The following is a 55,859-nucleotide window of genomic DNA, read 5'->3' as shown; positions in this document are numbered from 1 at the left end:
TACGCGGTGGAGCGCAAGCGGGCCGACATCGCGCAGTACAAGCTTGCAGAATCGAAACTGCGGGCCCAGGAGAACGCCCGCCTCGAGCGCGGCCTCCTGCCGATCCCCCTGCTCCAGGGCTCCGACCTGCGCTTCGCCGCCCGCTACCGGCCCGGCCGCAGCCGGGCCCTGCTCGGCGGTGACTTCTACGACGTCGTCCGCACCCCCGACGGCACCGTCCACGCCATGATCGGCGACGTCTGCGGCCACGGCCCGGACGAGGCCGCCCTCGGCGTCGAGCTGCGCATCGCGTGGCGCGCGCTGACCCTGGCCGGGCTGTGCGGGGACGAGCTGCTCGCCACGCTCCAGGAGGTCCTGGAGGTCGAGCGGGACAACGAGGAGATCTTCGCGACCCTCTGCACCGTGGACATCGCCCCCGACGGCCGCCGCGCGGGCCTGTGCCTGGCCGGGCACCCGGCCCCGCTGGCCGCCCGGCCGGGCGGTCCGGCACGGCTGCTGCCGTACGACGACAGCGGCCCGGCGCTCGGGCTGCTGCCGCGCGCCCGCTGGCCGCGCCGGCAGGTGGAGCTGGGCGGGACGTGGAGCCTGATGCTCTACACGGACGGTCTGATCGAGGGCCGGATCGGCGAGGGCCGCGAGCGCCTCGGGCAGGACGGCATGGTCGAGATGATCAACCGTCGGCTGGCCGAGGGGCTGTCCGGCGAGGCGCTCCTGGAGGCGGCCGTGACCGAGGCGCGCCGGCTCAACGGCGGCGAACTGACGGACGACGTGGCCGTGGTGCTGCTGGACCGCGCGGCGGAGCGCCGCCGCGCCGGAACGGCCTGAGGGCTGTCCCCTCAGGCCTCACGCCCGGCAGCTCCCACGTCTTGCGGCCCTTGCGGTCGACGCGCAGTGGCCGACCGGCGACCGCACGCGTCCGACAACGGTGCACCGGCCCATCACCGAGGTCACCTGCCGTGCACGGCGTCCCCGAGCACCTCCCCGCCGACCTGCCGTGCCAACCACTCCGCCCGGGGGAGATCCCCGAACTTGGACAGGTGGACGAACACCGTGTGCCGGTCGTCGGGAAGCTCTCGGTCTATGTCCAGGCTGTTGAACACGACTTGGACCGCCTCGTACTTCGCGTACGCCTCGAGATCGAGCTCCGGCACGTCCGGCCAGCTGCCGTCCCAGTAGATCGAGGCGGGGCCGGCGCCCAGGGCATGGACGAAGCGATCCTCCAGCTCATCGTCCACCGGCACGTCGGCGTCCACCCGGAACGGCAGCAACGTTGCGAACTCGTACGAATGAACGGGCAACGTGTCGGCCCGGTACTCATGGGTCCACCGGTACGAGTCGAACGGCAGGCCCTGTGCGGCGTAGACGGCCTTCGGCAGGACCCCCGCCATCCTCCACACGTCTTCGGCCGTCTGCAGCTCAGCGATCAACTCGACGACCGGGCCCCGCCTCTCCATCAGCGAGCACAGACGCCTCGCCAGGGCGAGGGTCTCCACTGCGCCGGCGCTCCTGAAAAGGGGATACGCCCTCGAATCACCCATGACCGCAACGATACTGTCCGGCGGACCTGGGTCGAGCAGCCCCTAGCGGCCGCCGTTGTACGGGCCGTACGGGCCGTCGCTGCTGCTGCCGCGGCGGCGACCGGTGCCGCTCACCCGGCGCAGCGCGGGGCGCACGTCGACGAAGAACACGATGGTGGCGATCAGGCCCGCGATCTGCAGGAACATCATGCCCAGGAACAGGTCGACCAGGACCGTGACGCCGAGGACCACCAGCCAGAAGGGCTTGGTCTGCTTGTCGGCGGCCCGGTACGCGTCCTCGCGCGCCGTCGCCGCGAGGACCAGCGCGGCCACCGCCGGAATCAGCGTGCCGTAGAACAGCGCGATCTGAAGGGCCGTGTCGAACCCCTGCATCAACATGCCGCCCACCGCCTCCTAGCGAATCTCCGACGGATCCAACCTACCCGCACAACGGGCCGGACACCCGGTTCGGTGCCCGGCCCGTCGCACTCGTGTGCTCCCGGCCCCCGTTCGCGCCGGACTACTCCGCGGACTCGGATGACTCGGCCGACCCGGCGGCCGACTTCTTGGCCGCCGGCTTGCGCGTGGCGGCGGGCCGGCGCGCCGCCTTCGGCTTCTCCTCGGAACCGGCCGCGGCCTCCTGCTCGGCCGGAGCCTCGACGACGGCGGCGATGTCGACGATCTCCTCGGCCACCTCGCCGCGCCAGGTCTTGACCGCCTGCTCGCCGCGCTCGGCGACCTTCTCGTACGTCTCCTTCGCCCGGACGGCGTACTCGGCGGCGAGGCCGAGGCTGCGCAGGGCGATGTCCTGGGCCTGCTCGCCCAGCTTCTTCAGGTCGGCGTCGAAGGTGCCGACGACCTCGGCGACCTTGGCGGTCACCGCGGCCTGGGCCTCCTTGGCCCGGTCCTGGACGACCTTGGGGTCGGTGTTGCGTACCGCCTCGATACGGGCCGGGGCCTCGGCCCGCAGCTGCTCGATCAGGCCGGGAACCTTCCGGGCCTGCTCCACGGCGATGTCGGCCGTGCCGGCGGCGAAGTAGAGGGGAGTGGGGTCGGCGAGGGTCTTACGCAGGTCATCGGCGATGGCCATCGGTGGTCCTCCCGGATCACGGTGCGGTGCACCGCGCGTGGCGCCCGGGGCATCGGGCCCCGGTGGCGTGCGGTGCGGTCGGTGCTACGGCGTCTTCGCGGGCGCGTCCTCGAGAGCGTTCTCCTTGCGGAACGACTCGTAGATCTGCAGGAGCACCTGTTTCTGGCGCTCGTTGATCGACGGGTCGGCGAGGATGACGGCGCGCGTCTCCACCTCGTCCGGTTCCCGCTCGTCGAGGATCCCGGCCCGTACGTAGAGCGTCTCGGCGGAGATCCGCAGCGCCTTGGCCAGCTGCTGGAGGATCTCGGCGCTGGGCTTGCGCAGCCCGCGCTCGATCTGGCTCAGGTACGGATTGGACACCCCCGCCGCATCGGCCAGCTGCCGCAGCGACAGCTGTGCCATCCGGCGCTGCTCACGCAGGTATTCGCCGAGATTTCCGACGTTGAGTGTCCCCATGTCCCGATCCTCCCCCACCCCGCTAACTTTTGCAAGCACACCGCTTGCACGAGTGTCGCGCCCTCGGGATCCGGCAGCTGTGCCTCGCAGCGATGGATGTCACCTCGCAACCCAAACCGTCACCGCACAGTCGTTCGCTCTGATGATGGTCCGGCGTCCACGCGACGCTGTCCCGTCGCGGTGTAGGTGGCAGACGTGGAGACAGAGGTGTCCGGCGCGCGTCAGCCTCGCGACGACATTTGTACAAGACGGGCAGCGGGCAGCGCAGGCATCGTCCCGTACATGGGACATGACGACGTCACGCACTTGCACGGGATGCATGTGGTCCACTACGGCCCGCGGCAGGCGCCGCCGCTGGTGCTCATCCACGGATCGGGATTCTCGGGCGGCTCCTGGAGCCCGGTGGTGCCGGCACTCACCGGCCAGTATCACGTCATCCGAGTCGACCTCCCGGGTCACGGCCAGTCCTCGCCCGCGCCGTCGTACGACGTGCCTGAGCAGGCGGGCCGCCTGGCCGCGGTGCTCGACGAGCTCGGTCTTCGTCCGGTCGCCGTGGTCGGGCACTCCAGCGGTGGATACATCGCCACCGCGCTCGCCGAACAGCGCCCTGACCTGGTTGGTTCGCTCGCGCTGATCAGCAGCGGCCCGAGTCCCGACGCGATCCTTCCGCAGCCCGTCCTCCTTCGGATGCTGATCGCCCCGCCGCTGGGGCCGCTCCTCTGGCCGATCCGCTCCGACGCGATGCTCCGCAGGGGGCTGACCGCGGTCTGCAACCGCCCGGTGGACATCCCGGACGACCTGGTCGCCGAGGTCCGGGGCATCGCTTATCGCACGTTGAGGACGGTGCTGCGCCGGAACGCCGCGTACATCGCCGAGCGGAGCGTGCCCGAGCGCCTCACCGCCCTCGACGCCCCGGTCCTGGTGATCTTCGGCGCTGCCGACCGCCGTTGGGATCCGTCCTCGGCACACCAATACGACGCGGTGCCGAACGCTCGCGTCGAGCAACTGCCCGGCGTCGGACACCTCCCCATGTTCGAAGCGCCGGAGGCGACCGGCGAGTTGCTGCTCTCCTTCGCGGCGGCAGGCCGCTGACACCGATCGGTAGCCTGGTGCCGTGTCGGCCACAGAGTCACCACCTGACTGGACGTCGGTGGAGGTCGCGGTCCCGCGGCAGTCGGAGCGGCTGCCCGGGATCAGCATGGCCGGGTTCGGTCAACGAGTCCCGGCGCTCGTGGACATCGCCATGGTCGCGCACCCGTCGGTCACCCTGTTCGTGGACCTGAGCGAAGGAGACGGCCTCGTCTACGACGCCCACGGCCGGTACGAACGCGGCAGCGCGGTCGTCGGGCTGATCCCGGGCGGCCTTCGGATCAGCGGCCGGACGGCCGAGGCGGTCCGGTGCCTCCAGATCCGGTTGTCGCCGGTCGTGGCGGCTGCGGTGCTCGGCGCATCGACCGAGCTCGTCGGGACGGTGGCCTCCCTGGAAGACGTCTGGGGTCGCGATGCCGGGCGAGCCGAGGACAGGCTGCGCGCCGCCACGTCGTGGGACGAACGGTTCACGATCGTGGCGGATGTCCTTGGCCGACGGCTGGACGCCCGCCCACCGCTCGATCCGGAGATCGCTGCTGCCTGGTGGCGGATGCGCGCCAGCCGGGGACAGGTGCGGGTCGACAGCCTGGCGAACGAGGTGGGATGGAGCCGTAAGCGCCTGTGGTCCCGCTTCCGGTCCCAGATCGGCCTCACTCCCAAGCGCGCCGCCCAGTTGGTGCGCTTCGACCACGCCGCCCACCTTCTCGCAGCGGGTGACGCCACTGCTCGGGTGGCGGCCGCAAGCGGCTACGTCGACCAGTCCCACCTCCACCGCGAGGTCAAGGCGTTTACCGGGGTGACGCCCACCGCCGTAGCCGCTGCGCCGTGGCTCGCGATCGACGACGTCGCGTGGCCGACTTCGTTCGCCGACCTGCCGCCTTCGCCCTCTGCGTTTCGGCAGGTCCCGGCGAGGTGAGCGCAGGTTCCACGAAGGGAGCAGGCGGCGGCCCTCAGGACTTGCCCGGATGAGAATCGGACAGCACGAACGAGAACGGGTGGGAAGCCGACAGATCCAATGCGACAGGACAGACGCTCCAGGTCACCGGCTCGTACCTCCACCGGGCCGGTGACAACTGAGCTGCGAAATCGCCGTTGGTGACAGCAAGCTCGCGATTGGTGACACCTACCACTGAGATTCCGGCGCGGCGCCGCAGGCCGGCCGCCGTCGCCGGTGACATCTATCGCTGCGAGTCACAGCAGCCCGGCACCCGGCGGACACCGGCCCGGACTGCGGGCAGGCCTTCCCTGCGATCACGCGGCGCCTCCTGGCCGGCCGGCCGGGACCTCCTACCGGGACGGCCCGCATGAGCCAAGTCACGAAATCCCGGAACGTGACGGGATTCGACTGCAGGGAAAGGATCGGAACGTGAATTCACCTGAAGGACGGCAGGCAACCGCATATCGAAGTGAAAGGACCCGGAACCATGACCAGCGACATCACGTGTTCGCACTGCCACCGGCCGACGGAAGAAGGCTGGCTGGTGATGTGGAATCCGCTCATGCTCCTGAATTTCGTCAACTGGCAGCCCGCCAGGCCCGGATACGTCCGGTTTAGGCGACCGAAGGGCTCCGAGAAGGTCATCGTCCCGCGCGCGGGTGGCAAGGGATGCCCCAGAGCTCGGATCTGCCGACCGTGCAAGAGCGTCACCTTCTCGTACGCGGAGCACCGGCTCGACTAGTCACCGAAAGGGCGACGCGAGGCCGGGCGTCAGGCCGCGGGGGTGCGCCAGACGGAGGCCAGGAGGAGGGCGCCGGGGACGATGCCGCCGGCGGTGGCCACGGCCCATGCGGGGGCGTCCAGGGCGGCCAGGGCGAGGGCGCCGAGGCCGCAGGCCGCGAGGGCGGCGCCCAGGACGTGGAGCGCCGGGCGGCGCCAGGAGGCGGCGAGGCCGAAGAAGTGCACGCCGACCACGAACGCGATCCAGCCCACGAAGGCGTGCGGGGCGTGCAGGACGCGGCTGATGACCAGGAGCCCGACGACCAGGGCCAGGACCTCGGCGGCCACGACGTACCAGTACCGACGGCCGAAGCCGGTGCGGGGAGCGGGGAGTTCGGCCCGGGAGCCACGACCGCGGCGCGTCACGAAGAGGGCCAGGAACGCGGCCACCGCGAGGAGGCGGACCGGGCGGGCGACGCCCTGCGGGAGGGCACCCGCGTTCGCCTGGACGAACACCACGCCGAAGGCGCCGCCGATGATTCTGCCGGTGAACTGACTGGTCATGATCATCAGCTTGTCATGGCGGCGCCAGGGCCGGGTGGACGCCCCCTAGGCGAGGGGGAGGCGACCCACGATCTGGTCGCCGCTGAGTTCGCCGGTCTTCTCGAAGCCCAGGCGGAGGTAGAACTCCTCGGGGCCCGTGGGGCCCGGGTGCCAGGTGACGGTGAGGGCGCTGCCGCCGCGGCGGCGGATCTCGGCGGCGACCGACTCGACGGCGAAGCGGCCGTACCCGCGCCCCTGCCGGTCGGCCGCGATGTTCAGGCGCCAGAGGCCGTCACGGGGCGGCTCCCCCGGGTTGAACTCGGCGCCGAAGAAGGCCATCAGGAAGCCGACGAGCTCCTCACCGTCGAAGATCACACGCGGCCAGGCCAGGTCGGGGTGGACGTAGGCCTCGGCCAGGGAACGCACGACGGGCGCCACCGCGTGCTGCTGGTCCGGGCGGACCGAGAGGGCGATCGCGGCGTCGATGTTGTCCGGGGTCACCGGCTCCAGTCGCGGGCCGGGCCCCGCGTCGGGTCGTGCTGTCATGATCGCGACTGTAGGGGACGGGACGGGCGGGCCGCATGCGGATTGCCCGCAACGGGCCGCCCCCGGCGGACCCCGGGGGCACCGCCGCTCTCGGGGCGCTGACCTGCGGAGGGCCCCAACCGCCTAGCCCGCGATGGGCGGTTCGGGCGCCCGTCGGCCCACGACCACGGTCGCCCCGAGTTCGTCGTCGGCCACGACCCGCGTCCGCAGCCCCGCCCGTTCGAAGGCGGCCGCGGTCAGGTCGGCCTGGTGCTCGCCGGTCTCGATCAGCAGGTGCCCGCCCGGCGCGAGCCAGCCGGGCGCCTGCGCGACGACCCTGCGCTGTACGTCCACCCCGTCCGCGCCGCCGTCCAGGGCGACCAACGGCTCGTGCTCGCGCGCCTCGGGCGGCAGCAGCCCGATCTCCCCGGTCGGCACGTACGGGGCGTTCGCCACCAGGACGTCCACCCGTCCGCGCAGCTCCGTCGGCAGCGGCCCGTACAGGTCGCCCTCGAAGACCCGGCCGCCGAAGGGGGCGAGGTTGCGGCGCGCGTACCGCACCGCCGCCGGCTCGACGTCCGCCGCGTACAGCCGCACCGCCGCCGCGCCGGCTCCCGGGTCCCCGGTCCGGCCCGGGTCCGCGGTGCCGTCCCCGACCCGCTCCCCCGCCCGGTCCGCGATGCGGGCCGCGACCGCGCCGCCCAGCGCGCCGACCCCGCAGCAGAGGTCGAGCAGGACCGAGCCCGCGCCGGGCGCCAGCCCGGCGGCCACCGCCACCAGGAACTCGCTCCGCCTCCGCGGTACGAAGGCCCCCGGCCCGACCGCCCAGCGCCGCCCGCAGAACTCCGCCCAGCCCAGCACGTGTTCCAGCGGATGGCCGGCGGCCCGGCGCGCCACCATCGCGGCCAACCCGCCGTCGGCCGGCCCCCCGTCGACCGAATCGCCGTCGACCGGACCGCCGGGGACCCACGCGCTGCCGGCCGACCGCTCCACGGCGGCCTCGATCAGCAGCCGGGCCTCCTCCTCCGCGAAGACGCAGCCCGCGGAGCGCAGCCGCCGCACCACGTCGTCGTACACCACGTCGTCGTACGGCGGTTCGGCCGCGAAGACGCCCGCCACGTCAGCCGCCCAGCCCGGCGAGGTCCAGCGCGGCGATGCGCTCCGGGTCCGCCAGGATGTTGATCTCGACGATGCGGCCGTCGACGATCGTCAGGTCCATGAGCGACTGCGGCCGCCCGTTCGGTGCGGCCATCGCGCCCGGCATGCCGTTGACCAGCACCGGCACCGACACCGCGCCCAGCTTCGAGAACATGAGCGCCTGCTGCGCCACCGCCGTCGCACCGCGCACCAGCTGCGCCATGCCGCCGGCCACCGCGCCCAGGTCCACGCGCAGCACCACGTCCGGGTCGAGGACGGTCAGCAGGCCGTCGAAGTCCCCGTCGCGCGCGGCCGCGAGGAAGGCCCCGACGACCTCCTTGCGCCTGCTCGTGTCCGTGTCCGGCCTCGGGGTGCCGCCCTGCACCCGCCGGCGGGCCCGGCTGGCCAGCTGCCGGGTCGCGGCCGGGGTCCTCTCCACGATCGGGGCGATGTCCTCGAACGGCACGGCGAACATGTCGTGCAGCACGAACGCCAGCCGCTCCGCCGGCCCGAGCTGGTCCAGGACCACGAGCAGGGCGTACCCGACGGAGTCCGACAGCAGTGCCTGCTGCTCGGGGTCGGCCCCGTCCTCGCGGCTGACCACCGGGTCGGGCAGCCGCTCGGGGAAGGCGTCCACGGACTCCTCCCGACGGGCCTTGCGGGAGCGCAGCTGGTCGAGGCAGACCCGGCCGACGACGGTGGTGAGCCAGCCGCCGAGGTTCTGCACGCCGCTCACGTCGGTCCGGTCCAGCCGGAACCACGCCTCCTGTACGGCGTCCTCCGCCTCGCTCAGGCTGCCCAGCATCCGGTAGGCCACCGCGCGCAGGTGCGGCCGGCTCTCCTCGAACCGGGCCGCCAGCAGATCACTGTCGTTCTGGGGCACCGCAGGCTCCATCCGTCGTCCTCGTCGGCCGTGTCGCACGTATGACGTACCGGGCGTGCCGATTGTGACACCTCAAGATCAACAACAGGGTGGGGAGGTCAGAAGATGTCCGGGCACCAGGGCCGCAGGGCCGTGCGGAACACGTCGTCCGCCAGCGCCGCCGCACCCGGCCGCTCCTCCGTGATCCGCCCCAGCACCGCCAACCGCGCGGCCGACACGTCGCCGAGGTAGAGCGCGCTCAACTCGGCGATGCCCAGGCGCAGGTCGGGCGCCTCGTCGGTCGGGGCGCACACGGGCCGCTCGCCGGTCGCGTCGAGCCGGTAGCGACCGCCGGCCGGGCCCTCCGGGTCCGCGACCTCGAGGACGAGGACGCCCGGGTGCTCGTACGTCCGCGCCTCCAGGGCCCGTACCACGTCCAGCAGGCGCACCCACAGCCAGTCGGCGCTCGTCACGATCGACGCGGCCCGCCGGTTGGGCAGCAGGTCGGGGACGAGGTCGTCGGGGGCCCGGTAGCCGGTGCGGACCTTGCGCACCCAGTCGATCGAGCACAGGAAGTGCCACAGCGCGCGCTCGGCCGCCGGGGTGACGGCGATCAGGTCGCGCACGGCCAGGGTCTGGTCGGGGGTCTTGGCGTCGGTCCACTTCTCGTCGGCCGGCGTGTAGACCGCCAGCCCTTCGGGCTCGCCGTCGGCCGACCGGTAGACGGCGTGGAACTTCTCCTTGTACGGGCGCCAGCTCACCGACTCCAGACCGGTGGCCAACTTCCACCAGCGCTCGTCGCGGTCGATCACGCCCGGCCGCAGGGCCCGCAGCCGTTCGTGGAGCTGCGGGCCGATCTCCCGCACCTCGGCGGCGTCGGCCAGGTCGACGCGGCCGCCGTCCTGCGGGCCCGCCCAGCGGCGGTCGAGGCCGGCGCGCAGGGTGTCGATCTCCCACTCGCACAGGGAGGTGGCGGGCGCGAACCCGTACCGACCGTAGATCGGGTACTCGGCGGCGATCAGGGTGGCGGCCACCTCGCCGCGCTCACGCGCGGCCGCGAGGTCGGCCGCCATCATGCGGCTGAGGATGCCGCGGCGCCGGTGGGTGGGGGCGACCACGACCCCGGAGACCGCGGTGGTGGGGATGCTCGCGCCGCCGGGCACGGTCAGCCGCTGGGCGAAGGACCGGAAGGTGGCCACGCACCGGCCGCTGTGGGTGTCGTACGCGCCCTGGCAGCGGTCCAGGCCCCCGTACTTGACCCGCTGCGCGATGTCGTCGTCGGTCGGGAACGCCGGCGTCAGGAAGCCGGTCAGCGTCGTCCGGACCCACTCCTTGACGTCGGATTCGGTGATCGTGCGGATCTCAACGGTCATCCCGTCACGCTAGGCCGCCCCGGATCGGGCCGTCACCCGAATTTCCCCCGTCCGGTCCCCCGTCCGGTCCCCCCGTCGGGCGGCGGCCGCCGGACGGGGGAAACGGAGGCGGGGAACCGGGCGCGGGGAAGCGGTCCGGCCGCCGCCGGACGGATCCGGCGGACCTCAGGCCAGCAGGTCGTCGACCTGCGCCTCGCCGTCGCGGTACCGGCGGGTGATCTCGGCACCGCAGTCGTCCGCCGTCCGCTGGAGCGCCTGGCGCCGCCGCGAGACCTGCTGCTCGTACCGGACCAGCCGGCCCATCCCCTCGTGCAGCTCCTCGTCCGTGCGGGCGCCGAGGTCCGACAGCTCGACGTCCGCGAGCATCTCGGCGGCCAGCCGCCGGTACTCCTCGCTGTGCGGGGTGCCCAGGGTGACGTGCCGGGCCGAGGCGCTGCGCCGGGAGGGCGCGTCGGCGAGGATCTCCGAGAGCCGGTCGACCACCGCGGCCTCCACGGCCACCGGCGCCGCGGGGTCGGCCCGCCGGCCCAGCTCGGCCCGCAGGATGTCGATCCGCCCCTGCAGCAGACGCCGGACGTAGCTCAGGTCCGCCTCGTCGCGCAGCGCCTCCCGACGCACGGTGCGCAGCTCCGGCAACCGCAGCAGGGCCAGGTCGTGCCGGGGGACCTCGGGCAGCCTGCCGCCGCCCGCCGGTCGGTCGCCCGGTCGGTCACCGGGTCGCTCGCCGATGCGCTGCGCCGGCGGACGCGCGGCCGTCGGGACGGGTCCGGAGGGCTGCCCGGTACCAGAAGTGCTCATCACGATTCATGTCCCCTCGCTCGGGCGCACGGCCTGCGTGCATCGTGCCACTCTCCGTGGGGGCGGTGCAGGCGCACGCCACCCGATCGGCCCCAGACGGGTGCACGCCTGCTACACAAGTGGTATGCGAGCAGTGGTTCAGCGCGTCGACGGCGCGAGCGTGGTGGTGGCGGGCGAGACGGTCGGGGAGATCGTCGGCGAGGGGCTGTGCGTCCTGGTGGGGGTGACCCACGACGACACCCCGGAGAAGGCGGCGCAGCTGGCGCGCAAGCTGTGGTCCGTACGGATCCTGGAGGGCGAGAAGTCCTGCTCGGACAGCGGGGCTCCGCTGCTGGTCATCTCCCAGTTCACGCTGTACGGCGACGCCCGCAAGGGGCGCCGGCCCACGTGGAACGCGGCGGCGCCCGGGCCGGTGGCCGAGCCGCTGGTCGACGAGGTGGTGGCGCAGCTGCGGGCGTTGGGCGCGACCGTGGAGACGGGCCGGTTCGGCGCGGACATGCGGGTCTCGCTGACGAACCACGGCCCGTTCACGGTACTGCTGGACGTCTGAGGCCGGCCTACGGCTCGACCACGACCTCCTGCGCCGCGGCCGTCGTGCCGGCCAGCAGCTCCGCGTCCACCGGAACGTTCCGCTTCAGCAGGCCGAGTGCGATGGGACCGAGCTCGTGGTGGCGCACCGAGGTGGTGACGAAGCCGAGCTGGCGGCCTTCCGGGCCGTCCGCCTTCAGTCGCAGCGGCGCGCCGTGCGGCGGCAGCACCACGTCGCTGCCGTCGAGGTGCAGGAAGACCAGCCGGCGCGGCGGCTTCCCCAGGTTGTGGACGCGCGCCACCGTCTCCTGGCCCCGGTAGCAGCCCTTCTGCAGGTGCACGGCGGTGCCGATCCAGCCCAGCTCGTGCGGGATGGTCCGGTGGTCGGTCTCCAGGCCGAGCCGCGGCCGGTGCGCCTCGACGCGCAGCGCCTCGTACGCCAGCAGTCCGGCGGCCGGCCCGTGCGCCGCGGCGAACGCCTCCAGGTCCGCGCGCGGCAGGAAGACGTCCCTGCCGTGCGCGGTCTCCCGTACGACGAGCTCCTTGCCGGGCTCGGCGATCGAGCCGGCCGGCAGGTGGACCACGGCGAAGTCGGCGGTCCGGTCGGCGACTTCCACCCGGTAGAAGAACTTCATCGACTCCAGGTAGGCGATCAGCGCCTCCTGCGTGCCGGGCTCGACGTGTGCCCATACGGTGTCGCCGTCGTCGACGAGGTAGAGCGCGTGCTCGATGTGGCCGTTCGCGGACAGGATCAGGGCCTCGGTGGCCAGGCCCGCGGGCAGCTCGCTGACGTGCTGGGTGAGCAGCAGGTGCAGCCAGCTCAGCCGCTCCGGTCCGGTGACGGCGACGACGCCGCGGTGCGAGAGGTCGACGAACCCGCGGCCCTCGGCGAGGGCGCGCTGCTCGCGGAAGAGGTCTCCGTAGTGCGCGGCGACGGCTTCGTCGGGGCCTTCCCCGGGGACGGCACCGGGCAGCGAGAGCAGAGGGCTGGCGAGGGTGGTCATACCGCCGATCCTACGACCGCCCGCCGGCGTCCGGTCGGGCCGCCGCCGCGCCGTGCTTCGCCGCGCAGTCCCGGCAGCGGCCGAAGATGGCGAAGTGCTTCATGTCCGTCTCGAAGCCGAACTCGGCGCGCAGCTTGGCGGTGAAGTCCGCGGCCACGTCGACGTCCGCCTCGATGACCTCGGTGCAGTCCCGGCAGACCAGGTGCAGGTGGTGGTGGCGGTCGGCGAGGTGGTACGTGGGGGCGCCGTGCCCGAGGTGGGCGTGCGAGACCAGGCCGAGCTCCTCCAGGAGCTCCAGGGTCCGGTAGACGGTGGAGATGTTCACGCCCGAGGCGGTCTTGCGCACCTCGCCCAGGATCTCGTCCGGGGTGGCGTGTTCGAGCGCGTCCACGGCCTCCAGGACAAGCTGGCGCTGCGGGGTCAGGCGGTAGCCGCGCTGCCGCAGGTCGCTCTTCCAGTCGGTGCTCACCACGGCCCCAGTGTAAGCGCGCCGCAGCGCACGCCGAAGGGGGCCGCGGCGGGCCGCGGTCCCCTTCGGGTCGCCGGGTCCGACGCCCGGCGGGAGCTCAGTGCTCGGCTCAGCGGAAGAAGGCGATGCCGTCGTCCGGCATGTCCGGGAGGTTGCGCGCCATCTCGGCGACCTCCTCCGGAGTGACGACCTTCTTGAGCTGCGCCGACATGTACGGGCGCAGCGGGACCTCCGGGGTGGTCTTCTCGCCGACCCACATGAGGTCGCCCTTGACGTACCCGTACAGGCGCTTGCCGCCGTTGTACGGGCCGGCGGCCGCGGTGCGGGCGACGGCGTCCGTGGCCAGGTCGATCTGCGGCTTCTGGTCGGCCAGCTCGCCGTACCAGACCTCGACGACGCCCTGGTCGCGGATCATGACGATCTCGACCTTGCGGTCCTTGTCGATGCGCCAGTAGCCGGACTCCGACTCCAGCGGGCGGACCTTGTTGCCCTCGCTGTCGAGGACCCAGGTGCGCGAGGTGTACTCCAGGAAGTCCCGGCCGTCGTGGCCGAAGACGACCTCCTGGCCGAAGTTGCACTTCTCTTCACCGGGGAAGTCGAAGACGCCAGCGCCCTCCCAGGTACCGAGGAGGAAGGCGAGCGGAACGAGTTCCGGCTTGAGGTCGGACGGGATCTGGATCATCAGTGGCTCAGGCGATCTCTGGGTGTCGAGGGGGATTCCGGGGTGGTCAGCGCTGACCCTGGTACAGCTTCTTCACGGCCAGGCCGGTGAAGGCGAGGACGCCGACGCAGACCAGGACCAGCAGGGAGGTGAAGAATGCCTCAAGCACGGGGTGCTCCTCGGACGATCGGTTGGGTCCCCCGGCGCTGCAGCCGGAAGGCGGCCGGAGGGAAGGCCGGTCCCAGCCTATCGGGCCGGGCCGGGCCGCTCTCTGCGAGGTTGCCCGTACGGGGGCCCGGCGCGCCCGGACTCCCCCTGCGGACCTGGTCCCGCGCTACCCGAGCAGCTGGTCCTGCAGCACGACCGTCTGGTGGAACGGCACCATCGGCACCGCCCCCTTCCGGGTCATCGTGACCAGTGCCTGCACGTCACCGGCCTCGATGCAGGCCGCCCGGGTCACCTCGGCCCCGACAGGCGCGGCCTCCCGGTAGACGTACGTCGGCGTGTTCCCGCCCGCGCCGAAGCCCTGGTCCCGTTCGAAGCCGGGCTGGGATCCCTTGACCTGCAGCCAGTCGCTGTCCAGCTCCAGCTCCTCGGCGCCGACCAGCTTCATGTTCAGGCCGCAGCGGCGGTTGGCGTGCACGAAGCCGGAGGAGGGGAAGCGCAGCAGGTAGATCCGGGTCCGGGTGCCGTCGGGCGTGCTCCAGCCGCGGACGGCGACCTGGCGCAGCCCGCCGTCGGTCAGCTCCTCGCGGAGCTCCGCCCGCTGGCCGGGGGCGTGCGCGGCGAGGAACTGCTCCGCCGTCGCCTTCAGGCCGGTCTCGGCACGGGAGCGGGCGGGCCCGGGCAGCAGCAGCGCGCCCAGCTCCGCGTAGTGGACTCCGTCCTTGTTGTCCGCGGCGAACGGCAGGGGCGCACCGGCGGGGAGCACGGGCTTGCCCAGCCGCGGATACGCCCACCGGCCGTCTTCGAGGGTGGCGAGCCCCGGCACGTCCGTGCGCTCCTGCGCGGCGATCCCGTACGCGACCCCGGAGGCGACGGCGCCGAACACGGCCACGGCGGCGGTCCCGCGCAGCACCGCGCGCAGCACGCGGCGGTCGCGCGGCGGCGCGGCGGAGTCGGCGGGGTCGGCATGGTCGGCGGACGGGGCCTCGGTCCCGTCGGCGGTCTGCTCGGTCACGGTCTGCTCGGTCACACGCGCTCCCCGGGGGACTTCACGTGGTCGAGCTGCTTGACCAGCAGCCCGACGGCGTCCTTGGTGTCGAACGGCTTGGGCCCGGAGGCGCGGAAGGTCACCAGGGTCCCGGGCAGGGACGCGGAACAGGTCAGCGTCTCGATGCCGTCCTTCCCCACCCGTGTCCCGTCCCGCCGGTTGCGGCCGGCCTGCGCGCACCTGGCCTCGGGGTAGCCGGGCACCTTGGGCGACTTCGCCCCGGTCTCGCCCACCAGCGCGAGCACCTCCTTGATGTACGAGGCGAACGGCTTCAGCCCGTCGCCCGCGGCCCGGGTGACGCGGATCTCGACGAGCACCCCGCCCGACGTGCTCCGGTAGCTGCGCCCCGCCATGCCGGTGAGCCGCAGCGTGTCGAGCGTGCGGTCGAGGTCCTTGCGCTCCGAGGCACTGAGGCCGTCGGCGTCCTCCTTCATGCGTGCGATCGCCACGGGGCCGGGCACGGTGAAGTCGTTGCCCTCCTCCCGCAGGTCGGGGCCGGGTACGTAGCCGACCGGCATCGGGAGCAGCAGGCCGGCGAGTGCGGTGGGCGGCACCGTGGGCGCCTCCTTGACCGCCGGGGCGGCGTCGGGCGCGCTCCAGTACCGGGTCGGGGCGGTCCGGTCGGCCTCTGCGATGCGGCCGACCCCCCAGACCCCGCCGCCGACGACGGCCGCCAGGCCGAGGGTTGCGGCCGTGAGGGTGATCGCGCGCTTCACAGCAGCTCCAGCTGTCGCTCGGCCAGCGAGATGACGTCCCACTCGGCGATGGTGCCGCGGTTGTCGGACACCCAGATGTCCAGGACGACGTTGCCGCGGCGGGCCAGGGCGCGGCCGTAGCGCATCGGGAGATAACCCGGCTTGGTCTTCGGCTCGGAGTAGACCCAGGCCAGACCGTTGGACTGGCTGACGCCGCGGACGGCGCGGCCGGAGTTGTCCGCGTGCTCCTCGTCCGACATGTAGAGGGACTGGCTCTCCTGATGGTCCTCCGCCGCCTCGTAGTCGCGGAACTGGACCAGCCGGACGTTCACGGACCGGCGGCCGTCCACCAGCCACTCGGTGCTGGCGATCCGCCGCACGTCGCGTTCCAGCAGGTGGGCCAGCATGTAGCCGGCGTCCTCGAACTCGGTCGCGTACGTGTCGACCGGCACGTAGGCCGGCCCCACCGTGACGGCGCCCTTGGGCGCCCGGAGCAGCAGCTCGCGCAGGTCGCCCTCGGTGGCGTGCCAGCGGTTGGCGTTCACGGAGCGGACCGTGGTGGCCGCGGTCGGCGGCTGCGGCGCGGCGTAGCGCAGGCCCGGCTGGGCCAGCGGGGGCAGCGGGGTGGGCTCGCGGTCGTACTGGACGGCGTAGCCGGTGGCGGTGCCGGCGACGACGCCGAGCACGGCGGCGGCCGCGATCAGCAGCGCGGTGCGGCCGCGGCGGCGGGTGCGCAGGGGCTCGGTCGGCGCGGCAGGGTCGGTCGGCTCGGCAGGCGCGACCGGATCGGTCGACCCGACCGGCACATCGTTCGCCGGCGGAAATTCCGGACCGGATTGGTCCGGTCTGGTCACGGTATGCGATTCCAGCCGCTCAGCGGCCGTCCGTTCCGGTTCCAAGGGTCCCCCCACAGGACGTGTCACGCAGGTGTTGGTCACCTGTGCACACACCAGAACACAGCCCCCCGGCCCGCGTCGCGGGCTCCCCGATCACGGTTTGATCTCCGGGGCGGCGTTATTCGTCGCGGCGCCGCTTTCCGTCCAGTTCGTCCCACCACTCGTCGGACTGCGGGTCCCCGGACGGGTCGTCCCACCACCGGTCGTCCGGGCCGCGCCGGTTCGCGATCATCGCGGCCACCGGCGGGATGACCATGGCCACCACGCACATCCCCACGGCGGCCGGCACCGACCAGAGGCGCACGAATCCCCAGGCGGAGACGAAGAGGACCAGGCATCCGCCCATCAGCAGGAAGTAGGCGCGTCGGCGCCGGGCGTACATACCTCCAGCGTACGGACCCCGCGGCGACCCCGGAACGGCGCGAAGGGCCGCACCCCTATCCAGTGGCGTCCAACCCCCTGGGGTGCGGCCCTCCGGCCGGTATGACGTGGCTGCCCCGCGGCAGCCGGCGGCGGTCGTCAGACCGCGATCGCGACGTCCGTCAGGCTGCCCGTCTCGGTGACGACGACCTTGCGGTCGGCCTGGGCGCCCGGAACCAGGGCGCGCAGCGTCCACTCGCCGGTGGCCGCGTAGAAGCGGAACTGGCCGGTGGCCGAGGTCGGGACCTCGGCGGTGAACTCACCGGAGCCGTCCAGCAGGCGCACGTAACCGGTGACGGGCTCGCCGTCCTTGGTCACCTGGCCCTGGATGGCCGTCTCGCCCGGCTTGAGCGTGCTGACGTCGGGGCCGCCGATCGGAGCTCCACACATGTTCTCTGTCCTGTCCTAGAGGTTTAAGGGGGTCCTGCGTGCCCGGTGTTACTTGTTGGCGCCGATCTCGATCGGCACGCCGACGAGGGAGCCGTACTCGGTCCACGAGCCGTCGTAGTTCTTGACGTTCTCGACGCCGAGGAGCTCGTGCAGCACGAACCACGTCAGCGCGGAGCGCTCACCGATGCGGCAGTAGGCGATGGTGTCCTTCGCCAGGTCCACCTGCTCGTCGGCGTACAGGGCCTTGAGCTCGTCGTCCGACTTGAAGGTGCCGTCGTCGTTGGCGTTCTTCGACCACGGGATGTTGCGGGCGCTCGGCACGTGGCCGGGGCGCTGCGACTGCTCCTGCGGGAGGTGCGCCGGGGCGAGCAGCTTGCCGGAGAACTCGTCGGGCGAGCGGACGTCGACCAGGTTCTGGGCGCCGATGGCGGCCACGACGTCGTCGCGGAAGGCGCGGATGGAGGTGTCCTGGGCCTGGGCCTTGTAGGAGGTGGCCGGGCGGGCGGGGACCTCGGCGCCGTCGACCAGGTCGCGGGAGTCGAGCTCCCACTTCTTGCGGCCGCCGTCGAGGAGCTTGACGTCCTGGTGGCCGTACAGCTTGAAGTACCAGTAGGCGTACGAGGCGAACCAGTTGTTGTTGCCGCCGTAGAGGACCACGGTGTCGTCGTTGCCGATGCCCTTGCGGGAGAGGAGCGCCTCGAAGCCCTCCTGGTCCACGAAGTCGCGGCGGACCGGGTCCTGGAGGTCCTGCTTCCAGTCGATCCGGACGGCGTTCCTGATGTGGTTCTTGTCGTAGGCGGACGTGTCCTCGTCCACCTCCACGACGACGACCTTCGGGTCGTCGAGGTGGGCCTCGACCCAGTCGGCGTCGACGAGTACGTCGCTGCGGCTCATGGTGTTCTCCTCCGGGGCAGTGTGCGGCGGGTGGTGCAGGGAGTGCTGCGGGTGCTGCGGTGCGCGGGCCGGCGGCCGCCCGGAGACCGGGTGTCCGGATTCCGGGATGCGGGGAGGCACGCCAGGGTCGGGCAGGGCGGGGCGGTCGCGGATACGCGCGGGATGCCGTCGTCGTGCGACGGCCGGGCAGGAGCGGCGCCGGCGCTCGCGGGGAGCGCGGCCTGCTCGCTCACCTCGAGCGACAGAGCATGGCGGCGACGCGGCACAGGTCTACTGCCCGCCGCTTCGTGAGTTCCGCCTGTCGCTTCATAGGCAGGAATCGTAGGGAGGTTCCGGGCGGACTGTCACCGGCGTGTCATATATCGAGACAGGATCGTCCGAATCTCGGGATGGAAGAGGTCTTCCGAAGGCCCCGGAAGCCGTGCGGGAGCACGGCGGGGGCACGGCGGGGGCACTTCGGCTGCGGTGCGGACACGGGTGTCTCAATATGTGGCCGGGTGTCCGGCGGACGGTCGTCGACAGGTGGTCGCCGCGGCGTTTCAGCGGGCGCCGAGCTCGACGTCCGTCCCCTTCAGGACCGCCCGGACGCCCGCGCCGTCCGTCGTGACGGACGCGAGGGAGAGGCCCTTCGGGAGGGCGTCGACAGTGCGGTCGAAGTCGGTCTTGCGGCGGATCAGCTCCTCCAGCCCGGGGAAGCCCTCGCCGGGGACGTGCTCGGCCCGCACCCGCACCACGTTCCCGCCCACCAGGGTGACGGTGGACACCACGCTGCGCGACAGGGTCCGGCCGAAGACGCCGATGGTCGCGGTGACCTTCACCTTCCCCGGCGCGCCGCCGTACGAGACGGTCACGCCCTCCTGGGAAGCCGCGGTCAGGTCGGCGTACGACAGGAACGCGGTGCCGTCCGCGCGGGTGGCGGTCCCGCCCTCGTAGTCCCCGCGCAGCCGTACGTCGTGGAAGCTCGCGTCGAGCTCGGTGACGCGGACGGGGTGGCCGCCGGACTTGGTGTCCACCCCCTTCAGGTGCGCGTCCACCCGCTCCAGGCGGTGGTCGACGACCTGGGTCAGGAACGGGAAGCCCCTGATGTCCACCTCGGTCTCGCCGGCCCAGCCCTGGCTGAAGCGGACCCGGTCCGCGAGCTCGCTCTCGGCGCGGCCCTCCGCGAGGCGGTCGGCGGCGACGAGCAGTCCGGCCAGGACCGCCAGTCCGATCAGCAGGATGCGCAGTGCCCGCACTGGTCTTTTCCCCCCTGTGGTGCCCGTACGGGCCCGAACGGCCGGTGCGGCCGCGGCCCGTCCGGCCACGACCGGGGCGACCGGTCGGACCCGTGGTCGGGCCCGGCGGCGGTCGCCCTCCGGTACTACGAACGTTCCCCGGCCCGCGGTTCCCCGGATGCGGGGCGGGCGTCCCGTGGTGCGTGGGGCCCGCGCGGCACGCGGCACGGGACCCACGCGGCGGCCCGGGGCCGCGGGTCAGCCGGCGACCACCCGGCCGAGCAGGTGGACGGCGGGCGCGGCCAACGCCAGCGGCAGCGCGACGCCGGCCGTCATGTGGACGAACTTCGACGGGTAGTCGTACGCCGCCACGCGCAGGCCCGCCAGGGCGCACGCGCCGGCCGCGAGGCCGATCAGCGCCCCGCCCGCGCCGGTCCCCGCGATCCCGCCCACGAGCAGGCCCGCGCCGGCCGCAGCGGCCAGCGAGACGCCCACCGACGGTGCCGCGGGCAGCGGCAGGGACCGCACGACCGCGGCGACCGCCACGGCGGCGGCGCCGGCCGTGACCGCCCCGGCGTCCGCGGCCAGGTAGCCGGCGCACACGATCGCCAGGGCCGCCGAGGCGACGCTGGCCATCAGGCCGTACATGCGCTCGTCGGGGTCGGCGTGCGAGCGCAGCTGGAGCACCAGGGTGAGAAGCACCCAGACGCCCAGGGTGCCGAGCACGGCCGCGGGGCCGTGCCCGGTGGCGAGCACCGCGCCGTCGGCGACGAGGCCGCCGAGGAACGCGAGGGCGATGCCCTGGCGGGCCGGCCACATGCCGTTGAGCCGGAACCAGCCGGCCGCGGTCAGACCCTGGAGGGCGACGAGCGGGAGCAGCAGCGCGTACTGGCCGACGCCCGCGGAGACCGCCATCAGGGCCCCGATCGCGGCCGTGATCAGGGCCGACTGCGGGCCCGGGTCGATGATCGGCGAACGGCCTTCGGCGCGGGCCTGGCGCGGGTCGCGCACGCGCACGCTGCCGAGGGTGACGGGGGCCGAGTACTCGCCCGTCTCGGCGTCGCCGGCCGGGGCCGGCTGCGGTGCGCCGCCGGCGCCGGGCGCCACGGGGTCCGCGTCGGCGCCGGCCGGGGCCTGCTGCGGGCGCGCGCCGTGGCGGCCCCGCGGTGCCTCGTCGTCGCGGACCGGCGGCAGGTACGCGGTCTCCGCCGCGGCGTGCGCGGCGTACGGCGCCGGGCCGTCCTCGCGCACGGGCGGGAGGTAGGCGGTCGCGGCGGCGTCGGGCGCGCCGAAGGGGGCGTCGTCCCGGACCGGCGGCAGGTACGCCGTCTCCGCGGCGTCCCCACCGGCGGCCGGGGCCCGCCCGGTACCGGCCTCGGGCCACGGCGTCGGGGTGGGAGCGGGGGCGACCTGCCCGGTGCCCGCCTCGGGCCACGGAGCCGCGGCCGGGGTGTGCCCCGTACCGGCCTCGGGCCACGGCGTCGGGGTGGGAGCGGGGGCGGCCTGACCGGTGCCCGCCTCGGGCCACGGCGTCGGGGTGGGAGCGGGGGCGACCTGCCCGGTGCCCGCCTCCGGCCACGGCGTGGCGGCCGGCGCGGCGGCGGCCGGGCCCGTACCCGCGTCGGGCCAGGCCGACGGGCCCGGGGCGCCCGCGCCGGTCCCGGCCTCCGGCCAGGCGGCCGGCGCGGCGGCGGTGCCGGGCGCCGGGGTGTGCTGCGCCCAGGACGGGGCCTGCGGGGCGTGCGGGGTCTGCGGCGCCTGCGGGACCGCCGGCTGCGGCCACGGCGCGGACTGCTGGGCGTGCGGGTCGTGCTGCTGCGGGACCGCGCCCGTCCCCGCGTCGGGGTGCGCCGCGGGGTCGGCGGCGTGGCCGCCCGGGGCCCCCTCGGGCCGGAAGACCGGCTGGTAGGTGGTGTCCCAGGTCTCCGACGACCAGGTCTGGGTGGAGAACGGGTCCTGCGGCCCGCCCGCGTACGGCTCCGGGGCCGGCTGCCCCGCGTCGGGGTGTCCGTGGTGCTGCTCGCTCATCTCGCCCCTCACCCGCCCGCGAACGGCGGGAGGACCTCGACCGTGCCGCCCTCGGTCAGGCGCACGGAGTCGTGCGGTCGGGTGCCCACCGGGTCGTGGTCGACCAGGAACGAGCACCGCTTCAGCACCTGCACCAGCTCCCCGGGGTGCCGCTCGCGCACGGCGTCCAGCGCCTCCGCGAGCGTCTCCGCCGCGTACGGCTCCTCCGCGGTCCCGGCCGCGGCCTTGGCCGCCGCCCAGTAGCGGATGGTTCCCGCTGCCACAGCAGCTCCTTTCGTCGGGGGTCCATCATGCCGTCTCGTACCCGTGAGCCAGTCCGCCAGGCGGCCCAGGAGCGCCTCGTCGGCCGCGTCCTCGGCGTGCCCCATGCCCCGCTCCAGCCACAGCTCGGCCGGGCCGGCCGCGGCGAGCATGCGCGGGTGGTCGAGGGGGAAATAGGGGTCGCGGTCGCCGTGCACGATCAGCAGCGGGACCGGCGCGATCAGCGGCACCGATTCGTACGGGGCGAGCGGTACGGGCGACCACTCCCGTGCCGAGATCCGCGTCCCCAGTCCCGCGCGGGCCACCAGCCGCCCGGCCGGGGTGGTCACCACCCAGTGCAGCCGCCGCATGGGCGCGGTCCCCCGGTAGTACCACCGTGCGGGGGCGCTCACGGCGGCCACGGCGGCCGGCCGTGCTTCCGCACGCCCCCCGGGCGCGCGTCGCCCGCCCGACCCGCCGAGCGGACCGGGGCCCGCCGTCAGGGCCGCGTGCCGCAGCACCACCGAGCCGCCCATCGAGAAGCCCACGGTGGCCACCCGGGCGTGCCCCCGTTCGCGCGCCCAGGCCACTGCGGCGGCCAGGTCCAGCACCTCGCGGTCGCCCAGCGTGGAGCGTCCCCCGGAGCGGCCGTGACCTCGGAAGGAGAAGGTGACGACCGCCGCGCGCCGGGCCAGGACCGCCGCCGCGCGCCGCACCGCGGGCCGGTCGACGGAGCCGCCGAACCCGTGCGCGACCACGATCGCGCCGCAGTCCGCGGGTCCGGATCCGGGCTCGTAGCGGGCCTCGATCGGCACCCCGTCCGCCGTGACCAGCGTGGTGCGGACCACACGGTCGGCTCCGGGCACGCCCTCTCGCGCGGTACTCATGTGGGCTATTCTGCTGCGCAGAGGATCCGGGCAACGTTGCCCCCGGGTCCTTTTGTGCTTTCAGCACGTTGAACACGGCACGAACACCGGCAGCCGGTGGAACCCTTCGGTTCCACACGGGTCCGGTCGCGGGCCCCGGGGCGCGGGGTCCGTACCGCAGTACCGTCAGAAGCAGTGCGCACAGTCCTCGACGGGACCGAGGAGGAACCGACGTGATGGGCCAGCGAACCACGCACGACCGTCCGACCCGGGCAGGTGGTCGGCGATGAGCTCACTCCTGCTGCTGACCAACGCCCTCCAGCCGTCGACCGAGGTGCTGCCCGCCCTCGGTCTGCTCCTGCACAACGTCCGGGTGGCCCCCGCCGAGGGCCCCGCGCTCGTGGACACCCCCGGCGCCGACGTGATCCTCGTCGACGGCCGCCGCGACCTGCCCCAGGTGCGGTCGCTCTGCCAGCTGCTGCGCTCCACCGGCCCCGGCTGCCCGCTCGTCCTCGTCGTGACCGAGGGCGGCCTGGCCGCCGTGACCGCCGACTGGGGCATCGACGACGTCCTGCTCGACACCGCCGGCCCGGCGGAGGTCGAGGCACGGCTGCGGCTGGCCACGGGCCGCCAGCAGCTCGGCTCCGACGACTCCCCCATGGAGATCCGCAACGGCGACCTGTCGGTCGACGAGGCGACCTACTCCGCGAAGCTCAAGGGCCGGGTCCTGGACCTGACCTTCAAGGAGTTCGAGCTGCTCAAGTACCTCGCGCAGCACCCGGGCCGGGTCTTCACCCGCGCCCAGCTCCTGCAGGAGGTGTGGGGGTACGACTACTTCGGCGGCACCCGTACGGTCGACGTCCACGTGCGGCGGCTGCGCGCCAAGCTGGGCCCGGAGCACGAGTCCCTGATCGGCACGGTGCGCAACGTCGGCTACCGCTTCGTCGCCCCCGAGAAGGTGGAACGGGCGGCCGAGGAGGCCCGCAGCAAGGCGGCCAAGGAAGCAGCCGCCGACGCCGGGACGCCGGCCCGCCGGTAGGCGCGGACGCCCGGTCCGGCACCCCCGGGCGGCGTGTAGGCCGTCCGGGGGAGCACGCGGGATCGTCCGCTGGGCAGACTCCCTGCCCACGCGGCGGTCACCCCGCGTAGAATTCCGCGCGTGGCCAAGGTGACGCGGGACGACGTGGCGCGACTGGCGGGTACTTCTACCGCGGTCGTGAGCTACGTGATCAACAACGGACCCCGGCCGGTCGCCCCGGCCACGCGCGAGCGTGTCCTCGCAGCGATCAAGGAACTGGGGTACCGGCCCGACCGGGTCGCCCAGGCGATGGCCTCGCGGCGCACGGACCTCATAGGCATGATCGTCCCCGACGCGCGCCAGCCCTTCTTCGCCGAGATGGCGCACGCCGTCGAACAGGCCGCGGCCGAGCGCGGGAAGATGGTCCTGGTCGGCAACTCCGACTACCGCACCGAGCGCGAGGTCCACTACCTCCGCGCCTTCCTCGGCATGCGGGTCTCCGGACTCATCCTGGTCAGCCAGGGCATGAGCGAGCAGGCCGCGAGCGAGATCGAGGCCTGGGACGCCCGGGTCGTCCTGCTGCACGAGCGGCCGGAGGCCATGGACGACGTGGCCGTCGTCACCGACGACGTCGGCGGCGCCCAGCTCGCCACCCGCCACCTGCTGGAGCACGGGCACGAGTACGTGGCCTGCATCGGCGGCATCGAGAACACCCCGTCCGTCGGCGACCCCGTCGCCGACCACGTCGAGGGCTGGCGGCGGGCGATGCTGGAGTCCGGCCGCTCGGTCGAGGGCCGGCTCATCGAGGCCCCGTACAACCGGTACGACGCCTACCGGGTCGCCCTGGAGGTGCTGGCCCGGCCGGACCGGCCGACCGCGATCTTCTGCGCCACCGACGACCAGGCCATCGGCGTCCTGCGGGCCGCCCGCGAGCTGCGCATCGACGTGCCGGGCGAACTGGCGGTGGCCGGCTTCGACGACGTGAAGGAAGCGGCGCTCACCGACCCGCCGCTGACCACCATCGCCTCCGACCGGCCGGCCATGGCCCGGGCCGCGGTGGACCTGGTGCTCGACGACGCCCTGCGGGTGGCCGGGTCCCGGCGGGAGCGGCTCAAGCAGTTCCCGTCGGCGCTGGTGGTCCGCCGCTCCTGCGGCTGCAACCCGAACGGCTCCTGACCACCTTTTATTTCGGGCATACAGCCTTCTGTCGGGCTTCTCAGCGGGTACTCAGGAAGCTCTCATGATCGGCGGTCAGAGTCTGGTCCATGACCGACAGCCACCGCCACGAAGGCGAGTACCCGCAGCAGGAGAACCCCACCGGCTACCCGCAGCAGGAGCACGCCGCCGGGTACCCGCCGCCGCCGGCGTACCCGCCGCCGGCACCGGGCTGGCACGAGGCCCACGGCCCGGCGGCCCACGGCCCGGCGGCCCATCAGGCCCACCCTGCGGAGGGCGCGCGGGCGCGCGACACCCCGGACGGGCCCGAGCAGGGCGGCGGGCCCGGCGCCGGCCGGGGCGGTTGGGGCACCCCGGCCGCCGCGCCCGCCGAGGGGCCGGGCGGCGGCCACGCCGCACCCGCCCGCACCCGGCGCCCGGCGGCGCTGATCGCCGCGGTGGCGCTGGTGGCCGCGCTGGTCGGCGGCGGCACCTCGTACGCGATCGACCAGTTCCTCGGCAAGGACGGCGGCGCCGTGAACGGCGTCTCCGGCACGAACGTCTCCCGGTCCGACGCCGGCACGGTCAGCGGCGTCGTCCGGCAGGTCCTGCCCTCCATCGTCGAGTTCGACGTCACGATGGCCAACGGCACCGCCACCGGCTCCGGTGTGATCATCAGCTCCGGCGGTGAGGTGCTCACCAACAACCACGTGGTGGCGGGCGCCACCTCCATCAAGGTGCGGACCTCCGACGGCAGGACGTACGACGCCAAGACCGTCGGCACCGACCCCGACAAGGACCTCGCCCTGGTCAAGCTGTCCGGTGCCAGCGGCCTCAAGGCCGCCGCGCTCGGCGACTCCGCCAAGCTCTCGGTCGGCGACCAGGTCGTGGCCGTCGGCTCCCCCGAGGGCCTGACCGGCACCGTCACCAGCGGCATCGTCTCCGCGCTCGACCGCGACGTGACAGTCCCCAAGTCGGACGACGGCGGCGGCGACGGCAGGCAGCAGGGGCAGCAGGACGGCGGCTGGCCGTTCGAGTTCGGCGGCCGCCAGTTCAACGGCGACACCGGCTCGTCGAAGACCACGTACAAGGCGATCCAGACCGACGCCTCGCTCAATCCCGGCAACTCCGGCGGCGGCCTGTTCGACATGAACGGCAACCTCATCGGCATCAACTCCGCCATCTACTCGCCCTCCACGGGCCAGTCGAGCGCCGGCAGCGTCGGCCTCGGCTTCGCCATCCCCGTCGACACCGTCAAGAAGGACCTCGGCTCGCTGCGCGACGGCGGCAGCGGCGGCGCCGGGAACGACGGCCGGCAGCAGGACGGCGGCGACAGCGGCGGCGACGGGTTCTTCGGCACCCTCTTCTGACCCGCCACCGTGCAAGGCTGGGGGCCCGGGACCCACCCGGGCCCCGCCCTCTTGAGAAGGACCCCGAGCCGATGAACCCCGCCGAAGGCGACCCGCAGCGCATCCTCATCGTCGACGACGAGCCGGCCGTGCGCGAGGCGCTGCGCCGCAGCCTGGCCTTCGAGGGCTACGCCACCGAGACCGCCGTCGACGGGCTCGACGCCCTGGAGAAGGCGGCGGCGTACGCGCCCGAGCTGATCGTGCTCGACGTCCAGATGCCCCGCATGGACGGCCTGACCGCGGCCCGGCGGCTGCGCGCCGCCGGGTCCGTCACGCCGATCCTGATGCTCACCGCCCGCGACACCGTCGGCGACCGGGTCACCGGCCTCGACGCCGGGGCCGACGACTACCTCGTCAAGCCCTTCGAGCTCGACGAGCTGTTCGCCCGGATCCGGGCGCTGCTGCGGCGCAGCCGGTACGCCGCCCCCGCCGCGGACGGCGCGGCCGCGGAGGACGTGCTGGCCTTCGGCGACCTGCGCATGGACCTGGCCACCCGCGAGGTCACCCGGGGCGGCCGGCCGGTGGAGCTGACCCGCACCGAGTTCACGCTGCTGGAGATGTTCCTGGCGCACCCGCGCCAGGTGCTGACCCGCGAACAGATCCTCAAGACCGTGTGGGGCTTCGACTTCGAGCCCAGCTCCAACTCCCTGGACGTGTACGTGATGTACCTGCGCCGCAAGACCGAGGCCGGCGGCGAGCCGCGCCTGGTCCACACCGTCCGCGGGGTGGGCTACGTGCTGCGGGCGGGCGACGGCGGAGGTGCCGAGTGAGGCACTGGTTCCGCTCGCTGCCGCTGCGCTCCCGCCTGGCGATGCTGGTGGCGGGGGCGGTGGCCTTCGCCGTGGCGGCGGTGGCGCTGGTGTGCTGGTTCATGGTGCGCACCACGCTGCGCGACCAGCTGGACGCCTCGCTGCGCTCCACGAACGTGGTGGAGCAGGTCAGGTACGGCTGCCAGCAGTCCGTACCCGTACCGGGCCGGATCAAGAGCAACCTCAGCGCCTCGGTACAGATCGTGCTGCCCGACGGCCAGCACTGCCTGGTGGACGGCTGGCTCGCGCCGCGGGCCACGAAGACCGACACCGAGGTGGCGGCGGGCGCCCGGGGCGCCACCCTCTACGACTCGGTCTCCACCGACGGCACTCCGCTGCGGGTGCTGACCCTGCCCGCCACGTGGGACCGCGGCACGCTGGGCACCACGCAGATCGCCATCTCCGTCGCCCGGCCGCTGTCCGACATCGACAAGCCCCTCGACACCCTCGCCTGGGTGCTCCTGGCCCTCGGCGGCATCGGGGTGGTCGGGGCCGGCGCGGCCGGCCTGTGGGTGGCCCGGACCGGGCTGCGGCCGGTGGACGAACTCACCGGCGCCGTCGAGCACATCGCCCGCACCGAGGACCTGACCGTCCGCATCCCCGACGAGGGCGAGGACGAGATCGCCCGGCTGTCGCGGTCGTTCAACTCGATGACCGCCGCCCTGGCCTCCTCCCGCGACCGGCAGGCCCAGCTCATCGCCGACGCCGGCCACGAACTGCGCACCCCGCTGACCTCGCTGCGCACCAACGTCGAGCTGCTCGCGCGCAGCGAGGAGACCGGCCGGGCCATCCCGCCCGAGGACCGCAGGGAACTGCTGGCCTCGGTCAAGGCGCAGATGACGGAGCTGGCCGCGCTGATCGGGGACCTCCAGGAGCTGTCCCGGCCCGAGGCCGCCGTGCCCGGCCCGCTCCAGGTGGTGGCCCTGCACGAGATCGCCGGGAGCGCCCTGGCGCGGGCCCGGCTGCGCGGGCCCGAGCTGACCTTCGGCGCCGAGCTGGACCCCTGGTACGTACGGGCCGAGCCGGCGGCGCTGGAGCGGGCGGTGGTCAACGTCCTCGACAACGCGGTCAAGTTCAGCCCGCCCGGCGGGGCCGTCGAGGTCCGGCTGCGGGACGGGGAACTGACCGTGCGGGACCACGGGCCGGGCATCCCCGCCGAGGAGCTGCCGCACGTCTTCGAGCGGTTCTGGCGGTCGCCGTCGGCCCGGGCGCTGCCCGGCAGCGGCCTGGGCCTGTCGATCGTGGCCCGTACGGTCCACCAGGCGGGCGGCACCGCCGAGCTGCGGCCCGCGGATCCGGGTCCGGGCACCGAGGCGGTCCTGCGCCTCCCCGGCGCCCCGACGCCGCCCCCGGACCTGCCGGGCGACTGACGGCACGGCTCAGCAGGAGGGATCCCGCGGGTGTTCCCTGCAGTACGGGTAGCTGGCTTCGAGCAGGGCGGCCTGGTTCACGACGGGCGCGGGGTCCGGCAGGTATCCGGCGATCCGGAAGGGTTTGCCGCCGTCGGAGAGGGTCAGGCTCTTCCGCTCGCCTCCGACCAGCAGGTCGACGTCGACGGTCCCCTCGTACACCGCGCCGTCCTCGTCCACGTAGAGGTCGAGACTGAGGTCGGCCGCTTCGTTCTTGCCCAGGTTCAGCCCGAGGCGGTCGACGGACCGGCCGTGCTCGTCGGAGATCTCGGCCCGGGGCGGGCGGGAGTCCACGGCGAGTTCCGCGGAGCGCGCGGGGATGAACGCCGCCTCCACGGCGCACCCGTCCACGCGGGTCCGCCGGGGTGGATCCGGGAGCTTGTGGACGTGCGGGGTGAAACCGAGCACCACCACCGAGTCGCTGCGCTCCGTGGTCAGGACGAAGTCGATGGTCACGCCGTAGGGCACGCCACCGAGGGACCGCAGCCAGGCGCCGGTGCGGCGCGTGCAGGCGAACCGCACGTCGGGCGGCGGGTGGGCGAGCGCGGCCGGCGCCACCGGCACGGTGTAGTTGTCGTAGTACTCCACGCCCTTCACGTAGATCTTCGGGGCGGGCGGATGGCGGGGCCACCAGTCATCGGGCCAGTTCACGACCACTCCGATGGTCGTGGCGACGAGTGCCACGAGTCCGCCGGCGAAGGCCACGGCCCGCGCCGGACCCTCCAGCCACCGGGGCTGTCCCGGGTCGCCCGCCACGCCCCCACGATGGGACGGCCGGCCGTGGGCGGCCACCCGCCCGCGGCCGTACGGGTCAGGGGTTGTGGCGGAGGAGGGAGGCGACCAGGCCGGAGCGGGTGCTGGGGAAGTCCATGGGGACGATCCCGAGGCCGGTCCGGCCGGCCAGCTCCGCGCCGTCGACGAAGGACTGCACCTGGGGGTTGAGGCGGTCGGAGTTCCAGCGGGGCGGCAGCAGGGCGGCCGTGCTGGTGTAGTTCACGAAGAGCCGGCCGGGCTGGGCGACGGCCTTGCGGAAGTGGTCCTCGATCTTGCCGCGCTTGGCGAAGGGCTCCGCCATGTAGTCGTCCTGGATGTCGAAGACACCGGGGTCGCCGTAGCGCAGTCCGGGCAGTCCGGCGTTGTCGGCGAGCAGGACGACCCTGCCGCGGGCCTGGCCGAGGTCGGGCAGGGCGGCACCGATGCGGAAGAGCGGGCGCCAGCCGCGCCGGTCGAGGTAGTCGTCGAAGACGGCGCGGAAGGTCGCGTCGCTCTCCTCGGAGTACTCCTGCTTGACCCGCATGAGGACGGTCTCGCGGGGGTGCGCGGCGAGGAAGTCCCGGCAGGCGACGAGGACGTCGCCGAACATCAGGTTCTGGTAGTACGCGGCGTGGTGGACGGCGAACGAGCCGCCGGTGACGCGGCAGCGCACGTCGAGGAAGCGGATGCCGGAGTCCAGCTGTTCGGCGACGGTGGTGTTCTGGCAGGCGACGTAGAGGCCGCCGTAGCGGGCGCCGGAGTCGTGGGTGCCGGGGACGGTGAGCCGCTGGAGCGGCGTCGCGTCGGCGATGGCGCCCATCCAGTCCTGGACGCCGGCGGCCGCGGCGGAGGCCACCGGGGCCCCGAGTGCGGCGGCGGCGCCGGCCGCGCCGGCCGCGAGCGTTCCGACGAGAAACGTGCGCCGATCCAGGCCCATGGCCGCCCCCTGTGTCCGCCCCGCACGACTGGTCGAGCGCGAGTATGACGTGCACACATCAAAAGACGGAAGGGTCGTGCGCCGTGGAACGCCGGAGGGCGGCGGACCCCGCGGGTCCGCCGCCCTCCTCACTGCCTCACCGCTCGGACGGTGTTACTTGATGACCGTGATCCGGTCGGCCACCGGCGGCGCCAGCGGGGTCGACTCCGAGGAGTGCTTGGCCAGGTAGGCGTTGAACACGTCCAGGTCGGACGGGCCCACCAGCTTGTTCTTGTGCTCCTTCAGGACGGTGAAGCCGTCACCGCCGCCCGCGAGGAACTCGTTCATCGCGACGCGGTAGGTGCGCGTCGGGTCGATCGCCTCGCCGTTCAGCTTGACCGAGCCGACGACCACGCGGTCCGCGCCGGCCTTCGTCATGTCCAGCGTGTAGGTCAGGCCCTTGGAGATCTGCAGGATCTTCGGGTTCGGGCCGTTGACCGGGCCGGACACCTGCTGCTGGAGCGCCGTGACGAGCTGCGCGCCGGTCAGGTCCACGATGTTCATCATGTTGGTGAAGGGCTGGACCGTGAAGGCCTCGCCGTACGTCACCACGCCGTCGGCCGTCTCCGCGCCCGACTTGGCGTACGCCAGGTCGGAGCGGATGCCGCCCGGGTTCATGATCGCGAGCTGCGCGCCGCCCTTGTCGGCCGGCGAGAGCGCCTCGAGCTGCGCGTCGGCGATCACGTCGCCGAGCGGCTTCTCGAACGCCTCCGAGCCGCGGCCGGCGATGTCGGCGGAGATGTAGCCCTGGGTGCGGTTGGAGATCGGCGCGGCCAGCGCGTTCCAGCGGTCGATCAGCTCGGTCATGTCCGCGGCCTTCGGCTGGTCACGGGGGACCAGGCGGTTCGCGGTCGTCACCTGCGGACGGACGATGTCGCCGGTGGCGCGGTCGTACGTCAGGTTCGTCTCGGTGAACAGGCGGCCGAAGGAGGCGGCCGAGGTGACCGTGCGCGGGTTGCCGGCGGGGTCCGCGAGGGTGCAGGCGTACGCCTGGTGCGTGTGGCCGGTGACCAGGGCGTCGACCTGCGGGGTGACGTTCTTGGCGATGTCGACGATCGCGCCGGAGATGCCGGAGCCCGGGCCGCCGGCGTCGCAGCTGTCGTTGTACGCGTTCGAGGCGGGCAGGCCGCCCTCGTGGATGAGCGCGACGATGGACTTCACGCCCTGGCGCTCGAGCTCCTTGGCGTACTTGTTGATCGTCTCGACCTCGTCGCCGAACTTCAGGCCCTTGATGCCCGCCGCGGTGACGACGTCCGGGGTGCCCTCGAGGGTCACGCCGATGAAGCCGATCTTGACACCGTTCTGCTTCCACACCCAGTACGGGCTCATCAGCGGACGCTTGGTCTTCTCGTCCGTGACGTTGGCGGCCAGGTACGGGAACTGCGAGCCCTCGAAGGTCCTGCCGTACTCGAAGCAGCCGTCGACCGGGTGGCAGCCGCCGTAGCGCATGCGCAGGAGTTCCTGGCGGCCCTCGTCGAACTCGTGGTTGCCGACGCTGGTGACGTCCAGCTTCAGCTTGTTGAGCGCCTCGATGGTGGGCTCGTCGTGGAACAGACCGGACAGCAGCGGGCTGCCGCCGATCATGTCGCCGGCGGCCGCGGTGATGGAGTAGTCGTGGCCCTCGCGCGCCTTGCGCAGGCTGGTGGCCAGGTACTCCATGCCGCCGGCCGGTATCGCCTTGGTGGTGCCGTCGGGCTGGCGCTCGGTCACGTTGCCGGAGGAGCCCTGCGGGGGCTGCAGGTTGCCGTGCAGGTCGTTGATGTTGAGCATCTGGACGTTGACGTAACGTCCCTGCGCCTTGCCCGCGGTGGTGGCGGTGACACTCGCGGCTCCGGCCGGCAGGGCGGCGGCGACCAGGGCGCCGGTGCCGGCCGTGACGGCCAGGGCGGCGAGGGTCAACCGGCGGTTTCGGCGGTGCCGTTGTGGTGTCGCTGACATCAGTTCCCCTTTGCGGACAGCGATGCGATCTGTAGGTCTGGTGCGGAAATCGCAGCCCGCAGCCTACGGTCAACGCGCGTAGCGGCGACAGGGGGTGCACGGTTACCGTTCAGTTGCGTTGAGGGGCCCGTTGCGAGAAGAAGGGGGCCAAGCGCGACGAACCGCCCCACCCCGCGAACGTGCAGTCGCCGCACGACTACCGCCCGTACCGGAGGCGCCCAGCGCCCCGCGCCGGCCCGCGCGTTCGGGTCCGGACTCCACCCGGGGGACCGGGAAGCTCCACCATCGGAGTCGGGGCAGCACGCCAGGAGGTCGTTACGAGTGGGCGCCGGGCCGTGCGCCGTAGGCTCGACGTATGACTGACGCAGCAGCGGCACTGGAGCCCAGCCGACGGATCCAGGAACTCGACGAACTGACGCACGAGCAGGCGGAGGCGGTCCTCGGCCTTCTGGAGGAGGCGCGGCTCACCGACGGCACCTCGGCCGTCTCCGAGCAGGGCCGGCTCCAGCTGACCGGCGGCCGCCGCGAAGGCATCCGGCACTTCCTCCTCACCGAGCACGGACGGCTGGCCGGGTACGCCCAACTGGAGGACACCGACCCCGTCGAGGCCCCCGCGGCGGAGCTCGTCGTGCACCCCGCGATGCGCGGCCGCGGCCACGGCCGGGCCCTGGGCACCGCCCTGCTCGCCGCCTCGGGCAAGCGGCTGCGGGTCTGGGCGCACGGGGGCAAGTCGGCCGCCCGCCACCTGGCCCAGGTGCTCGGCCTCAGCCTGTTCCGCGAACTGCGCCAGCTGCGCCGCCCCTTGACCGGCGACGACGCCGTCCCGGAGGCGGTACTGCCCGCGGACGTCGTCGTGCGGACCTTCGTCCCGGGCGACGACGACGCGGCCTGGCTGGCGGCCAACGCCGAGGCGTTCGCGCACCACCCCGAGCAGGGGGCGCTGGCCCAGCGCGACCTCGACGACCGCAAGGCCCAGCCCTGGTTCGACCCCAAGGGCTTCTTCCTCGCCGAGCGGGCCGGGCAGCTGGTCGGCTTCCACTGGACGAAGGTCCACGAGGCCGAACGGCTCGGCGAGGTGTACGTCCTCGGCGTCCGACCCTCCGCCCAGGGCGGCGGCCTCGGCAAGGCCCTCACCGCGGTCGGCCTCCACCACCTCCAGGCCGAGGGCCTGCCCACCGCCATGCTCTACGTCGACGCCGACAACCCGGCCGCGCTGGCCGTGTACGAGGGCATGGGCTTCGTCACCCACGAGGTCGACCTGATGTACCGCACGGAGTCGTAGCCACCGGAGGTCCGCAGCCCCCGCAGGCCGCCCCGTGGTGTGCGGGGGAGCCGCGCACCGCGGGGCGGCCCCGCGAAGCGATCCCACCCGACCCCGCCCGGCCAGCCGAAGCACGGGGCTCCCCGTACGGCCGTACTCCACCCCGCTCCGCCGTCCAGGTGACGGCGAGGTCACGGCCTTGCCCCCGGGGCCCCCTGCCCGCCACGCGCCATTAACCAGCCATTCAGCAACCCTTGCGACGCTCGCGGAATGCAGCCCGTCGCCGACCCGTCACAGAGCAACGGACTCCGGCAGCCCGCCGACCCGTCTCCGAGCCGCCTGCTGCGCCTCCCCGCGCCCTCTTCCGACGCGCCTGTTACGGCTCCGGCGCGGAAGAATGGACGCATGAGCAGCCAGAGCAGCGCCGACGTCCCCGCCCAGCCCGTGAAGCCGCCTTCCCCGTCCGCGTCCAAGGGCGCCTCCAAGGGTGCGTCGAAGGGCTCGTCCCTGGCCCAGGGCCCGGCTCAGAGCCCGGCGCCGGGCCCCGCCCACGGCACGGCCGCGCCGAAGGGCCGCCGCCCCCAGCCGTCGGTGGGCTCCATAGCCGCGCACCGTCCGCACGGCGTCAGCGCGGCCACGGCCTCCGACCTGGAGCCGGACCTGGACGCCGACCTCGACGCGTACGAGGAGGACACCGCCGGCGGCGAGCTGCCCAGCGGACGCTTCCTGGACCGGGAGCGCAGCTGGCTGGCGTTCAACGAGCGCGTCCTGGAACTGGCCGAGGACCCCGCCACCCCGCTGCTCGAACGGGCGAACTTCCTGGCCATCTTCGCGTCGAACCTCGACGAGTTCTTCATGGTCCGGGTCGCCGGCCTCAAGCGCCGCATCGCCACCGGCGTGGCCACCCGCTCCGCCTCCGGCCTGCAGCCGCGCGAGGTGCTGGAGTTGATCTGGACCCGCTCGCGCGAGCTCATGGCCCGGCACGCGGCCTGCTACCAGCACGACGTGGCTCCCGCGCTCGCCGACGAGGGCATCCACCTGATCCGGTGGCCCGACCTCACCGAGAAGGAGCAGGCCCGGCTCTTCACGCTGTTCAAGAACCAGATCTTCCCGGTCCTGACGCCGCTGGCCGTGGACCCCGCGCACCCGTTCCCGTACATCTCCGGCCTGTCGCTGAATCTGGCCGTGGTCGTGCGCAACCCGGTCAGCGGCCACCGGCACTTCGCCCGGGTCAAGGTGCCGCCGCTGCTCAGCCGCTTCCTGGAGGCCTCCCCGCAGCGCTACGTCCCGCTGGAGGACGTCATCGCCGCGCACCTGGAGGAGCTCTTCCCCGGCATGGAGGTGCTCGCGCACCACATGTTCCGGGTGACGCGCAACGAGGACCTGGAGGTCGAGGAGGACGACGCCGAGAACCTCCTCCAGGCCCTGGAGAAGGAGCTCATGCGGCGCCGCTTCGGCCCGCCGGTCCGCCTGGAGGTCGAGGAGTCCATCGATCCGGGCGTCCTGGACCTGCTCGTGCAGGAGCTCAAGATCAGCTCCGCCGAGGTGTACCCGCTGCCCGGGCCGCTGGACCTGACCGGCCTGTTCGGCGTCGCGTCCCAGGACCGGCCGGAGCTGAAGTACCCGAAGTTCGTCGCGGGCACCCACCGCGACCTGGCCGAGGTCGAATCGGCCTCCGCGCCCGACATCTTCGCCGCCCTGCGCGAGCGGGACGTGCTGCTGCACCACCCGTACGACAGCTTCTCCACGTCCGTGCAGGCGTTCCTGGAGCAGGCGGCCGCCGACCCGGACGTCCTCGCGATCAAGCAGACGCTGTACCGCACCTCCGGCGACTCCCCGATCGTGGACGCCCTGATCGACGCGGCCGAGTCCGGCAAGCAGGTGCTGGTCCTCGTCGAGATCAAGGCCCGCTTCGACGAGCAGGCCAACATCAAGTGGGCGCGCAAGCTGGAGGAGGCCGGCTGCCACGTGGTCTACGGCCTGGTCGGGCTGAAGACCCACTGCAAGCTGTCGCTGGTGGTCCGCCAGGAGGGCGAGCTGCTGCGCCGCTACTCCCACGTCGGCACCGGCAACTACCACCCCAAGACGGCCCGGTTGTACGAGGACCTCGGCCTGCTCACCGCCGACCCGCAGGTCGGCGCGGACCTCTCCGACCTCTTCAACCGGCTGTCCGGCTACTCCCGCCGGGAGACCTACCGGCGGCTCCTGGTGGCCCCCAGGTCGCTGCGGGACGGGCTGATCGCCCGGATCAACAAGGAGGCCGCGCACCACCGCGCGGGCCGGCAGGCGTACGTCCGCATCAAGGTCAACTCGATCGTCGACGAGGCGCTCATCGACGCGCTGTACCGGGCGTCCCAGGCGGGCGTGCCGGTCGACATCTGGGTGCGCGGCATCTGCGCGGTGCGCCCGGGCGTGCCGGGGCTGTCGGAGAACATCCGGGTGCGGTCGGTCCTCGGCCGGTTCCTGGAGCACTCGCGGCTGTTCGCCTTCGGCAACGGTGGCGAGCCGGAGATCTGGCTCGGCAGCGCCGACATGATGCACCGCAACCTGGACCGCCGCATCGAGGCCCTGGTGCGGGTCACGGACCCGGCGCACCGGGCGGCCCTGGACCGACTGCTGGAGACCGGCATGTCGGACAGCAGCTCGTCGTGGCACCTGGGGCCGGACGGGGAGTGGACACGGCACAGCACGGACGCGGACGGGGCTCCGCTGCCGCACGTACAGGAGATGCTCATAGACGCCCGGAGGCGCCGGCGTGGCTCAGCGACACCATGACCTCGGCACGGCTGACGTGCTGGGGGACTCCAGCGCGGGGGACGTGCTCGGGGCTTATCTGCGCGCACAGGCGACAGCCTTCCTGCGCGGACTGAGACTGCACGAGGAGAGCGGTGCGGACGCGGCCGAGGGGGTGGAGGCGGCCCGGGCCATCCGGGGCGCCGCCCGCCGCATCAGCGGCTCGCTGGCCACGTACCGGCCGGTCACGGAGACCGGCTGGGCCGACGGCCTGCGCACCGAGCTGACGTGGCTGTCCGCCACGCTGGCCGACGAGCACCGGTACGGGAGCCGGCTGGCCAGGCTGCTGGACGCGCTGCACCGGCTGTCCGGCTCGCCCGGGGTGCCCGCGCCGCGGGGGGCGGCGCGGGGCTCGCTCACCGTGGGCTCGGCCCGGGCGGCGGCGCTGCTGGAGCGGCAGCTGACGCTGGCCCGGACCCGGGCGCACTCGGCGACGCTGCACGCGCTCGGCTCCTCGCGGTTCCACGCGGTGGCCGATGCGGTGGCCGTGCTGGCCTCGGAGGTCCCGCTGGACACCGTCGCGGCCGCCGGGCGCACCGACCAGGTGCTCGTCCCGCTGTCCGCGCAGGTGGCGGACCGGCTGGCGGTGGCGGCGGCCGAGCTGCCGCTGGGCCGGGCCGGGCACCCGTACAACGCGGACGCGCTGGTGGACGACGAGTCCCAGGACGCGCCCTGGCACCGGGTGCGCACGCTGCTGCGGGTCCACCGGTACGCGCAGGAGGCCCTGGGCGCGGACGTGGCCCGGCTGACGACGGCCGGCGGGGCCCTCGACCGGCACCGGGACGCGGCCGAGGCGGCGGCGGCCTCGGCGCAGGCGGCCCGGACCCCGCGGATCGCGCCGGCGACGGCGTACGCGCTGGGCGTGCTGCACGCCGACCAGCGGCACGAGGTGGAGGCGGCCCGGTTCGACTTCCAGCGCGTGTGGCAGCGCGCCGAGACCCCGGTGGCGACGTGACCGGGCCGGCCGGCATTCCGGTGGCGTCGTGACCGGCCCGTGGGGCTCCGCCGGCGGGGCGACCGGCCCGCGGGGCCCGGGTGACGCGACCGGCCCGCGGGGCTCCGGCGTCAAGCCGGTGTTCGCGGCCGGGTGCGTCCTGTGGCGGCGGGCGGCGGTGGACGGCGGGCTGGAGCTGTGCATGGTGCACCGGCCGCGCTACGACGACTGGTCGTTCCCCAAGGGCAAGCTCAAGCGCGGGGAGCTGCCGGCGGACGCCGCCCGGCGCGAGGTGCTGGAGGAGACCGGGTACGTGTGCGCGCTCGGCACCCCGCTGCCCACCTCCCGTTACCTGGTGGACGGCCGGCCCAAGACGGTGCACTACTGGGAGGCCGAGGCGCTGCACGGCGGGTTCGTGCCGTCGGTGGAGGTCGACCGGCTGCTGTGGCTGCCGCCGACCCCGACCCGACGGGTGCTCTCGTACGACCACGACCGGCCGCTGGTGGACGCGCTGCTCGCGACGCTGCCGGGCTGATCCCGGTGCCGTCGGGGACGGTCCGTACCGGTCCCGTGCCGGTCCCGTGCCCGGTCTCCCGTGCCGCTCCCGCCGACGGTCCGTACCGGGCCGGAGGGCGTCGGTCCGGGTCGGCGCGCGCGGCGGCGCCCGTGGCCGGAAAATGCCCCTTGGGGCACTACCGTGTGCCCGCCCGTACGCGCCGGGCGCGCCGCCGGGAACCGGCGCGCGCGACCCCGGCGGGCCGCACCATGCCGTCCGCCACGGTTCACCGTCCGTTCACTCACCCCCGTCGGCCGCTTCACCTGTTCTGCCTAATTTCGGCTGTGCACGGTGCGGGACACGGGCTGAAAACCGGTGGCCCCGTCGTGGCACCACGTACTCCTCTTCGCACGCCGCCCCGGATCAGAGACCGGTCGGCGGCTCCTGGAAGGAACACCCGAAAGTGATGCTTCAGCGCAAGAACCGGCTTCGTGCCTCCGCCCTCGGGGCGCTCGTCGTGTCCGGCGCCCTGGTCCTGACGGCGTGCGGCTCGGACAACAACACGCCGAAGGACGGCAGCTCGACGAAGGCCGCCGCTCCGACGGGCGACGCCTCGCAGTGCGCCGGCGCCAAGGGCCAGCTGCTGGCCTCCGGCTCCTCCGCGCAGAAGAACGCCATGGACCTGTGGGTCAACGGCTACATGGCCACCTGCAAGGGCGTCGAGGTCAACTACAAGGCCTCCTCCTCCGGCGAGGGCATCGTCGCCTTCAACCAGGGCACCGTCGGCTTCGCGGGCTCCGACTCGCCGCTGAAGCCCAAGGAGGTCGAGGACTCGAAGAAGGTCTGCACCGGCGGCCAGGGCGTGAACCTGCCGATGGTCGGCGGCCCGATCGCCATCGGCTTCAACGTCTCCGGCGTGGACAACCTGGTCCTCGACGCCCCCACCCTGGCCAAGATCTTCAACGGCAAGATCACCAAGTGGGACGACGAGGCCATCAAGAAGCTGAACCCCTCGGCCAAGCTCCCCTCCACCGCCATCCAGGCCTTCCACCGCTCCGAGGACTCGGGCACCACCCAGAACCTCGGCAAGTACCTGGCCGCCACCGCGAAGGCCGACTGGCCGTACGAGCCCGAGAAGAAGTGGCCGGCCCCGGGTGGCCAGGCCGCCTCCGGCTCCGCGGGTGTCGCCGCCCAGGTCAAGCAGGTCGACGGCGCGATCGGCTACTTCGAGCTGTCCTACGCCTCGCAGCAGGGCATCAAGACGGTCGCCATCAACACCGGCGCCTCCGCCCCGGCCGACGCCACCTCCGAGAACGCCTCGAAGGCCATCGCCGCCGCCAAGATCGCCGGCACCGGCAAGGACCTGGCGCTCAAGCTCGACTACACCACCAAGGCCGAGGGCGCGTACCCGATCGTCCTGGTCACGTACGAGATCGCCTGCGACAAGGGCAACAAGGCCGAGACGCTCCCGACCGTGAAGTCCTTCCTGACCTACACGGCCAGCGACGCCGGCCAGAAGATGCTCGCCGAGAAGGGCTACGCCCCGATCCCGGCCGAGATCAACGCGAAGGTCCGCGAGGTCATCTCCTCCCTGGGCTGATCGCACGACCCGGAGCCGGTCCGCTCACCGTCCTGAGCGGGCCGGACTCCGGACCCTCCGGTGCACCGCCGCCAGGGGGCTCCCCGAGCCCCCGTCCAGACCGGAAAGATCATGGCTAACACGACTTACACCCCGACGGACCAGGCTCCGCCGGTCTCCCGGAGCATCTCGACCGGCCGCGCCGGCGACAAGATATTCCTGGGCCTCTCGCGAGGCTCGGGCATCCTGCTCCTGGTGATCATGGCGTCGATCGCCCTCTTCCTCACCTACCGCGCGTCGCTCGCCCTGGCCGACAACCACGGCAACTTCTTCACGACCTTCGACTGGAACGCCACGGGCGACCCGCCGGTCTTCGGCATCGCGGTCCTGCTCTTCGGCACCGTCGTCAGCTCGGTCATCGCGATGGTCATCGCGGTGCCGGTCGCCGTGGGCATCGCGCTCTTCATCTCGCACTACGCGCCGCGCAAGCTGGCCGCGCCCCTCGCCTACGTCGTGGACCTGCTGGCGGCCGTGCCGTCCATCGTCTACGGCATCTGGGGCGCCCTCTTCCTCGTCCCGTACCTGGGCGGCCTGACCTCCTGGCTGGACGAGTACCTCGGCTGGACGTACGTCTTCGACAAGACCCAGGCGGGCGTCGACCGCTCCCTGTTCACCGTCGGCATCCTGCTCGCGATCATGATCCTGCCGATCGTGACCAGCGTCAGCCGCGAGGTCTTCAAGCAGGTCCCGCGCATGAACGAGGAGGCCGCCCTGGCCCTCGGCGCGACCCGCTGGGAGGTCATCCGGATGTCCGTCCTGCCCTTCGGCCGGTCCGGCGTCATCTCCGCCTCGATGCTCGGCCTCGGCCGCGCCCTCGGCGAGACGATGGCCGTCGCCACCGTGCTCTCCCCGAGCTTCCTCATCAACGGGCACCTCCTCGACCCCGGTGGCGGCACGTTCGCGCAGAACATCGCCGCGAAGTTCGACGAGGCCAACGAGTACGGCCGCGACGCGCTGATCGCCTCCGGTCTCGTCCTCTTCCTCCTCACCCTGCTGGTCAACGGCGCCGCTCGCATGATCATCGCGCGCCGCAAGGAGTACTCGGGGGCGAACGCCTGATGAGCCACGCACTGCAGGACCAGCGGCCCGCCGGGACCCACAGGTCCGCCGCCCCCACCAGCCTCACCCGGGGCGGCCTGCCCCGCTGGGCCCCCCTCGCCGTCGCCGCCGTCTCGGTCGCCCTCGGCTGCGGCATCGGCGCCGCCGCCGGCCTGGACAGCAAGATGCAGTGGGGCCTGATCGCCGGCGCGCTGTTCATCCTCATCACGTACACCGCCAGCGCCGTCGTCGAGAACCGCCGCCAGGCCAAGGACCGCGTCGCCACCTCGGTCATCTGGGTGTCGTTCGTCCTCGCGGTCGTGCCGCTGCTGTCCCTGATCTGGGTCACCGTCTCCCGCGGCCTCAAGGTCCTCGACGCCTACTTCCTCAGCCACTCGATGGCCGGCGTCGCCGGCTTCGAGCCGGGCGGCGGCGTCTACCACGCCCTGCTCGGCACCATCGAGCAGGTGCTCCTGGCGACCGTGATCGCCGCCCCGATCGGCCTCCTGACCGCCGTCTACCTGGTCGAGTACGGCCGGGGGTCGCTCGCCAAGGCCGTCACCTTCTTCGTCGATGTCATGACCGGCATCCCGTCCATCGTCGCGGGCCTCTTCATCCTGACGACCTGGACGCTGATGCTGAAGCAGGGGCCGTCCGGCTTCGCCGGCTCCCTGGCCCTGTCGATCCTGATGATGCCCGTGGTGGTCCGCTCCACCGAGGAGATGCTCAAGCTCGTCCCGAACGAGCTGCGCGAGGCGTCCTACGCCCTCGGCGTGCCGAAGTGGAAGACGATCCTCAAGGTCGTCCTCCCGACCGCCATCGGCGGTATCGCCACCGGCGTGATGCTCGCCGTCGCCCGCATCACCGGCGAGACCGCGCCGATCATGCTGCTGGTCTTCGGATCCCAGCTGATCAACGGCAACCCGTTCGAAGGCGCCCAGTCCTCCCTCCCGCTCTACATCTGGGAGCAGTACAAGGTGGGCAGCGCCGACTCCTTCGACCGGGCCTGGGCCGCCGCGCTCGTCCTGATCGCCTTCGTCATGATCCTCAACCTGGTGGCCCGCGGCATCGCCCGCTGGAAGGCCCCGAAGACCGGCCGCTGACCGGCCACGAAAGAAGCTCTGATTCCCATGGCCAAGCGCATCGACGTCTCCGGTCTGTCCGCCTTCTACGGAACCCACAAGGCCATCGACGACATCTCGATGACCGTCGAGCCCCGCTCCGTGACGGCCTTCATCGGCCCCTCGGGCTGCGGCAAGTCCACCTTCCTGCGCACCCTGAACCGCATGCACGAGGTCACCCCCGGCGGCCGCGTCGAGGGCAAGGTGCTGCTGGACGACGAGAACCTCTACGGCGCGGGCGTCGACCCGGTCGCGGTCCGCCGCACGGTCGGCATGGTCTTCCAGCGCCCGAACCCCTTCCCCACCATGTCGATCTTCGACAACGTGGCGGCGGGCCTGCGCCTGAACGGCAAGTTCAAGAAGAGCGAGCTCGCGGACGTCGTCGAGCGCTCCCTCAAGGGCGCCAACCTCTGGAACGAGGTCAAGGACCGCCTGAACAAGCCCGGTTCCGGCCTCTCCGGCGGCCAGCAGCAGCGCCTGTGCATCGCCCGCGCCATCGCGGTCGAGCCGCAGGTCCTGCTGATGGACGAGCCCTGCTCCGCCCTCGACCCGATCTCCACCCTCGCCATCGAGGACCTGATCGGCGAGCTGAAGGAGCGGTTCACCATCGTCATCGTCACCCACAACATGCAGCAGGCCGCCCGCGTCTCCGACCGCACCGCGTTCTTCAACCTCGCGGCCGTCGGCCAGCCCGGCAAGCTCATCGAGATCGACGAGACCGACCGGATCTTCTCCAACCCCTCCGTCCAGGCCACCGAGGACTACATCTCGGGCCGCTTCGGATAAACCGGATCACGTCCCGGACCGCCTCCGGGAGATCCCCACACGCGTCCTGCGGTGCTGCATGGCGGTGCCACCGCGAGACGGAAACGGGCCCGCCCCCTGGGAAGGGGGCGGGCCCACCCACGTTCCGGACCCGCCCGGGACCCACCCCCGCGATGTGACCCACGCCACTACAACCATCGACCCGCCCGACCGGTCGAACCCAGCGTCAGGGTCAAGATCCACGGGGGGTTGTCGTGCCCAAGAACACCTACGTCCTCGCCGCCGTCTGCGCGGCGGCCGCGCTGGGAGCCACGATCCCGGCCGCCGCCGCTGCCGGCGCCGCCCCGCACGCAGCCGCCGCGGCGACCGCGACCGCGGCCCAGCCGAAGAAGCCCACCGCCGACTTCAACGGCGACGGGTACGGGGACGTGGCCGTCGCCGCCCCCGACCTGCCGGGCCCGCGCCGCACGGGCGGCACCGAGCCCTACTGGACGCCGGACGCCGGCGGCATCGCCGTGGTCTACGGCTCCGCCGCGGGCCTGCGCAAGGACAACGCCGTCTTCCTCGACCAGGCCACCCCCGGCATCCCCGGCGACAGGAAGACGGGCGCCCACTGGGGCGACCTCGCCGGCACCGGCAGGCTCGACGCCGACGCGTACACCGACCTGGTCGTCCGCACGCCCGAGGGCTATCTGGTCCTGTGGGGCTCCGCCGACGGCCTCACCGGCACCTCCACCCCGGTCGCCGCGCCCACCACCCTGCCCACCATGGGCAACCCCAGCACCGGCGTCGACGTCGCCGACGTCACCGGCGACGGGACCGCCGACATCGTCGCCACCGGCTCCACCACCAAGAACGGCGTCCGCACCTACGGCGTCCGCCTGCTGGCCGGCCCGGTCGACCGCGCCACCGGCAAGCCCGCCGCGTCCTCGTTCACCGGCACGGGCACCCTGCACCCCACCGTCGTCCACGCCGGCGACCTGACCGGCGACGGGACCGCCGAGGTCGTCGCCACCACCAAGGACCCGGCCGCGCCGGCCGGCCTCGTGCTCCGCCACACCGCGTCCGGCCTGTTCCCGGTCGGTACCGCCTTCGCGGGCCCGGGCGGCGCCTTCGGCGACCTCAACAAGGACGGCTACCCCGACTTCGTCGGCGGCGACGGCGGCATGCTCAGCGGCAGCGCCCCGCGCTCCGGCGGCCGGATCTTCGTCACGTACGGCGGCCCGCAGGGCGTCAGCACCACCCTCAAGGCGGCCGAGTACACCCAGGCCGGCCCCGGCGTCCCGGGCACGGACGCCCCGTACGACCGGTTCGGCCAGTCCCTCGCGGTGACCGACACCGACCGGGACGGCTACGCGGACATCGTCGTCGGCGCCCCCGGCGAGCGGGTACCGGGCACGAGCACGGGCTCCGCCGGCGCGGTCACCGTCCTGCGCGGCGGCCCCGAGGGCGTCACCACCACCGGCGCCCGCACCCTCAGCCAGAACACCGCCGGCGTGCCCAGCGCCTCCGAGCAGGACGACCAGTTCGGCGGCGCCGTGCTGGCGGCCGACACCGACGGCGACGGCACCGCCGAGATCCTGGTCGGCGGCCGCGGCGAGGACACCTGGTCCGGCCGCGTCTGGGTGCTGCGCTCCGGCGCCGGCGGCCTGACCGGCACCGGCTCGACCAGCCTGTGGGCCGGCGCCCTCGGCGGCCCGACCGCCCACATCCACTTCGGCCACCAGCTGGCCGGCTGACCCTCCGGCACCCCGGACCAGGAGACCACCCACTCATGCGCACGCACGCCCTGCTCGCGACCGCCACCGTCGCGGCCACCGTCCTCGGCACCGCCGCCCTCGCACCGGCCGCCACCGCCGTACCGGTGGCCGCCCCCGCCGTAGCCGCGGCCGCACCGGCCGCCGCACCCGCCCCGGCCGCCGACGCCACGGCCGACTTCAACGGCGACGGCTACCCCGACCTGGCCGTCGGCGCCCCCACCGCGACCGTGGGTGGGCTGAAGAAGGCCGGCGCGATCTCCGTGCTCTACGGCTCGCCCACCGGCTTCCAGTACTCCAAGGCCTCGTTCATCAGCCAGGCCACCCCGGGCGTGCCCGGCACCCCCGTCGCGAACGGACGGTGGCAGCGCATCAAGGGCTTCGGCGACTTCGACGGCGACGGCTACGACGACCTGATCGTGGCGTGGCCCGGGGGCACCGGAGGAACGATCCTGCTCCTCTGGGGCAGCCCCAAGGGCCTCACCGGGGCATCGGCGACGGTCCCGGACGGGAACGGCGTCGGGGGGCGGTACATCGGCGCCATGGGCGTCGGCGACGTGAACGGCGACGGCCACCCGGACGTCCTCTCCACGGCCTCGTCGGGCATCCGGATCGACCTCGGCCCGTTCGCCCGTACCGGCGAGCCGGCCAAGGCCACCCAGTCGACCGGCCTGCTGGACTACTGGATCATGGGCTTCCGGGTGGGCGACATGACCGGCGACGGCATCGCCGACGTCATCGCCACCAGCAACACCCAGGCCGGGCTCTACAAGACGGTGGTCCTGCGGGGCACGCCCGACGGCCTGGTCAAGGGCGGCTCCACCACCGGCCTCGTCAACGAACGGGATTACGGGAACGACAACTTCGGCGACGTCAACAAGGACGGCTACCCCGACTTCGTCAGCCTCGGCGCCGTGACCGACGGCGGGAAGAGCTTCTCCCTCGAGCGGTTCACCGTCACGTTCGGCGGCCCCGACGGCGTCAGCACCACCCTCTCCCCGCAGACGTACACCCAGGACAGCCCCGGCGTGCCGGGCGTCAGCGAGGCCTACGACTACTTCGGCGAGTCCCTCGCCGTCGCCGACGTCGACCAGGACGGGTACGCCGACGTCGTCGTCGGCGCCCCCGGCGAGAGCGGCACGGACGCCGTGGCCACCCGGGCCTCCGGCGCGGTCACGGTGCTCCGCGGCAGCGCGACCGGCCTCACCACCACCGGCGCGAAGGTGTTCACCCAGAACTCCGCCGGCATCCCCAGCACCTCCGAGGTCACGGACCACTTCGGCCGCAGCCTGCGCGTCCTGGACACGGACGGGAACGGCGCACCCGAGCTGTACGTCGGCGGCGAGGGCGAGGACGGCTTCACGGGTCGCGTCTGGAAGCTCGCCACCGCACCCGGCACCGGCGTCACCGGCACCGGTGCCACCGGCTTCAACCTGGCCGCCCTCGGCGGGCCGACGGGCGGCGCCTCCTTCGGCGCCCACTTCTCCGGCTGATCCCCGCACCCACGCCACCCGCGAAGGAGCGCCCCATGCACCAGCGCCCCCTGCACCAGCGCACCCTGCTCGCGGCCGCCGCCTGCGCGGCCACCGCCCTCGCCGTCACCGGCGCCGCCACGGCCACCGCCGGAGCCGCTCCGGCCCAGGTCACCGCTCACGCCGCCACCGCCCCGGTCGCGGCCACGCCCCGTACCGCCGACTACAACGGCGACGGCTACCCCGACCTCGCCGTCAGCGCCCACACCGCCACCGTCGGCGGGATCAAGCGCGCCGGCGCCATCGCCGTCGCGTACGGCTCCCCGAAGGGCCTGCGGTACGACACCGCGACCGTCGTCAGCGAGGCCTCCGAGGGCGTCCCCGGCGACCCCGTCGAGAACGGCCGGTGGCGCGAGAACACCGCCTTCGGCGACCTCGACGGCGACGGCTACGACGACCTGGTGCTGCACTGGAACTACAAGGACTTCACCGAGGTCGTCTGGGGCGGCCCGAAGGGTCTGGTCGGCCCGGGCACCCTCATCACGGGCTCCGGAACCCCCGCCGACCCCTCCGTCCAGGGCGGCTGGAACGCCGGGGTCGGGGACGTCGACGGCGACGGGACCGACGACCTGGTCACGGTCGGCCGGGACGGCGGCCCCGCCGGCGACGGCATCAGCGTCCGGCTCGGCCCGCTCGACCGCACCACGGGCAAGGCCACCCGGGTCTGGCACCGCAAGACCGACACGCTCGACGGCGTCGACCCAGGCGCGGTGTTCGTCGGCGACACCACCGGCGACGGCCGCGCCGACATCTCGATGAACGGCTGGGGCGGCCACCTCGTCCTCAAGGGCTCCGCCAAGGGCCTCGTCCGCGGCGCGAAGATCCAGACCGACCACCACGGCGCCAGCAGCTTCGCCTTCGGCGACCTCGACAAGGACGGCTACCAGGACCTGGTCCTCAGCTGGGACCAGCTGTGGTTCTACCCCGGCGGACCGGACGGCCTGAGCACCACCAAGAAGCCCCGCGTCCTTCCGCAGGTGACCTCCGGGAGCCGCTGGAACGAGGAGCACTACGGCGACGCCCTCGCCATCGGGGACACCGACCGTGACGGCTACCCCGACCTCGTCGTCGGAGCCCCCTATCTCGGCGGTGCCCACGGCACCCCCACCTGGCGCGCGGGCGGCGTCGCGGTACTGCGCGGCAGCGCGTCCGGCCCCACCGCCACCAGGGCGAAGATCTTCACCCAGAACTCCGCGGGCATCCCCGGCAGTTCCGAGGTGGACGACCACTTCGGCTCCGCGCTCGCCCTCATCGACAGCGACCGCAACGGCAGCCCGGAGCTGTACGTCGGCGGCAACGGCGAGGACCGCTACCGCGGCCGCGTCTGGCGCCTGCCCGCCACCCGCACCGGCCTGACCGGCACCGGCGCCACCAGCTTCACCCTCACCGACCTCGGCGGCCCCGCCGGCCCGGCCAACTTCGGCTACCGCTTCAGCGGCTGACGCCCGCACACCCACCAGCATCCGGAGACCCCACCCATGCGCCAGCGCACCCTGCTCGCGGCCGCCGCCTGCGCGGCCACCGCCCTCGCCGTCACCGGCGCCGCCACGACCACCGCCGGAGCGGCCCCCGTCCCCGCGAAGCCGCGTACCGCCGACTTCAACGGCGACGGCTACCCCGACCTCGCCATCGGCGCCCACACCGCCACCGTGAACGGCCTCAAGCGCGCCGGCGCCGTCACCCTCGCGTACGGCTCCCCGAAGGGCCTGCGGTACGAGGTCGTCGACCAGGCCACCGAGGGCGTCCCCGGCGACCCGGCCACCGACGGCAAGTGGCGCGAGGTCAGCGCCACCGGCGACTTCGACGGCGACGGCTACGACGACCTCCTCCTGAACTGGATGGAGCAGAACACGATCCTCTGGGGCAGCGCCAAGGGCATCACCGGCACCGCCACCACCCTGCCCAAGGGCACGTACACGAACGGCGACCCCAAGCTGCTCGGCGGCGCCGTCGGAGCCGGCGACCTCAACGGCGACCACCGGACGGACCTCGCCTTCCGGGCGACCGGCGGCACGGGCGGCTACGGCTTCACCGTGCTGTACGGGCCGATCAGCCGGAGCACCGGCAAGGCCGCGGACAACGACTTCCGCAACATCGAGAAGCTCGACAGGATCGCGGGTCCGACGGGCCTCTTCGTCGGGGACGTCACGGGCGACGGCCTGGCCGACGTGACCGTCAACGGCTACTGGGTGAACCACGAGCCCAAGAGCGCCGTCCTCAAGGGGAGCAGGACCGGTCTGGTCAAGGCCGCGGGCGCCATCAAGCAGGTCGCGGCCTGGGGGAACGTCGGCACCTCCGCGTTCGGCGACGTCAACGGCGACGGCTACCAGGACCTCGTCGTCACCCTCTTCGTCGGGGCCAAGCCGTCCCTGAGCGTGAACTACGGCGGCCCGACCGGCCTGAACGCCACCCGCCCCGCGCGCCTCATCGCACTCGACGGCGCGACCGGCGGCCTCCAGGTCCCCCAGGCCGGATTCTCGGGCGGCGCCCTGGCCGTCGCCGACACCGACGGCGACGGCTTCGCCGAGATCGTCGTCGGCGCCCCGTACAAGGACTCCGGCAGCGGTGCCACCGCCATCGCGCAGGCGGGCGCGGTGCACGTCTTCCGCGGCAGCGCGACCGGCGTGACCACCCTCGGCCGCAGGTCCCTCACCCAGGGCACGGCCGGCGTGCCGAGCACCTCGGAGAAGGAGGACCACTTCGGCTCCGCCATACGGGTCCTGGACACCGACAAGAACGGCACGCCCGAGCTGTACGTCGGCGGCAACGGCGAGGACGCGCACACCGGCCGCGTCTGGAAGCTCGCCACCGCGCCCGGCACCGGCATCACCGGCGCCGGCGCGACCAGCTTCTCCCTCACCGCGCTCGGCAGCCCGGCCGGCCCGGCCAACTTCGGCTACCGCTTCGCCGGCTGACGCCCGCACCCCCGTCCCGTACCCGGAGAACCCAGCCCATGCGCCAGCGCACCCTGCTCGCGGCCGCCGCCTGCGCGGCCACCGCCCTCGCCGTCACCGGCGCCGTCCCGGCCACCGCCGGCACGACCGCGGCCCACCCGGTTGCCACCACCACCGCCGCCACGGCCCGCCCCTCCGCGGACTTCAACGGCGACGGCTACGCCGACCTGGCCATCAGCGCCCACGGCACCACCGTGGCGGGCTTCGCCGGCGCCGGCGTGCTCGTCGTCCGGTACGGCTCGCCCACCGGCCTCGGCAAGGCCGCCCTGATCACCCGCGACACCCCCGGGATCCCCGGCATACCGGCCGCCTCCGACGGGTTCGGCAAGATCATCGGCCCCGGCGACGTGGACGGCGACGGCTACGACGACCTCCTGGTCCGCAGCGCACCCACGATCAACAACGGCATGACCCAGAACCACGAGGGCACGCTGGTGCTGCGCGGCAGCAAGGACGGCCTCACCGGCCGCTACACCAGCCTCGTCTCCAACCTTTCGCTCTCGACCCAGAACCCGTACTTCTTCCGTCCCGAGGCGATCGCCGACATGACCGGCGACGGCATCGCCGACGTCCTCTCCCGCGGCACCAAGGACGGCCACGCCGGCATCGTGGTCTTCGAAGGGCCCCTCAGCGCGGCCACGAACGAGCCGGCGGCGGTGCGGTTCCTGCGGGTCGACGCCATGAACGAGCACGGCAACATCCTTTACACCGCCGACATGACCGGGGACGGCATCACCGACGTCGTCTCCGACATCCGGGACGGCAACGCCTACGAGGGCGCCCTGTTCAAGGGCACCCCGAACGGGCTGGTCCGGGCCGGCAAGGTCAAGTACGGCTACGGCGACGCCGCCACCGCCTTCGGCGACCTCAACAAGGACGGGTACCTGGACTTCGTCAGCGGTGACAGCGGCGGGTCCGACTCCGCCGAGGGCGGCCGGGTCCACGTCACGTTCGGCGGCCCGGACGGCGTCAGCACCAAGCTGCCCGCCCTCGTCCTGACCCAGAACAGCCCGGGCGTCCCCGACACCGCGGAGACGGGCGACCGCTTCGGCACCTCCGTGGCCGTCGGCGACACCGACGGCGACGGGTACGACGACATCGTCGTCGGCTCCCCCTTCGAGAGCGGCTCGGACGCCGCGCGGCCCAACGCCGGTGCGGTCACCGTCCTGCGCGGCGGCCCGAGCGGCGTCGCGACCACCGGTGCCCGGCTCCTCACCCAGGACTCCCCGGGCGTCCCCAGCACCTCCGAGCGCAAGGACTACTTCGGCTGGGCGGTCCGCCTCGTCGACACCGACAAGGACGGCAAGCCGGAGCTCTACGTCGCCGGGTACGGCGAGGACGGCCTGCGCGGCCGGGTCTGGAAGCTGAAGACCGGCGCCTCCGGCGTCACCGGCACCGGCGCCACCAGCTTCAACCTCGCCGAGCTGGGCGGCCCGACGGGCAAGGCGTACTTCGGCCATCACCTGGCGGGCTGACCCGCCCCCACCCCGCGGCCGGCCCACCAGGTCACCTGACGGACCGGCCGCCCCCGCCTCGCTGGCCGGCCGCCACCCCGGACCGAGGCACCCCCCGACCAAGAGGAGCCCCATGCGCAAGCACTCCCTGCTCGCGGCCGCCGCCTGCGCGGCCACCGCCCTCGCCGTCACCGGCGCCGCCACGGCCACCGCCGCGGCGGCCCCCGCCCCCGCGAAGCCGCGTACCGCCGACTTCAACGGCGACGGCTACCCCGACCTCGCCATCGGCGCCCACACCGCCACCGTGAACGGCCTCGCCCGCGCCGGCGCCCTCACCGTCGCGTACGGCTCCCCGAAGGGCCTGCGCTACGGGTCCGTCATCACCCAGGCCACCGCGGGCGTCCCCGGCGACCCGGTCGCCGAGGGCAAGTGGCGCGAGGTCAGCGCCACCGGCGACTTCGACGGCGACGGCTACGACGACCTGCTCGTCAATTGGGTCGAGAAGAACACGATCCTGTGGGGCAGCGCCGAGGGCATCACCGGCACCGGCACCACCCTGCCCAAGGGCACCTACACGGAAGCCGACCCCAAGCTGCTCGGCGGCGCGGGCGGCTACGGCTTCACCGTGCTCTACGGGCCGATCAACCGGAGCACCGGCAAGGCCGCCGTCAACGACTTCCGGAACATCGAGGAGCTCGACAAGATCGCGGGGCCGACGGGCCTCTTCCTCGGGGACGTCACGGGCGACGGCCTGGCCGACGTGACCGTCAACGGCTACTGGGCCCACGAGCCCAAGAGCGCCGTCCTCAAGGGGACCAAGACCGGCCTGGTCAAGGCCGCCGGCACCCTCAAGCAGGTCGGAGGCTGGGTCGGCACCTCCGCGTTCGGCGACGTCAACGGCGACGGCTACCAGGACCTCGCCGTCACCCTCTTCACCGCGGGCGCGCCGTCCCTGAGCGTCAACTACGGCGGCCCGACCGGCCTGAACGCCACCCGCCCCGCCCGCCTCATCACGCTCGACGGCGCGACCGGCGGCCTCCAGGCGCCCCGGTCCGGTCTCTCGGGCGGCGCCCTGGCCATCGCCGACACCAACGGCGACGGCTACGCGGAGATCGTTGTCGGCGCCCCGTACAAGGACTCCGGCAGCGACACGACTGCGGTCGCCAAGGCCGGCGCGGTGCACGTCTTCCGCGGCACCGCGACCGGCGTGACCACCCTCGGCCGCAAGTCCTTCACCCAGAACACCTCGGGCGTCCCGAGCGCGTCGGAGAAGGACGACCACTTCGGCTCCGCCGTGCGGATCCTCGACACCGACAGGAACGGCACGCCCGAGCTCTACGTCGGCGGCAACGGCGAGGACGGCTACGCCGGCCGTGCCTGGAAGCTGAACACCGGCCCCACCGGCATCACCGGCACCGGCGCCACCAGCTTCTCCCTCACGGCCTTCGGCGGCCCGTCCGGCCCGTCGAACTTCGGCTACCGCTTCGCCGGCTGACCCGGGAACCCGTACGCACGACGCCGCCCCCGCCGGATCAGGTCCGGCGGGGGCGGCGTCGTACGGAGCGGGGGGCGGCGCGGCTCACACGAAGGCGAGGTCCACCAGCCAGTAGCACAGCGCGGCGACCAGGGCCGCGGCCGGCATGGTGATGAACCAGCCCAGGATGATGTTCTTGGCCACGCCCCAGCGGACGGCGTTCACGCGCTTGGTCGCGCCCACGCCCATGATCGCGGAGGTGATCACGTGGGTCGTGGAGATCGGCGCCTTGAAGACGAAGGCGGTGGTGAACATGATCGAGGCACCCGTGGTCTCGGCCGCGAAGCCCTGCGGCGGGTCCAGCTCGATGATCTTGCGGCCCAGGGTGCGCATGATGCGCCAGCCGCCCGCGTACGTACCGAGCGAGAGCATCACGGCACAGACGATCTTGACCCAGACCGGGATCGGGTCGCCGGCGCTCTGCACGTCGGCGATGACCAGGGCCATCACGACGACGCCCATCGTCTTCTGGGCGTCCTGGAGGCCGTGGCCGAGGGCCATGGCGGCCGCCGAGACCGTCTGCGCGATGCGGAAGCCGCGCTTGGCCTTGTGCGGGTTGGTCCGGCGGAACATCCACATGATCGCGACCATCACCAGGTAGCCGGCCAGCAGGCCGACGACCGGCGACAGGAACATCGGGATGACGACCTTGTCCAGGACGCCGTCCCAGATGACGCCGATGCCGCCGGCGAGCGCCGCTCCGACCATGCCGCCGAAGAGGGCGTGGGAGGAGGACGAGGGGAGGCCGAAGTACCAGGTGATCAGGTTCCAGACGATCGCGCCGACGAGCGCGGCGAACAGGACCCACATACCCTGGCTGCCGGTGGGGGTCTCGATGAGCCCCTCACTGACGGTCTTGGCGACGCCGCTGCCGAGGAAGGCGCCCGCCAGGTTCATGACCGCCGCCATGGCGAGGGCCGCGCGCGGGGTCAGCGCCCGCGTCGAGACGGAGGTCGCGATGGCGTTGGCGGAGTCGTGGAAGCCGTTGGTGTAGGTGAATCCGAGCGCCACACCGATGGTCACGACCAGCGCGAAGGTGTCCACTAGGTTCAGGACTCCTTGACGGCGATGGTCTCCACCGTGTTCGCGACGTGCTCGAACGCGTCGGCGGCCTCTTCGAGGACGTCGACGATCTGCTTGAGCTTCAGCACCTCGATGGCGTCGTACTTGCCGTTGAAGAGGTGGGCGAGCAGCTTGCGGTGGATCTGGTCGGCCTGGTTCTCGAGGCGGTTGACCTCGATCCAGTACTCGGTCAGGTTGTCCATCGTGCGCAGGTGGGGCATGGCCTCGGCGGTCAGCTCGGCCGCCCGCGCCAGGACCTCGATCTGCTGCTCGACGCCCTTGGGGAGCTCCTCGACGTTGTAGAGGACGACCAGGTCGACGGCCTCCTCCATGAAGTCCATGATGTCGTCGAGGGACGAGGCCAGGGAGTAGATGTCCTCACGGTCGAACGGCGTGATGAAGGAGGAGTTCAGCTGGTGGAAGATCGCGTGCGTCGCGTCGTCGCCCGCGTGCTCCGCCGCCCGCATCCGTTCCGCGATCTCGGCCCGTGCGGACGCGTCCGCCCCGAGCAGTTCCATCAGGAGCTTCGAGCCCGTGACGATGTTGTCCGCGGATGCGGCGAACATGTCGTAGAAGCTCGTCTCCCTGGGGGTCAGACGAAATCGCACGTGAGGTCCTCGGGGTATCGGATTCGGTCAGGCTGATGCTAGGCGCATCCTCCAGCCACGGCTAACCGGCAGTTCCCCAGTGTCCTCCATCAGGCAGAGTGGGGAGCATGGCCCCCTGCCCCTTGGGACAGGCGCGTACCCTATACCCACGAGGGGTATCCACTCGGGCATCCCCTCCACCCGACCACGGGAGACACGATGACGACCACCGAGGCGGCCGGCACCACCGAGGCGGCCGATCACGCGCACGGTGTGCACGGCTACCACCACCAGAAGGCCGAGCACCTCAAGCGGCTGCGCCGCATCGAGGGCCAGATCAGGGGCCTCCAGCGGCTCGTCGACGAGGACGTGTACTGCATCGACATACTCACGCAGGTCTCGGCCAGCACGAAGGCGCTGCAGTCCTTCGCGCTCCAGCTCCTGGAGGAGCACCTCCGCCACTGCGTCGCCGACGCGGCCGTGAAGGGCGGCACCGAGATCGACGCCAAGGTCGAAGAAGCCACCAAGGCCATCGCCCGCCTCCTCCGCACCTGACCCGCCCACCCCGGACCCCACCCCCACACCCCCAGGGACGATTTCCAGCCGCCCCACCCCCGCCGGCGCCTGAGGCGGGGGGTCCGCAGCGGGGCGCCACGCCCCAGCCCGCGCGGCGTTCGAACGCAAAGGGGCCAGGGCAGCACCGCGAGGAGCGAAGCGCACCCCCGCGGCGAGGCCACGACCGACCGACCTCAGGCCCCCCGGACCAGAAGCACCTCGTCGATCCGGTCCAGACTCAACCGCTCCTCCTCGACCGCGGAGGCAGCGATGATCAACTCCCCGCACAGCTCGATCTCGGCGAGGGCCACGTGGTCCTGGACAGTCGCACCGGCCGCCGGTGTCACACGCATCACCCTCTCCTCGCCGTCCGCCGCCCAGGGGCGCCCCTGACGTCCTACGTCCTACGTCCCACGTCCCCGCACCACCCCGACACCCGGGCGGTTCCCGAAGAACCCCCGACGCACCCGGCCCGGCCAGGGACCACCGCGCCCGCCCCGGGGACGGGCCCGTACGCACTTCTCGGACTCCCAGCGTAGGGACGCGGGCACACCCCGCGCATGACACGGATGGACCATTTCCGGATACCCCGGGACGGCCACTCCGCGCGCCCCTCTCCGCTATTCGGCGATCTTCCCCGCAAAAATGTCCCGGCTCGCCGGCAATTGCACCGTGACCGGCGTTCCGAAGCCGTAGAGCAACGTGGTCGACGAGACATCGATCACGCCATTGTTCTCGTAGCTGAAGCGGTGCCGGACCTTCCGGAGCCGCCCCGCCTCGTCGAGGTAGGCGTCGAACGGCACCAGGTCCTTGCTGAACCCTTTCGCCGCAGCCTCCAGCGCTCCCCGCGCATGCGGCGAGGCCGCTCGCGCGGCCCGCGCGATGTCGGTCGTACCGCGGTAGTGCCGGACCTTCGTACCCGCGAGCTCGGTCTCCCCGACGTACGACACGTCCCGCGCCCCGCGCAGCAACTCGGCGGCCGCGACCGGGTCCGTGGCGCCGCCGGTGACGAGGTTGCCGTCGGAGAGCGAGGTGGTGTCGACGCGCACCCACTTGTCCTCGGGCACGCCCGCACCCCGGTTCTTCATGTACAACGCCCCGGGGGTCAGCAACTCCGTGATCGGCCGGTGCTCGGCCTTGCCCGCCGCGTCGTCCGGCAGCATCACCACCAGCTGGCCCATGCGGTTCCGGAAGTCGACCCCGCCCTCGCCGCGGATGGTCACCCTGGTGCCGCCGGTGGCCATCTCCATCGCCGTACGCGCCCGAGCGCTCCCGCTGCGGGCGAGCACGTCGGCCGCCGCCCGCACCGCCGCGCTGCCGTCGGGGGCCCGGTCCTGCGCGGCACCGCCACACCCGGACGCCGCGCCGAGCACCACCGCGGCGGCGACCAACGCCCCACCCGTGCGCCTGTGCTGATGCACCACCATCGCCTGCCAACCCCCAACGCCTTACCGCTGCTTGCCCGAGGCCCCCACCCGCTCCGGATAACGACGCCCCGGGGTCGCCCGTCACGGCGTCCCGACCGAAAACCAGCCCCACCCGGCGGACCCGCCCGCGCCCCCGCCGAGGACCCCGTGGCCGACCCGGCCGGATCCCGGTCCCGGCCCCCACGCCACCACCCCGGTCCGGGTACCGTGAAGGCGTGGACCCGCACACCACCCCGCGCCAACCGCACCCGCCCGTCACCGCCGTTCCGCGTCCCGCCACCCCCGAGTCGGACCGGCCCGACGAACCCACCGAACCGGTTGAAGTCCCGCAGCAGCGCCGAAACGACGGCGCGTCCGATCAGGCACACGCCACGGAAACCAGCGAGCGCGGCGCGTTCTGCACCGCCCGGTGCACCTGCGGCTGGCGCGGCCCGGCCCGCCGCTCCCGCGACCTCGCCCGCAAGGACGCCGCCGCCCACGAGACCCACCCGAACTGACCCACCGCCCGCACCCACCACCGGAACCGGCCGGAGCGCAGCGACCGTGGGCCCCCGATGCCCAGCCCCCACCCACCCGCACCCGCCACCCGAACCGGAGGGGCGCAGCGACCGTGGGCGGCCTATGTCCGAGCCCCACCCACCCGCACCCGCCACCGCACCGGAGGGGCGCAGCGATCGTGCGCGGCATATGCCCAGCCCCCACCCACCCGCACCCGCCACCCGAACCGGAGGGGCGTAGCGATCCGAGGCGCTGACCCGGGTCGAGGGACTCAGCAGACCGAAGTCTTCACACCCGCCCCGGGCGTCTTTCCGGGGCCTGTCCGCCGAGGTCTTGCCCTTCCGGGCCGGGTCGGGGCGTCAAGGGTGAAGCGCAGCGCAATCGCCGCAGGCGACGCCCGAAGGGCGCCCTTGACGCCCC

Annotated in this window: 55 protein-coding genes and 2 pseudogenes (1 of these 57 running past the window's edge); 26 read left to right on the top strand and 31 right to left on the bottom strand. The window is 73.3% G+C overall.

Going from position 1 to position 55,859, the window contains the following annotated elements:
- Positions 1-825, top strand: the 3' portion of a protein-coding gene (locus tag ACIQCH_RS19815) for a PP2C family protein-serine/threonine phosphatase (protein WP_402582490.1). It extends 645 nt beyond the left edge of the window; only the last 825 of its 1,470 coding nucleotides appear in the window; its start codon lies beyond the left edge, outside the window; its stop codon occupies positions 823-825.
- Between the two features lie 122 nt (positions 826-947).
- Here the strand turns inward: ACIQCH_RS19815 and ACIQCH_RS19810 are convergent, their stop codons facing one another.
- The 4 genes from ACIQCH_RS19810 to ACIQCH_RS19795 form a co-directional block, all read right to left on the bottom strand.
- Positions 948-1,538 carry a hypothetical protein gene (locus tag ACIQCH_RS19810; RefSeq protein ID WP_402582488.1) on the bottom strand — a complete coding sequence of 197 codons (591 nt, stop codon included), beginning with the start codon at positions 1,536-1,538 and terminating at the stop codon, positions 948-950.
- A 42-nt stretch (positions 1,539-1,580) separates the two neighbouring features.
- The gene (locus ACIQCH_RS19805) at positions 1,581-1,916 is read right to left on the bottom strand and encodes a DUF2516 family protein (RefSeq protein ID WP_402582487.1); all 336 of its coding nucleotides are present in this window, start codon (positions 1,914-1,916) and stop codon (positions 1,581-1,583) included.
- A gap of 121 nt (positions 1,917-2,037) precedes the next feature.
- The gene (locus tag ACIQCH_RS19800) at positions 2,038-2,607 is read right to left on the bottom strand and encodes a hypothetical protein (protein WP_402582485.1); all 570 of its coding nucleotides are present in this window, start codon (positions 2,605-2,607) and stop codon (positions 2,038-2,040) included.
- 84 nt (positions 2,608-2,691) lie between these two features.
- On the bottom strand, positions 2,692-3,063 hold the full coding sequence (locus ACIQCH_RS19795) for a helix-turn-helix domain-containing protein (RefSeq protein ID WP_402582483.1): 372 nt from the start codon (positions 3,061-3,063) through the stop codon (positions 2,692-2,694).
- A 282-nt stretch (positions 3,064-3,345) separates the two neighbouring features.
- Here ACIQCH_RS19795 and ACIQCH_RS19790 point away from each other — a divergent pair, with 282 nt between their 5' ends.
- The 3 genes from ACIQCH_RS19790 (at position 3,346) to ACIQCH_RS19780 (ending at position 5,831) form a co-directional block, all read left to right on the top strand.
- Positions 3,346-4,155 (top strand): alpha/beta fold hydrolase, encoded by an 810-nt coding sequence (locus tag ACIQCH_RS19790; RefSeq protein WP_402582481.1) that lies wholly within the window; start codon positions 3,346-3,348, stop codon positions 4,153-4,155.
- Positions 4,156-4,261: 106 nt separating this feature from the next.
- Positions 4,262-5,068: a helix-turn-helix domain-containing protein gene (locus ACIQCH_RS19785; RefSeq protein WP_402582628.1), complete on the top strand. Its 807-nt coding sequence runs from the start codon at positions 4,262-4,264 to the stop codon at positions 5,066-5,068.
- Between the two features lie 508 nt (positions 5,069-5,576).
- Positions 5,577-5,831, top strand: a complete 255-nt coding sequence (locus ACIQCH_RS19780; protein WP_402582479.1) for a hypothetical protein — start codon at positions 5,577-5,579, stop codon at positions 5,829-5,831.
- A 29-nt stretch (positions 5,832-5,860) separates the two neighbouring features.
- Here the strand turns inward: ACIQCH_RS19780 and ACIQCH_RS19775 are convergent, their stop codons facing one another.
- The 6 genes from ACIQCH_RS19775 to ACIQCH_RS19750 form a co-directional block, all read right to left on the bottom strand.
- Positions 5,861-6,373, bottom strand: coding sequence for a hypothetical protein (locus tag ACIQCH_RS19775; RefSeq protein WP_402582477.1), 513 nt, complete (start codon positions 6,371-6,373; stop codon positions 5,861-5,863).
- 45 nt (positions 6,374-6,418) lie between these two features.
- Positions 6,419-6,898 (bottom strand): GNAT family N-acetyltransferase, encoded by a 480-nt coding sequence (locus tag ACIQCH_RS19770; RefSeq protein ID WP_402582475.1) that lies wholly within the window; start codon positions 6,896-6,898, stop codon positions 6,419-6,421.
- 123 nt (positions 6,899-7,021) lie between these two features.
- Positions 7,022-7,996 carry a putative protein N(5)-glutamine methyltransferase gene (locus tag ACIQCH_RS19765; protein ID WP_402582473.1) on the bottom strand — a complete coding sequence of 325 codons (975 nt, stop codon included), beginning with the start codon at positions 7,994-7,996 and terminating at the stop codon, positions 7,022-7,024.
- Between the two features lies 1 nt (position 7,997).
- The gene (locus ACIQCH_RS19760; RefSeq protein ID WP_402582472.1) at positions 7,998-8,909 is read right to left on the bottom strand and encodes a sigma-70 family RNA polymerase sigma factor; all 912 of its coding nucleotides are present in this window, start codon (positions 8,907-8,909) and stop codon (positions 7,998-8,000) included.
- 86 nt (positions 8,910-8,995) lie between these two features.
- Entirely contained in the window at positions 8,996-10,249 is a 1,254-nt protein-coding gene (locus tag ACIQCH_RS19755; protein WP_402582470.1) for a GNAT family N-acetyltransferase, read from the bottom strand.
- Between the two features lie 165 nt (positions 10,250-10,414).
- A complete protein-coding gene (locus ACIQCH_RS19750; RefSeq protein ID WP_402582468.1) occupies positions 10,415-11,047 on the bottom strand; it encodes a hypothetical protein in 633 nt (210 codons plus the stop codon).
- A 124-nt stretch (positions 11,048-11,171) separates the two neighbouring features.
- Here ACIQCH_RS19750 and dtd point away from each other — a divergent pair, with 124 nt between their 5' ends.
- Positions 11,172-11,597, top strand: a complete 426-nt coding sequence (gene dtd / locus ACIQCH_RS19745) for a D-aminoacyl-tRNA deacylase (protein ID WP_402582466.1) — start codon at positions 11,172-11,174, stop codon at positions 11,595-11,597.
- Between the two features lie 7 nt (positions 11,598-11,604).
- Here the strand turns inward: dtd and ACIQCH_RS19740 are convergent, their stop codons facing one another.
- The 14 genes and pseudogenes from ACIQCH_RS19740 to ACIQCH_RS19675 form a co-directional block, all read right to left on the bottom strand.
- Positions 11,605-12,579 carry a YgfZ/GcvT domain-containing protein gene (locus ACIQCH_RS19740; protein WP_402582464.1) on the bottom strand — a complete coding sequence of 325 codons (975 nt, stop codon included), beginning with the start codon at positions 12,577-12,579 and terminating at the stop codon, positions 11,605-11,607.
- A 10-nt stretch (positions 12,580-12,589) separates the two neighbouring features.
- A complete protein-coding gene (locus ACIQCH_RS19735) occupies positions 12,590-13,051 on the bottom strand; it encodes a Fur family transcriptional regulator (protein ID WP_402582462.1) in 462 nt (153 codons plus the stop codon).
- A gap of 106 nt (positions 13,052-13,157) precedes the next feature.
- Positions 13,158-13,730 (bottom strand): FABP family protein, encoded by a 573-nt coding sequence (locus ACIQCH_RS19730; protein ID WP_402582460.1) that lies wholly within the window; start codon positions 13,728-13,730, stop codon positions 13,158-13,160.
- Positions 13,731-14,043: 313 nt separating this feature from the next.
- Positions 14,044-14,904: a hypothetical protein gene (locus ACIQCH_RS19725; RefSeq protein ID WP_402582459.1), complete on the bottom strand. Its 861-nt coding sequence runs from the start codon at positions 14,902-14,904 to the stop codon at positions 14,044-14,046.
- Positions 14,901-15,638: a hypothetical protein gene (locus ACIQCH_RS19720; protein WP_402582458.1), complete on the bottom strand. Its 738-nt coding sequence runs from the start codon at positions 15,636-15,638 to the stop codon at positions 14,901-14,903. The genes ACIQCH_RS19725 and ACIQCH_RS19720 overlap by 4 nt, the downstream gene beginning before the upstream one ends.
- On the bottom strand, positions 15,635-16,423 hold the full coding sequence (locus ACIQCH_RS19715; protein WP_402582456.1) for a hypothetical protein: 789 nt from the start codon (positions 16,421-16,423) through the stop codon (positions 15,635-15,637). Before ACIQCH_RS19715 ends, ACIQCH_RS19720 begins: the two co-directional genes overlap by 4 nt.
- A 208-nt stretch (positions 16,424-16,631) precedes the next feature.
- Complete coding sequence (locus ACIQCH_RS19710; protein WP_030204219.1) at positions 16,632-16,895, bottom strand: DUF3099 domain-containing protein; 264 nt, start codon at positions 16,893-16,895, stop codon at positions 16,632-16,634.
- A gap of 137 nt (positions 16,896-17,032) precedes the next feature.
- The gene (locus tag ACIQCH_RS19705) at positions 17,033-17,323 is read right to left on the bottom strand and encodes a DUF1416 domain-containing protein (RefSeq protein WP_030204220.1); all 291 of its coding nucleotides are present in this window, start codon (positions 17,321-17,323) and stop codon (positions 17,033-17,035) included.
- 48 nt (positions 17,324-17,371) lie between these two features.
- Positions 17,372-18,217, bottom strand: coding sequence for a sulfurtransferase (locus ACIQCH_RS19700; RefSeq protein ID WP_402582454.1), 846 nt, complete (start codon positions 18,215-18,217; stop codon positions 17,372-17,374).
- Between the two features lie 229 nt (positions 18,218-18,446).
- Positions 18,447-18,527: a putative leader peptide gene (locus ACIQCH_RS19695; RefSeq protein ID WP_369405192.1), complete on the bottom strand. Its 81-nt coding sequence runs from the start codon at positions 18,525-18,527 to the stop codon at positions 18,447-18,449.
- Between the two features lie 229 nt (positions 18,528-18,756).
- Positions 18,757-19,452 carry a DUF2993 domain-containing protein gene (locus ACIQCH_RS19690; RefSeq protein ID WP_402582452.1) on the bottom strand — a complete coding sequence of 232 codons (696 nt, stop codon included), beginning with the start codon at positions 19,450-19,452 and terminating at the stop codon, positions 18,757-18,759.
- Positions 19,453-19,689: 237 nt separating this feature from the next.
- A complete protein-coding gene (locus tag ACIQCH_RS19685; protein ID WP_402582450.1) occupies positions 19,690-21,459 on the bottom strand; it encodes a hypothetical protein in 1,770 nt (589 codons plus the stop codon).
- An 8-nt stretch (positions 21,460-21,467) separates the two neighbouring features.
- A pseudogene (locus tag ACIQCH_RS19680) lies at positions 21,468-21,692 on the bottom strand (MoaD/ThiS family protein); the annotation flags it as partial.
- Between the two features lie 69 nt (positions 21,693-21,761).
- Positions 21,762-22,586 (bottom strand): annotated as a pseudogene (locus tag ACIQCH_RS19675) (alpha/beta hydrolase); the annotation flags it as partial.
- Positions 22,587-22,851: 265 nt separating this feature from the next.
- Between ACIQCH_RS19675 and ACIQCH_RS19670 the strand changes: the two are divergent.
- The 5 genes from ACIQCH_RS19670 to ACIQCH_RS19650 all read left to right on the top strand — a co-directional run bounded on the left by ACIQCH_RS19670 (position 22,852) and on the right by ACIQCH_RS19650 (position 28,326).
- On the top strand, positions 22,852-23,604 hold the full coding sequence (locus ACIQCH_RS19670; protein WP_402582448.1) for a winged-helix domain-containing protein: 753 nt from the start codon (positions 22,852-22,854) through the stop codon (positions 23,602-23,604).
- Positions 23,605-23,724: 120 nt separating this feature from the next.
- Positions 23,725-24,759, top strand: a complete 1,035-nt coding sequence (locus ACIQCH_RS19665; protein ID WP_402582446.1) for a LacI family DNA-binding transcriptional regulator — start codon at positions 23,725-23,727, stop codon at positions 24,757-24,759.
- An 89-nt stretch (positions 24,760-24,848) separates the two neighbouring features.
- Positions 24,849-26,108 carry a S1C family serine protease gene (locus ACIQCH_RS19660; RefSeq protein ID WP_402582445.1) on the top strand — a complete coding sequence of 420 codons (1,260 nt, stop codon included), beginning with the start codon at positions 24,849-24,851 and terminating at the stop codon, positions 26,106-26,108.
- Between the two features lie 71 nt (positions 26,109-26,179).
- Positions 26,180-26,917, top strand: a complete 738-nt coding sequence (locus tag ACIQCH_RS19655) for a response regulator transcription factor (protein ID WP_402582443.1) — start codon at positions 26,180-26,182, stop codon at positions 26,915-26,917.
- Positions 26,918-26,958: 41 nt separating this feature from the next.
- Positions 26,959-28,326 carry a sensor histidine kinase gene (locus ACIQCH_RS19650; RefSeq protein ID WP_402582626.1) on the top strand — a complete coding sequence of 456 codons (1,368 nt, stop codon included), beginning with the start codon at positions 26,959-26,961 and terminating at the stop codon, positions 28,324-28,326.
- Positions 28,327-28,335: 9 nt separating this feature from the next.
- Here ACIQCH_RS19650 and ACIQCH_RS19645 read toward each other — a convergent pair whose 3' ends face one another.
- The 3 genes from ACIQCH_RS19645 to ACIQCH_RS19635 form a co-directional block, all read right to left on the bottom strand.
- On the bottom strand, positions 28,336-29,121 hold the full coding sequence (locus ACIQCH_RS19645) for a hypothetical protein (RefSeq protein WP_402582441.1): 786 nt from the start codon (positions 29,119-29,121) through the stop codon (positions 28,336-28,338).
- Positions 29,122-29,176: 55 nt separating this feature from the next.
- On the bottom strand, positions 29,177-30,055 hold the full coding sequence (locus ACIQCH_RS19640; RefSeq protein WP_402582439.1) for a phosphatidylinositol-specific phospholipase C: 879 nt from the start codon (positions 30,053-30,055) through the stop codon (positions 29,177-29,179).
- 153 nt (positions 30,056-30,208) lie between these two features.
- On the bottom strand, positions 30,209-32,032 hold the full coding sequence (locus ACIQCH_RS19635; RefSeq protein ID WP_402582437.1) for a bifunctional metallophosphatase/5'-nucleotidase: 1,824 nt from the start codon (positions 32,030-32,032) through the stop codon (positions 30,209-30,211).
- Positions 32,033-32,387: 355 nt separating this feature from the next.
- Between ACIQCH_RS19635 and mshD the strand changes: the two genes are divergently transcribed.
- The 14 genes from mshD to ACIQCH_RS19565 all read left to right on the top strand — a co-directional run bounded on the left by mshD (position 32,388) and on the right by ACIQCH_RS19565 (position 51,271).
- Complete coding sequence (gene mshD, locus ACIQCH_RS19630; RefSeq protein WP_402582435.1) at positions 32,388-33,314, top strand: mycothiol synthase; 927 nt, start codon at positions 32,388-32,390, stop codon at positions 33,312-33,314.
- Between the two features lie 384 nt (positions 33,315-33,698).
- Entirely contained in the window at positions 33,699-36,068 is a 2,370-nt protein-coding gene (locus ACIQCH_RS19625) for an RNA degradosome polyphosphate kinase (protein WP_402582433.1), read from the top strand.
- Complete coding sequence (locus tag ACIQCH_RS19620; protein ID WP_402582431.1) at positions 36,049-37,041, top strand: CHAD domain-containing protein; 993 nt, start codon at positions 36,049-36,051, stop codon at positions 37,039-37,041. The genes ACIQCH_RS19625 and ACIQCH_RS19620 overlap by 20 nt, the downstream gene beginning before the upstream one ends.
- 118 nt (positions 37,042-37,159) lie before the next feature.
- Complete coding sequence (locus ACIQCH_RS19615) at positions 37,160-37,555, top strand: NUDIX hydrolase (RefSeq protein ID WP_402582624.1); 396 nt, start codon at positions 37,160-37,162, stop codon at positions 37,553-37,555.
- Between the two features lie 424 nt (positions 37,556-37,979).
- Entirely contained in the window at positions 37,980-39,116 is a 1,137-nt protein-coding gene (gene pstS, locus ACIQCH_RS19610) for a phosphate ABC transporter substrate-binding protein PstS (protein ID WP_402582429.1), read from the top strand.
- Between the two features lie 111 nt (positions 39,117-39,227).
- Positions 39,228-40,214, top strand: a complete 987-nt coding sequence (gene pstC, locus ACIQCH_RS19605) for a phosphate ABC transporter permease subunit PstC (RefSeq protein ID WP_402582427.1) — start codon at positions 39,228-39,230, stop codon at positions 40,212-40,214.
- Positions 40,214-41,296, top strand: coding sequence for a phosphate ABC transporter permease PstA (pstA, locus tag ACIQCH_RS19600; RefSeq protein WP_402582425.1), 1,083 nt, complete (start codon positions 40,214-40,216; stop codon positions 41,294-41,296). The genes pstC and pstA overlap by 1 nt, the downstream gene beginning before the upstream one ends.
- Before the next feature lie 27 nt (positions 41,297-41,323).
- Positions 41,324-42,100, top strand: a complete 777-nt coding sequence (gene pstB / locus ACIQCH_RS19595) for a phosphate ABC transporter ATP-binding protein PstB (protein ID WP_402582423.1) — start codon at positions 41,324-41,326, stop codon at positions 42,098-42,100.
- 233 nt (positions 42,101-42,333) lie between these two features.
- Complete coding sequence (locus tag ACIQCH_RS19590) at positions 42,334-43,818, top strand: FG-GAP and VCBS repeat-containing protein (protein WP_402582421.1); 1,485 nt, start codon at positions 42,334-42,336, stop codon at positions 43,816-43,818.
- Positions 43,819-43,853: 35 nt separating this feature from the next.
- A complete protein-coding gene (locus tag ACIQCH_RS19585) occupies positions 43,854-45,329 on the top strand; it encodes an FG-GAP-like repeat-containing protein (protein WP_402582420.1) in 1,476 nt (491 codons plus the stop codon).
- A gap of 35 nt (positions 45,330-45,364) precedes the next feature.
- Positions 45,365-46,810 carry an FG-GAP and VCBS repeat-containing protein gene (locus ACIQCH_RS19580; protein WP_402582418.1) on the top strand — a complete coding sequence of 482 codons (1,446 nt, stop codon included), beginning with the start codon at positions 45,365-45,367 and terminating at the stop codon, positions 46,808-46,810.
- 36 nt (positions 46,811-46,846) lie between these two features.
- Positions 46,847-48,283, top strand: coding sequence for an integrin alpha pat-2 (locus ACIQCH_RS19575; RefSeq protein ID WP_402582416.1), 1,437 nt, complete (start codon positions 46,847-46,849; stop codon positions 48,281-48,283).
- Positions 48,284-48,321: 38 nt separating this feature from the next.
- Entirely contained in the window at positions 48,322-49,797 is a 1,476-nt protein-coding gene (locus ACIQCH_RS19570; protein ID WP_402582415.1) for an FG-GAP repeat domain-containing protein, read from the top strand.
- Positions 49,798-49,909: 112 nt separating this feature from the next.
- Entirely contained in the window at positions 49,910-51,271 is a 1,362-nt protein-coding gene (locus tag ACIQCH_RS19565; RefSeq protein ID WP_402582413.1) for an FG-GAP-like repeat-containing protein, read from the top strand.
- Positions 51,272-51,355: 84 nt separating this feature from the next.
- On the opposite strand, the gene ACIQCH_RS19560 is transcribed toward ACIQCH_RS19565, so the two are convergent.
- Together ACIQCH_RS19560 and ACIQCH_RS19555 are read right to left on the bottom strand one after the other, a co-directional pair.
- Complete coding sequence (locus tag ACIQCH_RS19560; protein WP_402582411.1) at positions 51,356-52,354, bottom strand: anion permease; 999 nt, start codon at positions 52,352-52,354, stop codon at positions 51,356-51,358.
- A 5-nt stretch (positions 52,355-52,359) separates the two neighbouring features.
- Positions 52,360-52,980, bottom strand: coding sequence for a DUF47 domain-containing protein (locus ACIQCH_RS19555; RefSeq protein WP_026252685.1), 621 nt, complete (start codon positions 52,978-52,980; stop codon positions 52,360-52,362).
- 198 nt (positions 52,981-53,178) lie between these two features.
- Here ACIQCH_RS19555 and ACIQCH_RS19550 point away from each other — a divergent pair, with 198 nt between their 5' ends.
- Entirely contained in the window at positions 53,179-53,514 is a 336-nt protein-coding gene (locus ACIQCH_RS19550) for a metal-sensitive transcriptional regulator (protein WP_030204254.1), read from the top strand.
- 194 nt (positions 53,515-53,708) lie between these two features.
- Here the strand turns inward: ACIQCH_RS19550 and ACIQCH_RS19545 are convergent, their stop codons facing one another.
- Positions 53,709-53,867 (bottom strand): hypothetical protein, encoded by a 159-nt coding sequence (locus ACIQCH_RS19545; RefSeq protein ID WP_402582409.1) that lies wholly within the window; start codon positions 53,865-53,867, stop codon positions 53,709-53,711.
- Positions 53,868-54,134: 267 nt separating this feature from the next.
- Entirely contained in the window at positions 54,135-54,941 is an 807-nt protein-coding gene (locus ACIQCH_RS19540; RefSeq protein WP_402582408.1) for a hypothetical protein, read from the bottom strand.
- Positions 54,942-55,156: 215 nt separating this feature from the next.
- On the opposite strand from ACIQCH_RS19540, the gene ACIQCH_RS19535 reads away from it, so the two are divergent.
- The gene (locus ACIQCH_RS19535; protein WP_402582407.1) at positions 55,157-55,438 is read left to right on the top strand and encodes a hypothetical protein; all 282 of its coding nucleotides are present in this window, start codon (positions 55,157-55,159) and stop codon (positions 55,436-55,438) included.
- The last annotated feature ends 421 nt before the right edge of the window (positions 55,439-55,859 follow it).

It is taken from the genome of Streptomyces sp. NPDC093225, from assembly GCF_044753805.1.
Taxonomy (GTDB): domain Bacteria; phylum Actinomycetota; class Actinomycetes; order Streptomycetales; family Streptomycetaceae; genus Streptomyces.
The sequence above is the reverse complement of the archived record's forward strand: the minus strand, read 5'-3'. Positions and strand labels throughout refer to the sequence as shown.

Excerpts from the sequence above, each read along its gene's own strand:
- ACIQCH_RS19800 (WP_402582485.1), bottom strand. The coding sequence starts at position 2,607 with ATGGCCATCGCCGATGACCTGCGTAAGACCCTCGCCGACCCCACTCCC.
- dtd (WP_402582466.1), top strand. The coding sequence starts at position 11,172 with ATGCGAGCAGTGGTTCAGCGCGTCGACGGCGCGAGCGTGGTGGTGGCG.
- ACIQCH_RS19705 (WP_030204220.1), bottom strand. The coding sequence starts at position 17,323 with ATGTGTGGAGCTCCGATCGGCGGCCCCGACGTCAGCACGCTCAAGCCG.
- ACIQCH_RS19580 (WP_402582418.1), top strand. The coding sequence starts at position 45,365 with ATGCACCAGCGCCCCCTGCACCAGCGCACCCTGCTCGCGGCCGCCGCC.
- ACIQCH_RS19805 (WP_402582487.1), bottom strand. The coding sequence starts at position 1,916 with ATGTTGATGCAGGGGTTCGACACGGCCCTTCAGATCGCGCTGTTCTAC.
- ACIQCH_RS19785 (WP_402582628.1), top strand. The coding sequence starts at position 4,262 with ATGGCCGGGTTCGGTCAACGAGTCCCGGCGCTCGTGGACATCGCCATG.
- ACIQCH_RS19550 (WP_030204254.1), top strand. The coding sequence starts at position 53,179 with ATGACGACCACCGAGGCGGCCGGCACCACCGAGGCGGCCGATCACGCG.
- ACIQCH_RS19545 (WP_402582409.1), bottom strand. The coding sequence starts at position 53,867 with ATGCGTGTGACACCGGCGGCCGGTGCGACTGTCCAGGACCACGTGGCC.
- pstB (WP_402582423.1), top strand. The coding sequence starts at position 41,324 with ATGGCCAAGCGCATCGACGTCTCCGGTCTGTCCGCCTTCTACGGAACC.
- ACIQCH_RS19695 (WP_369405192.1), bottom strand. The coding sequence starts at position 18,527 with ATGAAGCGACAGGCGGAACTCACGAAGCGGCGGGCAGTAGACCTGTGC.
- ACIQCH_RS19585 (WP_402582420.1), top strand. The coding sequence starts at position 43,854 with ATGCGCACGCACGCCCTGCTCGCGACCGCCACCGTCGCGGCCACCGTC.
- ACIQCH_RS19775 (WP_402582477.1), bottom strand. The coding sequence starts at position 6,373 with ATGACCAGTCAGTTCACCGGCAGAATCATCGGCGGCGCCTTCGGCGTG.
- ACIQCH_RS19640 (WP_402582439.1), bottom strand. The coding sequence starts at position 30,055 with ATGGGCCTGGATCGGCGCACGTTTCTCGTCGGAACGCTCGCGGCCGGC.
- ACIQCH_RS19575 (WP_402582416.1), top strand. The coding sequence starts at position 46,847 with ATGCGCCAGCGCACCCTGCTCGCGGCCGCCGCCTGCGCGGCCACCGCC.
- ACIQCH_RS19755 (WP_402582470.1), bottom strand. The coding sequence starts at position 10,249 with ATGACCGTTGAGATCCGCACGATCACCGAATCCGACGTCAAGGAGTGG.
- ACIQCH_RS19650 (WP_402582626.1), top strand. The coding sequence starts at position 26,959 with ATGCTGGTGGCGGGGGCGGTGGCCTTCGCCGTGGCGGCGGTGGCGCTG.
- pstC (WP_402582427.1), top strand. The coding sequence starts at position 39,228 with ATGGCTAACACGACTTACACCCCGACGGACCAGGCTCCGCCGGTCTCC.
- pstA (WP_402582425.1), top strand. The coding sequence starts at position 40,214 with ATGAGCCACGCACTGCAGGACCAGCGGCCCGCCGGGACCCACAGGTCC.
- ACIQCH_RS19770 (WP_402582475.1), bottom strand. The coding sequence starts at position 6,898 with ATGACAGCACGACCCGACGCGGGGCCCGGCCCGCGACTGGAGCCGGTG.
- ACIQCH_RS19795 (WP_402582483.1), bottom strand. The coding sequence starts at position 3,063 with ATGGGGACACTCAACGTCGGAAATCTCGGCGAATACCTGCGTGAGCAG.
- mshD (WP_402582435.1), top strand. The coding sequence starts at position 32,388 with ATGACTGACGCAGCAGCGGCACTGGAGCCCAGCCGACGGATCCAGGAA.
- ACIQCH_RS19780 (WP_402582479.1), top strand. The coding sequence starts at position 5,577 with ATGACCAGCGACATCACGTGTTCGCACTGCCACCGGCCGACGGAAGAA.
- ACIQCH_RS19660 (WP_402582445.1), top strand. The coding sequence starts at position 24,849 with ATGACCGACAGCCACCGCCACGAAGGCGAGTACCCGCAGCAGGAGAAC.
- ACIQCH_RS19625 (WP_402582433.1), top strand. The coding sequence starts at position 33,699 with ATGAGCAGCCAGAGCAGCGCCGACGTCCCCGCCCAGCCCGTGAAGCCG.
- ACIQCH_RS19670 (WP_402582448.1), top strand. The coding sequence starts at position 22,852 with ATGAGCTCACTCCTGCTGCTGACCAACGCCCTCCAGCCGTCGACCGAG.
- ACIQCH_RS19790 (WP_402582481.1), top strand. The coding sequence starts at position 3,346 with ATGGGACATGACGACGTCACGCACTTGCACGGGATGCATGTGGTCCAC.
- ACIQCH_RS19540 (WP_402582408.1), bottom strand. The coding sequence starts at position 54,941 with ATGGTGGTGCATCAGCACAGGCGCACGGGTGGGGCGTTGGTCGCCGCC.
- ACIQCH_RS19730 (WP_402582460.1), bottom strand. The coding sequence starts at position 13,730 with ATGATCCAGATCCCGTCCGACCTCAAGCCGGAACTCGTTCCGCTCGCC.
- ACIQCH_RS19635 (WP_402582437.1), bottom strand. The coding sequence starts at position 32,032 with ATGTCAGCGACACCACAACGGCACCGCCGAAACCGCCGGTTGACCCTC.
- ACIQCH_RS19750 (WP_402582468.1), bottom strand. The coding sequence starts at position 11,047 with ATGAGCACTTCTGGTACCGGGCAGCCCTCCGGACCCGTCCCGACGGCC.
- ACIQCH_RS19760 (WP_402582472.1), bottom strand. The coding sequence starts at position 8,909 with ATGGAGCCTGCGGTGCCCCAGAACGACAGTGATCTGCTGGCGGCCCGG.
- ACIQCH_RS19810 (WP_402582488.1), bottom strand. The coding sequence starts at position 1,538 with ATGGGTGATTCGAGGGCGTATCCCCTTTTCAGGAGCGCCGGCGCAGTG.
- ACIQCH_RS19655 (WP_402582443.1), top strand. The coding sequence starts at position 26,180 with ATGAACCCCGCCGAAGGCGACCCGCAGCGCATCCTCATCGTCGACGAC.
- ACIQCH_RS19565 (WP_402582413.1), top strand. The coding sequence starts at position 49,910 with ATGCGCAAGCACTCCCTGCTCGCGGCCGCCGCCTGCGCGGCCACCGCC.
- ACIQCH_RS19700 (WP_402582454.1), bottom strand. The coding sequence starts at position 18,217 with ATGAGCCGCAGCGACGTACTCGTCGACGCCGACTGGGTCGAGGCCCAC.
- ACIQCH_RS19710 (WP_030204219.1), bottom strand. The coding sequence starts at position 16,895 with ATGTACGCCCGGCGCCGACGCGCCTACTTCCTGCTGATGGGCGGATGC.
- ACIQCH_RS19685 (WP_402582450.1), bottom strand. The coding sequence starts at position 21,459 with ATGAGCGAGCAGCACCACGGACACCCCGACGCGGGGCAGCCGGCCCCG.
- ACIQCH_RS19740 (WP_402582464.1), bottom strand. The coding sequence starts at position 12,579 with ATGACCACCCTCGCCAGCCCTCTGCTCTCGCTGCCCGGTGCCGTCCCC.
- ACIQCH_RS19570 (WP_402582415.1), top strand. The coding sequence starts at position 48,322 with ATGCGCCAGCGCACCCTGCTCGCGGCCGCCGCCTGCGCGGCCACCGCC.